This is a genomic window from Streptomyces sp. NPDC005722 (assembly GCF_040630935.1).
Taxonomy (GTDB): Bacteria; Actinomycetota; Actinomycetes; order Streptomycetales; family Streptomycetaceae; genus Actinacidiphila.
The window spans coordinates 56,023-111,969 of sequence record NZ_JBEXYN010000013.1; the positions used below are offsets into that span (position 1 = coordinate 56,023).

Annotated in this window: 55 protein-coding genes and 1 pseudogene (2 of these 56 cut by a window edge); 40 read left to right on the top strand and 16 right to left on the bottom strand. The window is 72.0% G+C overall.

Translation table 11 applies throughout. The features are described 5' to 3' along the window. Nucleotides 1–1,651: the 3' portion of a cytochrome c biogenesis protein ResB gene (resB, locus tag ABZ479_RS17255; protein ID WP_500462390.1), read on the top strand. The gene continues 122 nt to the left of window position 1, outside the view; the window shows 1,651 of its 1,773 coding nt (coding positions 123–1,773); its start codon lies beyond the left edge, outside the window; its stop codon occupies nt 1,649–1,651. After that, nucleotides 1,648–2,730 (top strand): c-type cytochrome biogenesis protein CcsB, encoded by a 1,083-nt coding sequence (ccsB, locus tag ABZ479_RS17260; protein WP_500462391.1) that lies wholly within the window; start codon nt 1,648–1,650, stop codon nt 2,728–2,730. Before resB ends, ccsB begins: the two co-directional genes overlap by 4 nt. 12 nt (nt 2,731–2,742) lie before the next feature. On the opposite strand, the gene ABZ479_RS17265 is transcribed toward ccsB, so the two are convergent. Genes ABZ479_RS17265 through ABZ479_RS17275 form a run of 3 tightly spaced genes read right to left on the bottom strand, consistent with a single transcriptional unit; the run spans nt 2,743 to nt 4,571 of the window. Then, nucleotides 2,743–3,696, bottom strand: coding sequence for an isopenicillin N synthase family dioxygenase (locus ABZ479_RS17265; protein WP_500462392.1), 954 nt, complete (start codon nt 3,694–3,696; stop codon nt 2,743–2,745). Next, on the bottom strand, nt 3,693–4,139 hold the full coding sequence (locus tag ABZ479_RS17270) for a nucleoside deaminase (RefSeq protein ID WP_500462393.1): 447 nt from the start codon (nt 4,137–4,139) through the stop codon (nt 3,693–3,695). The genes ABZ479_RS17265 and ABZ479_RS17270 overlap by 4 nt, the downstream gene beginning before the upstream one ends. A 21-nt stretch (nt 4,140–4,160) precedes the next feature. Next, a complete protein-coding gene (locus tag ABZ479_RS17275) occupies nt 4,161–4,571 on the bottom strand; it encodes a PLD nuclease N-terminal domain-containing protein (protein ID WP_500462394.1) in 411 nt (136 codons plus the stop codon). 87 nt (nt 4,572–4,658) lie between these two features. On the opposite strand from ABZ479_RS17275, the gene ABZ479_RS17280 reads away from it, so the two are divergent. Together ABZ479_RS17280 and mqnP are read left to right on the top strand one after the other, a co-directional pair. Then, nucleotides 4,659–6,110, top strand: coding sequence for a menaquinone biosynthesis decarboxylase (locus tag ABZ479_RS17280; protein ID WP_500462395.1), 1,452 nt, complete (start codon nt 4,659–4,661; stop codon nt 6,108–6,110). Further along, nucleotides 6,107–7,030, top strand: a complete 924-nt coding sequence (gene mqnP, locus ABZ479_RS17285; RefSeq protein ID WP_500462396.1) for a menaquinone biosynthesis prenyltransferase MqnP — start codon at nt 6,107–6,109, stop codon at nt 7,028–7,030. Before ABZ479_RS17280 ends, mqnP begins: the two co-directional genes overlap by 4 nt. Before the next feature lie 28 nt (nt 7,031–7,058). Here mqnP and ABZ479_RS17290 read toward each other — a convergent pair whose 3' ends face one another. Together ABZ479_RS17290 and ABZ479_RS17295 are read right to left on the bottom strand one after the other, a co-directional pair. Then, on the bottom strand, nt 7,059–7,682 hold the full coding sequence (locus ABZ479_RS17290) for a magnetosome magnetite crystal formation protein family (RefSeq protein ID WP_500462397.1): 624 nt from the start codon (nt 7,680–7,682) through the stop codon (nt 7,059–7,061). A gap of 44 nt (nt 7,683–7,726) precedes the next feature. Then, a complete protein-coding gene (locus ABZ479_RS17295; protein WP_500462398.1) occupies nt 7,727–8,371 on the bottom strand; it encodes a rhomboid family intramembrane serine protease in 645 nt (214 codons plus the stop codon). Between the two features lie 191 nt (nt 8,372–8,562). Here ABZ479_RS17295 and ABZ479_RS17300 point away from each other — a divergent pair, with 191 nt between their 5' ends. From ABZ479_RS17300 to ABZ479_RS17320, 5 genes are all read left to right on the top strand, one after another. Then, a complete protein-coding gene (locus ABZ479_RS17300) occupies nt 8,563–9,252 on the top strand; it encodes a UbiX family flavin prenyltransferase (protein WP_500462399.1) in 690 nt (229 codons plus the stop codon). Nucleotides 9,253–9,333: 81 nt separating this feature from the next. After that, the gene (locus tag ABZ479_RS17305) at nt 9,334–9,789 is read left to right on the top strand and encodes an Lrp/AsnC family transcriptional regulator (RefSeq protein WP_500462400.1); all 456 of its coding nucleotides are present in this window, start codon (nt 9,334–9,336) and stop codon (nt 9,787–9,789) included. Nucleotides 9,790–9,836: 47 nt separating this feature from the next. Continuing rightward, the gene (gene mqnE, locus ABZ479_RS17310) at nt 9,837–11,000 is read left to right on the top strand and encodes an aminofutalosine synthase MqnE (RefSeq protein ID WP_500462480.1); all 1,164 of its coding nucleotides are present in this window, start codon (nt 9,837–9,839) and stop codon (nt 10,998–11,000) included. 160 nt (nt 11,001–11,160) lie between these two features. Next, on the top strand, nt 11,161–11,679 hold the full coding sequence (locus ABZ479_RS17315) for a GNAT family N-acetyltransferase (protein ID WP_500462401.1): 519 nt from the start codon (nt 11,161–11,163) through the stop codon (nt 11,677–11,679). A gap of 109 nt (nt 11,680–11,788) precedes the next feature. Further along, nucleotides 11,789–12,088 (top strand): DUF4229 domain-containing protein, encoded by a 300-nt coding sequence (locus ABZ479_RS17320; RefSeq protein WP_499606465.1) that lies wholly within the window; start codon nt 11,789–11,791, stop codon nt 12,086–12,088. 21 nt (nt 12,089–12,109) lie between these two features. Here ABZ479_RS17320 and ABZ479_RS17325 read toward each other — a convergent pair whose 3' ends face one another. Next, nucleotides 12,110–12,973: a MaoC/PaaZ C-terminal domain-containing protein gene (locus tag ABZ479_RS17325; RefSeq protein ID WP_500462402.1), complete on the bottom strand. Its 864-nt coding sequence runs from the start codon at nt 12,971–12,973 to the stop codon at nt 12,110–12,112. Nucleotides 12,974–13,398: 425 nt separating this feature from the next. Further along, complete coding sequence (locus ABZ479_RS17330) at nt 13,399–13,602, bottom strand: cold-shock protein (protein WP_354796699.1); 204 nt, start codon at nt 13,600–13,602, stop codon at nt 13,399–13,401. 342 nt (nt 13,603–13,944) lie between these two features. Here ABZ479_RS17330 and ABZ479_RS17335 point away from each other — a divergent pair, with 342 nt between their 5' ends. The 9 genes and pseudogenes from ABZ479_RS17335 (at nt 13,945) to ABZ479_RS17375 (ending at nt 22,173) form a co-directional block, all read left to right on the top strand. Next, nucleotides 13,945–14,781, top strand: coding sequence for a menaquinone biosynthetic enzyme MqnA/MqnD family protein (locus tag ABZ479_RS17335; protein WP_500462481.1), 837 nt, complete (start codon nt 13,945–13,947; stop codon nt 14,779–14,781). Between the two features lie 150 nt (nt 14,782–14,931). After that, nucleotides 14,932–16,617 carry a serine/threonine-protein kinase gene (locus ABZ479_RS17340; RefSeq protein ID WP_500462403.1) on the top strand — a complete coding sequence of 562 codons (1,686 nt, stop codon included), beginning with the start codon at nt 14,932–14,934 and terminating at the stop codon, nt 16,615–16,617. A 51-nt stretch (nt 16,618–16,668) separates the two neighbouring features. Beyond that, a complete protein-coding gene (gene mqnC, locus ABZ479_RS17345) occupies nt 16,669–17,868 on the top strand; it encodes a cyclic dehypoxanthinyl futalosine synthase (protein WP_499606366.1) in 1,200 nt (399 codons plus the stop codon). Between the two features lie 11 nt (nt 17,869–17,879). Continuing rightward, the gene (locus ABZ479_RS17350; protein ID WP_500462404.1) at nt 17,880–18,284 is read left to right on the top strand and encodes a hypothetical protein; all 405 of its coding nucleotides are present in this window, start codon (nt 17,880–17,882) and stop codon (nt 18,282–18,284) included. 89 nt (nt 18,285–18,373) lie between these two features. Then, on the top strand, nt 18,374–19,063 hold the full coding sequence (locus ABZ479_RS17355) for a demethylmenaquinone methyltransferase (protein WP_500462405.1): 690 nt from the start codon (nt 18,374–18,376) through the stop codon (nt 19,061–19,063). A gap of 39 nt (nt 19,064–19,102) precedes the next feature. Then, nucleotides 19,103–20,473: pseudogene (locus tag ABZ479_RS17360) on the top strand (geranylgeranyl reductase family protein); the annotation flags it as partial. 170 nt (nt 20,474–20,643) lie between these two features. After that, a complete protein-coding gene (locus tag ABZ479_RS17365; protein ID WP_500462406.1) occupies nt 20,644–21,108 on the top strand; it encodes a helix-turn-helix domain-containing protein in 465 nt (154 codons plus the stop codon). Next, nucleotides 21,101–21,460 (top strand): DUF4180 domain-containing protein, encoded by a 360-nt coding sequence (locus tag ABZ479_RS17370; protein ID WP_500462407.1) that lies wholly within the window; start codon nt 21,101–21,103, stop codon nt 21,458–21,460. Before ABZ479_RS17365 ends, ABZ479_RS17370 begins: the two co-directional genes overlap by 8 nt. A 302-nt stretch (nt 21,461–21,762) precedes the next feature. Continuing rightward, nucleotides 21,763–22,173 carry a hypothetical protein gene (locus tag ABZ479_RS17375; protein ID WP_500462408.1) on the top strand — a complete coding sequence of 137 codons (411 nt, stop codon included), beginning with the start codon at nt 21,763–21,765 and terminating at the stop codon, nt 22,171–22,173. A 252-nt stretch (nt 22,174–22,425) separates the two neighbouring features. On the opposite strand, the gene ABZ479_RS17380 is transcribed toward ABZ479_RS17375, so the two are convergent. Further along, nucleotides 22,426–23,214, bottom strand: a complete 789-nt coding sequence (locus ABZ479_RS17380) for a C40 family peptidase (RefSeq protein WP_500462409.1) — start codon at nt 23,212–23,214, stop codon at nt 22,426–22,428. A 555-nt stretch (nt 23,215–23,769) separates the two neighbouring features. On the opposite strand from ABZ479_RS17380, the gene ABZ479_RS17385 reads away from it, so the two are divergent. The 20 genes from ABZ479_RS17385 (at nt 23,770) to ABZ479_RS17480 (ending at nt 47,396) form a co-directional block, all read left to right on the top strand. Then, on the top strand, nt 23,770–24,129 hold the full coding sequence (locus ABZ479_RS17385) for an NADH-quinone oxidoreductase subunit A (protein ID WP_018558791.1): 360 nt from the start codon (nt 23,770–23,772) through the stop codon (nt 24,127–24,129). A gap of 15 nt (nt 24,130–24,144) precedes the next feature. Continuing rightward, nucleotides 24,145–24,699, top strand: a complete 555-nt coding sequence (locus ABZ479_RS17390; RefSeq protein WP_018558792.1) for a NuoB/complex I 20 kDa subunit family protein — start codon at nt 24,145–24,147, stop codon at nt 24,697–24,699. Continuing rightward, a complete protein-coding gene (locus tag ABZ479_RS17395) occupies nt 24,696–25,433 on the top strand; it encodes an NADH-quinone oxidoreductase subunit C (RefSeq protein ID WP_499606373.1) in 738 nt (245 codons plus the stop codon). Before ABZ479_RS17390 ends, ABZ479_RS17395 begins: the two co-directional genes overlap by 4 nt. Then, nucleotides 25,430–26,764 carry an NADH-quinone oxidoreductase subunit D gene (locus ABZ479_RS17400; RefSeq protein WP_500462410.1) on the top strand — a complete coding sequence of 445 codons (1,335 nt, stop codon included), beginning with the start codon at nt 25,430–25,432 and terminating at the stop codon, nt 26,762–26,764. Before ABZ479_RS17395 ends, ABZ479_RS17400 begins: the two co-directional genes overlap by 4 nt. A 26-nt stretch (nt 26,765–26,790) precedes the next feature. Further along, the gene (nuoE, locus tag ABZ479_RS17405) at nt 26,791–27,615 is read left to right on the top strand and encodes an NADH-quinone oxidoreductase subunit NuoE (protein WP_500462482.1); all 825 of its coding nucleotides are present in this window, start codon (nt 26,791–26,793) and stop codon (nt 27,613–27,615) included. Between the two features lie 2 nt (nt 27,616–27,617). Continuing rightward, nucleotides 27,618–28,949 (top strand): NADH-quinone oxidoreductase subunit NuoF, encoded by a 1,332-nt coding sequence (gene nuoF / locus ABZ479_RS17410; RefSeq protein WP_499606468.1) that lies wholly within the window; start codon nt 27,618–27,620, stop codon nt 28,947–28,949. Further along, on the top strand, nt 28,946–31,447 hold the full coding sequence (locus tag ABZ479_RS17415; RefSeq protein ID WP_500462411.1) for an NADH-quinone oxidoreductase subunit G: 2,502 nt from the start codon (nt 28,946–28,948) through the stop codon (nt 31,445–31,447). The genes nuoF and ABZ479_RS17415 overlap by 4 nt, the downstream gene beginning before the upstream one ends. After that, nucleotides 31,444–32,781 (top strand): NADH-quinone oxidoreductase subunit NuoH, encoded by a 1,338-nt coding sequence (nuoH, locus tag ABZ479_RS17420; RefSeq protein WP_500462412.1) that lies wholly within the window; start codon nt 31,444–31,446, stop codon nt 32,779–32,781. The genes ABZ479_RS17415 and nuoH overlap by 4 nt, the downstream gene beginning before the upstream one ends. Continuing rightward, nucleotides 32,774–33,430: an NADH-quinone oxidoreductase subunit NuoI gene (gene nuoI, locus ABZ479_RS17425; protein WP_500462413.1), complete on the top strand. Its 657-nt coding sequence runs from the start codon at nt 32,774–32,776 to the stop codon at nt 33,428–33,430. Before nuoH ends, nuoI begins: the two co-directional genes overlap by 8 nt. Next, on the top strand, nt 33,427–34,233 hold the full coding sequence (locus ABZ479_RS17430) for an NADH-quinone oxidoreductase subunit J (protein ID WP_500462414.1): 807 nt from the start codon (nt 33,427–33,429) through the stop codon (nt 34,231–34,233). The genes nuoI and ABZ479_RS17430 overlap by 4 nt, the downstream gene beginning before the upstream one ends. After that, nucleotides 34,230–34,529 carry an NADH-quinone oxidoreductase subunit NuoK gene (gene nuoK, locus ABZ479_RS17435; protein ID WP_018558801.1) on the top strand — a complete coding sequence of 100 codons (300 nt, stop codon included), beginning with the start codon at nt 34,230–34,232 and terminating at the stop codon, nt 34,527–34,529. The genes ABZ479_RS17430 and nuoK overlap by 4 nt, the downstream gene beginning before the upstream one ends. 12 nt (nt 34,530–34,541) lie before the next feature. Next, on the top strand, nt 34,542–36,440 hold the full coding sequence (gene nuoL / locus ABZ479_RS17440) for an NADH-quinone oxidoreductase subunit L (protein WP_500462415.1): 1,899 nt from the start codon (nt 34,542–34,544) through the stop codon (nt 36,438–36,440). Next, nucleotides 36,440–38,035 (top strand): NADH-quinone oxidoreductase subunit M, encoded by a 1,596-nt coding sequence (locus ABZ479_RS17445; protein WP_499606380.1) that lies wholly within the window; start codon nt 36,440–36,442, stop codon nt 38,033–38,035. The genes nuoL and ABZ479_RS17445 overlap by 1 nt, the downstream gene beginning before the upstream one ends. Beyond that, nucleotides 38,032–39,684 (top strand): NADH-quinone oxidoreductase subunit NuoN, encoded by a 1,653-nt coding sequence (nuoN, locus tag ABZ479_RS17450; protein WP_500462416.1) that lies wholly within the window; start codon nt 38,032–38,034, stop codon nt 39,682–39,684. Before ABZ479_RS17445 ends, nuoN begins: the two co-directional genes overlap by 4 nt. 362 nt (nt 39,685–40,046) lie before the next feature. Beyond that, complete coding sequence (locus ABZ479_RS17455) at nt 40,047–41,306, top strand: carboxylate--amine ligase (protein WP_500462417.1); 1,260 nt, start codon at nt 40,047–40,049, stop codon at nt 41,304–41,306. Continuing rightward, nucleotides 41,303–42,511 carry an FAD-dependent oxidoreductase gene (locus ABZ479_RS17460; RefSeq protein ID WP_500462418.1) on the top strand — a complete coding sequence of 403 codons (1,209 nt, stop codon included), beginning with the start codon at nt 41,303–41,305 and terminating at the stop codon, nt 42,509–42,511. Before ABZ479_RS17455 ends, ABZ479_RS17460 begins: the two co-directional genes overlap by 4 nt. 492 nt (nt 42,512–43,003) lie before the next feature. Then, entirely contained in the window at nt 43,004–43,990 is a 987-nt protein-coding gene (locus tag ABZ479_RS17465) for a polyprenyl synthetase family protein (RefSeq protein WP_500462483.1), read from the top strand. A 269-nt stretch (nt 43,991–44,259) separates the two neighbouring features. Then, nucleotides 44,260–45,531, top strand: coding sequence for a LolA family protein (locus ABZ479_RS17470; RefSeq protein ID WP_500462419.1), 1,272 nt, complete (start codon nt 44,260–44,262; stop codon nt 45,529–45,531). Between the two features lie 40 nt (nt 45,532–45,571). Next, nucleotides 45,572–46,537, top strand: a complete 966-nt coding sequence (locus ABZ479_RS17475; RefSeq protein WP_500462420.1) for an ABC transporter ATP-binding protein — start codon at nt 45,572–45,574, stop codon at nt 46,535–46,537. After that, entirely contained in the window at nt 46,524–47,396 is an 873-nt protein-coding gene (locus ABZ479_RS17480) for an ABC transporter permease (RefSeq protein WP_500462421.1), read from the top strand. Before ABZ479_RS17475 ends, ABZ479_RS17480 begins: the two co-directional genes overlap by 14 nt. A gap of 23 nt (nt 47,397–47,419) precedes the next feature. Here the strand turns inward: ABZ479_RS17480 and ABZ479_RS17485 are convergent, their stop codons facing one another. Together ABZ479_RS17485 and ABZ479_RS17490 are read right to left on the bottom strand one after the other, a co-directional pair. After that, on the bottom strand, nt 47,420–47,977 hold the full coding sequence (locus ABZ479_RS17485) for a flavodoxin family protein (RefSeq protein WP_500462422.1): 558 nt from the start codon (nt 47,975–47,977) through the stop codon (nt 47,420–47,422). An 88-nt stretch (nt 47,978–48,065) separates the two neighbouring features. Beyond that, nucleotides 48,066–48,515 carry a VOC family protein gene (locus ABZ479_RS17490; RefSeq protein ID WP_500462423.1) on the bottom strand — a complete coding sequence of 150 codons (450 nt, stop codon included), beginning with the start codon at nt 48,513–48,515 and terminating at the stop codon, nt 48,066–48,068. 66 nt (nt 48,516–48,581) lie between these two features. Between ABZ479_RS17490 and ABZ479_RS17495 the strand changes: the two genes are divergently transcribed. Beyond that, entirely contained in the window at nt 48,582–49,208 is a 627-nt protein-coding gene (locus ABZ479_RS17495) for a CGNR zinc finger domain-containing protein (RefSeq protein ID WP_500462424.1), read from the top strand. Here ABZ479_RS17495 and rarD read toward each other — a convergent pair. Together rarD and ABZ479_RS17505 are read right to left on the bottom strand one after the other, a co-directional pair. Continuing rightward, entirely contained in the window at nt 49,198–50,142 is a 945-nt protein-coding gene (rarD, locus tag ABZ479_RS17500) for an EamA family transporter RarD (protein WP_500462425.1), read from the bottom strand. The genes ABZ479_RS17495 and rarD overlap by 11 nt on opposite strands. A 185-nt stretch (nt 50,143–50,327) precedes the next feature. Further along, the gene (locus tag ABZ479_RS17505; protein ID WP_500462426.1) at nt 50,328–51,185 is read right to left on the bottom strand and encodes an SDR family oxidoreductase; all 858 of its coding nucleotides are present in this window, start codon (nt 51,183–51,185) and stop codon (nt 50,328–50,330) included. 105 nt (nt 51,186–51,290) lie between these two features. Between ABZ479_RS17505 and ABZ479_RS17510 the strand changes: the two genes are divergently transcribed. Beyond that, complete coding sequence (locus ABZ479_RS17510) at nt 51,291–51,686, top strand: winged helix-turn-helix transcriptional regulator (RefSeq protein ID WP_499606392.1); 396 nt, start codon at nt 51,291–51,293, stop codon at nt 51,684–51,686. A 55-nt stretch (nt 51,687–51,741) separates the two neighbouring features. On the opposite strand, the gene ABZ479_RS17515 is transcribed toward ABZ479_RS17510, so the two are convergent. From ABZ479_RS17515 to ABZ479_RS17530, 4 genes are all read right to left on the bottom strand, one after another. After that, nucleotides 51,742–52,827 carry a 2-oxoacid:ferredoxin oxidoreductase subunit beta gene (locus tag ABZ479_RS17515; RefSeq protein ID WP_499606393.1) on the bottom strand — a complete coding sequence of 362 codons (1,086 nt, stop codon included), beginning with the start codon at nt 52,825–52,827 and terminating at the stop codon, nt 51,742–51,744. Further along, nucleotides 52,820–54,745, bottom strand: coding sequence for a 2-oxoacid:acceptor oxidoreductase subunit alpha (locus tag ABZ479_RS17520; RefSeq protein ID WP_499606394.1), 1,926 nt, complete (start codon nt 54,743–54,745; stop codon nt 52,820–52,822). Before ABZ479_RS17520 ends, ABZ479_RS17515 begins: the two co-directional genes overlap by 8 nt. Before the next feature lie 257 nt (nt 54,746–55,002). Continuing rightward, nucleotides 55,003–55,662 (bottom strand): response regulator, encoded by a 660-nt coding sequence (locus ABZ479_RS17525; RefSeq protein WP_500462484.1) that lies wholly within the window; start codon nt 55,660–55,662, stop codon nt 55,003–55,005. 248 nt (nt 55,663–55,910) lie between these two features. Beyond that, nucleotides 55,911–55,947, bottom strand: partial view of a sensor histidine kinase gene (locus ABZ479_RS17530; protein WP_500462427.1) — the final stretch only. The gene runs 1,277 nt beyond the window's last position; 37 of the gene's 1,314 nt are visible here — the last part of the coding sequence; the start codon falls outside the window, past its right edge; the stop codon is at nt 55,911–55,913.

Consider the following 55,947-nt stretch of genomic DNA (forward strand, 5'->3'; position numbering starts at 1 on the left):
CGGCTCCTTCGGCGGTGTCCGCGGGCCCGGCACGGCCGGCGCCATCGCCTGGACCGGCCGCGAGGCCGTGGGCTGGGGGCGCTGGACGTGGCGTCAGCTCACCTCGATGCGGGTCGCGCTGATCCTGCTCTTCCTGCTGTCGCTGGCCGCCGTCCCCGGCTCGCTGGTGCCGCAGACGAGCGTCGACGAGATCAAGGCGCAGAACTTCAAGGACGCCCACACCACGGTGGCGCCGCTCTACGAGAAGCTCGGGCTGTTCAACGTCTACAGCTCGGTGTGGTTCTCGGCGATCTACATCCTGCTGTTCGTCTCGCTCGCCGGCTGCATCGTCCCGCGCAGCTGGCAGTTCGTCGGCCAGCTCCGCGCCAAGCCCCCGGCGGCCCCGCGCCACCTCACCCGGCTCCCGGCGTACGCGACCTGGCGCACCGAGGCCGAGCCGGAGGCCGTGCTCACCGCCGCGCAGCGCGCGCTGCGCGGCCGCCGCTTCCGCACCCAGGTGGCCGGCACGGCGGTCGCGTCGGAGAAGGGCTTCCTGCGCGAGGCCGGCAACCTGCTGTTCCACGTCGCCCTGTTCGGGCTGCTGATCTCCTTCGCGGTGGGCGGGCTGTTCAAGGCCGAGGGCGGCAAGCTGATCGTCGAGGGCGACGGCTTCAACAACACGCTCACCCAGTACGACGACTTCAAGCCGGGCACCTTCTACAACGCCGACGACCTCGACACCTTCGGCTTCAAGCTGGACGGCTTCAACGCCTCGTACGCGCGCAGCGGCCCGCAGAAGGGCACCCCGCGCACCTTCCGCGCCAACATCCAGTACTGGACGAGCCCGGGCGGCGCGCGGACGAAGACCGCGATCGAGGTCAACGAGCCGCTGGAGGTGGGCAGCTCCAAGGTCTACCTGATCGGCCACGGCTACGCGCCCGTCGTCACCGTCAAGGACGGCCAGGGCAACGTCGTCTTCCAGGGCCCGGTCCCGTTCCTGCCGCAGGACGGCAACCAGACCTCGGTCGGCGTCATCAAGGCGATGGACGTCCGCGACCACGCCGACAACAAGACCCAGTACGGCTTCCAGGGGCTGTTCACCCCGACCTTCGCGCTGAACGCGCAGCAGGGCCCGCACTCGTCCTTCCCGGCCCTGGACTACCCGGCGCTCGTCCTGACCGCCTACCACGGCGACCTGGGCGTGGACGCCGGCCTGCCGCAGAACGTGTACCAGCTCGACACCAAGAAGATGAAGCAGTTCAAGGACGCCGACGGCCGGATCGTCAGCAAGGCGATGAAGCCGGGGGAGACCCTCGCGCTGCCCGGCGGCGACGGCTCGCTCACCTTCGACGGCGTCAAGACCTGGGCCACCTTCCAGGTCTCCCACCAGGTCGGCAACGGCTGGGCACTGATCAGCGCCGTGGCCGCGATCGCCGGCCTGGCCGGCTCGCTGTTCATCCAGCGCCGCCGGATCTGGGTGCGCGCGGTGCGCGGCGCCGACGGCACCACCGTCGTCGAGCTGGCCGGTCTCGGCCGCAGCGAGTCGGCGCGGATCGCCGACGAGCTGGGCGAACTCGCCGCCGGCCTCACGGCCACGGCCCCGCCGCTGCCCGCGGCGGACCCCGAAGCCTCCGAAGAACCCCTGCCCCACGACGAAGGAGCGCGCGCGTGACCACCGCTGCCGCGGTCAACGAGAACGTCGCCCACATCAGCAACCTACTGATCTACTCGGCGATGGCGGTCTACACGCTGGCCTTCCTCGCCCACATCGCGGAGTGGGTCTTCGGCGGCCGCAGCAAGGTCGCCAGGACCTCCGCCGCGCTCGCCCCCGCCGCTGGGTCCGCGCCCGCGGTCACCGTGACCGTGAAGCAGGGCGGCGGCACCGCCACCCTGGCGCGTCCCGAGGTCGTCACCCGTGCCTCCGCCGCCGACCGCGGCTTCGCCGACGGCCCCGGCGCGGCGGGCGACACCGAACAGGGCGACCTGTACGGCCGCATCGCGGTCTCCCTGACCGTGCTGGCGTGGGCGCTGCACGTGGGTGCCGTCGCGGCGCGCGCCATCTCGGTGCAGCGCGCCCCCTGGGGCAACATGTACGAGTTCTCCACCACCTTCGGCGCCACGGCGGTCACCGCCTACCTGGTGCTGCTCCTGCTGGGCAAGAAGGTCCGCTGGATCGGGCTCTTCCTGACCACCTCGGTGCTGCTCGACCTCGGCCTCGCCGTCTCGGTCCTCTACACCGACAGCGACCAGCTGGTCCCGGCCCTGCACTCGTACTGGCTCTGGATCCACGTCTCCTGCGCCATCATCTCCGGCGCGGTGCTCTACCTGGGCGCGGTCTCCAACGTGCTCTACCTTTTCCGCGACCGCTACGAGACCGGCCTCGCGGCCCCGGGCGGCAGCAACGAGGGCGCCTGGGCGAACATCATGTACCGGCTGCCGTCCGCCGCGAGCCTCGACAAGTTCGCGTACCGCGTGAACGCCATGGTCTTCCCGCTGTGGACGTTCACGATCATCGCCGGCGCGATCTGGGCCGAGGCCGCCTGGGGCCGCTACTGGGGCTGGGACCCCAAGGAGACCTGGTCCTTCATCACCTGGGTGGTCTACGCGGCCTACCTGCACGCCCGGGCCACCGCCGGCTGGAAGGGCCGCAAGGCCGCCTACCTGGCGCTGCTCGCCTTCGCCTGCTTCCTGTTCAACTACTACGGCGTGAACATCTTCATCACCGGCAAGCACTCCTACGCCGGCGTCTGACCCGGCCGGGGCTCAGCCCAGGCCGATCGCGTCCAGCTTCGCCCGCAGGTACGCGTGCGAGTCCACCGGCTCGTACGCGTGCCTGCCGACAGGGGCGGGCAGCGGCGCGACGCGGGTGCCCGGGTCGCACTCGTAGAACCACACCAGCGACATCAGCTCCTCCGCCGGGGCGTCGGCCGGCGGGGGCAGCACGCGGTGGCGCCCGGAACGCCAGCGGTCGCCGGTCCAGCGGGCCATCAGGTCGCCGATGTTGACGGTGAGGGAGCCGGGCTCCCAGGGCGCGTCCTGCCAGCCGTGCTCGTCGGTGTGGACCTGGAGGCCGCCCCTGCCCCGCTGGCGGTCGAGCACGGTGACCGTGCCGAAGTCGGTGTGCGGGCCGATCCTGAACTGCCCCGGCTCGGGCGGTCCGACCACGTCGGTGCCGGGGTACCAGTTGATGTTGAAGCCCCAGGTGGGGTGGCGGGTGTGCCGGGTGAAGAGGTCCCCGGGCCCGCCCAGGGCGGCGGCCAGCAGCTCCAGCAGGTGGTCCGAGAGCTCGCGCATCGCCGCCACGTACGCGCCCACCAGCGGCCGCAGCCGCGGCGCCTCGGCCGGCCAGAGGTTCGGCAGGAACCACTCGGCGTCCACCACCGGGTCGCCGGTCGGCTCCTCGGCGGCGAACGACCAGGACTCCTTCAGGTCCGGCGGGGTGGCCGTACCCTCCGCGTGGCCGTTGGCCTCCGCGCCCGGGCCCAGCCAGCCGCGGCCGCCCACCCGTACCGCGTACGGCTCCTTGACGGCGGCCGGCAGCCGGAAGAAGCCGCGGGCGGCCTCCCGGATCGCCGCGCGCAGTGCCGGGTCGACGCCGTGCCCGGTGACCAGCAGGAAGCCGGCCGAGCACAGCGCCTCGTCCACGGTGGCGGCGACGCGGGCCCGGGCGGCGACGTCGCCGGTGAGCCAGGGCCCGAGGTCGATGGTGGGGATCATGCGCCGATGTCCTCGTTCCACAGGTCGGGCCGGGCCGCGACGAACTCCGTCATGAGGGCGACGCACTCCGGGTCGTCCAGCAGGACGATCTCCACGCCGTGCTCCGCCAGCCAGTCGTGGCCGCCGTGGAAGGTGCGGGCCTCGCCGATGACGACCCGGGAGATCCCGAACTGCCGGACCAGGCCGCTGCAGTACCAGCACGGCGACAGCGTGGTGACCATCGTCGTGCCGCGGTAGGAGCGCTGCCGTCCGGCCGCGCGGAACGCCGCCGTCTCGCCGTGCACCGAGGGGTCGTCGTCCTGCACGCGGCGGTTGCGGCCGCGGCCCAGCACCGTGCGCCCGTCCGGGCCGTACAGGGCCGCCCCGACCGGGATCCCGCCCTCCGCGAGGCCCGCCCGGGCCTCCGCCACCGCCGTCGCCAGCATCGCCCGCGCGTCGTCCATGACGCCCAGTGTCCCGCAGGATCAGCCGCGGGGCCGGTTGTCCTGGCCGTCGCCGGAGCCGCCCTCGCGCTGCCGCAGCTCCTCCTCACGGCGCCGCAGGTCGGCCTCCCAGCTCTTCAGCAGCTGCTCGTCCTTCTTGTTCTCCTCGCGGAGCGAGTGCAGGAACTCCGGGTTGTCGTCCGGCGCGACCCACTGCGTGCGGTGGTTGCGGTGCCACTCCGCGGGGGTGCTGCCGCCCGCCGGGGCCGTGCGGTGCTTGCCGGCCACCAGCCAGGCGATCGGGCCGATCAGCACCTCGCCGAAGAGCAGGATGACGATGACCCAGATGACCTTGGGGAGGCCGCGGACCTGCTCCTCGGGCGTGTTGAGGCAGTCGATGAAGGCGTAGATCCACAACGCCAGCACCAGCAGGAACGGGATGTACCGGATCATCGCGGAAGTGCCCCCCAGGCAGCGGCGGCGGGGCACGGCGGGCCCCGGTGACGGGTACAGGGTAGTGCGTGCCGGATACTGGACCGCATGGCATACGACGATCTTCGCTCGCTGCTGAGGGCCCTGGAGAAGGAGGGCGACCTCAAGCGCGTCAAGGCAGAGGTCGACCCGTACCTGGAGGTCGGTGAGATCGTCGACCGCGTCAACAAGGCGGGCGGCCCGGCGCTGCTGTTCGAGAACGTCAAGGGCTCCTCGATGCCCCTGGCGATGAACGTCTACGGCACCGACCGCCGGCTGCTGAAGGCACTCGGCCTGACCTCCTACGCCGACATCGGCGACCGCATCGGCGGGCTGCTCAAGCCGGAGCTGCCGCACGGCTTCGTCGGCGTGCGCGAGGCCTTCGGCAAGCTCGCCGGGATGACGCACGTGCTGCCGAGGAAGGTGAAGGACGCGCCCGTCCAGGAGGTCGTCCTCACCGGCGACGACGTCGACCTGGACGCGCTGCCCGCGCTGTTCACCTGGCCCGAGGACGGCGGCTCCTTCTTCAACCTCGGCCTGACGCACACCAAGGACCCCGAGACCGGCGTCCGCAACCTGGGCCTGTACCGGCTGCAGCGGCACGACCGGCGCACCATCGGGATGCACTGGCAGATCCACAAGGACAGCCGCAACCACTACCAGGTGGCCCAGCGGCGCGGCGAACGGCTGCCGGTGGCCATCGCGTTCGGCTGCCCGCCCGCCGTGACGTACGCCTCCACCGCGCCGCTGCCGGGCGACATCGACGAGTACCTGCTGGCCGGCTTCGTCGGGGGCAGGCGCGTCGAGATGGTCGACTGCAGGACCGTGCCGCTGCAGGTGCCCGCCCAGGCCGAGGTGGTCCTGGAGGGCTGGCTGGAGCCCGGGAAGATGCTGCCCGAGGGGCCGTTCGGCGACCACACGGGCTTCTACACCCCGCAGGAGCCCTTCCCGGCGCTGACCATCGACTGCGTGACCATGCGGAAGCGGCCGCTGCTGCAGTCCATCGTGGTCGGCCGGCCGCCGACCGAGGACGGTCCGCTGGGCCGCGCCACCGAGCGGTTCTTCCTGCCGCTGCTGAAGGTCATCGTGCCGGACATCGTGGACTACCACCTGCCCGAGGCCGGCGGCTTCCACAACTGCGCGATCGTCTCGATCGACAAGAAGTACCCCAAGCACGCCCAGAAGGTGATGCACGCCATCTGGGGCGCGCACATGATGTCGCTGACCAAGCTGATCGTCGTGGTCGACGCCGACTGCGACGTGCACGACCTGCACGAGGTCGCCTGGCGGGCGCTCGGCAACACCGACTACGCCCGCGACCTGTCGGTCGTCGAGGGGCCCGTGGACCACCTCGACCACTCCTCCTACCAGCAGTTCTGGGGCGGCAAGGCCGGCATCGACGCGACCAGGAAGCTGCCCGAGGAGGGCTACACCCGCGACGGCGGCTGGCCCGAGATGGTGCTCCCCGACCCGGAGACCGCCGCGAAGGTCGACCGCCGCTGGAAGGAGTACGGCCTGTGAGCGCCGAGTCCGCGACCCCGGACCTCTTCGGACCCTCGCCCCGCCCGGACGGCAAGGTCCGGGCGTTCCTGCGGCTGGTGATGATCGAGCACTCGGTCTTCGCGCTGCCCTTCGCCTACATCGCCGCGCTCAGCGCGATGTTCGCCGAGGACCGGTCCGTCCACTGGTTCCAGCTCCTCCTGATCACCGTCGCCATGGTCGGCCTGCGGACCTTCGCGATGGCCTGCAACCGGATCATCGACCGCGAGATCGACGCCCGCAACCCCCGCACCGCGGGACGCGAACTGGTCACCGGCGCGGTGTCGGTGCGCTCGGCGTGGACCGGCGCGCTGATCGCCGTGGTGTTCTTCCTGGGCGCCGCCGCGCTGCTCAACCCGCTCTGCCTGGCGCTGGCGCCGGTCGCGGTGGTCCCGATGGTGGTCTACCCGTACGGCAAGCGGTTCACCGACTACCCGCACGCCATCCTCGGCCTCGCCCAGGCCATGGGCCCGGTCGGCGCCTGGCTGGCGGTCTCCGGCTCCTGGTCGTGGGACGCGGTGATCCTCGGCCTCGCGGTGGGCGTGTGGATCGGCGGCTTCGACCTGATCTTCGCCTGCCAGGACGTCGCGGCCGACCGCGCCCACGGGGTGCGCTCGGTGCCGGCCCGCTTCGGCGTGGACGGCGCGCTCCACGGTGCGCGCGCGAGCCACGTCGTGACGACCGTGCTGCTCGTCTGGTACGGGCTGGCGGTCGGCGCGGGGGCCTTCTGGTGGGTGGGCATGCTGATCGTGGGCGGCGCCTTCGTCTACGAGCACAGCATCGTCAAGCCCGGCGACCTCAGCCGGCTCAACCGGGCGTTCTTCACGGTCAACGGCTTCATCGGCATGGCGCTGTTCCTCTGCGCCCTGCTGGACCTCGCGGTGCGCGGCCTGGGCGTCTGACGCCCGGGCCGCGGCCGGCCGCGTTCGCTCAGCCGCGCACGAACGGCAGGGCGAAGAACTTCGGGTAGCTCCACCACTGGCCGCCGTTGGCCTTGGTGCTGCCGATGATGCAGAAGACCAGCCCGGCCAGGAGGTGCAGCCCGGCCAGGGCCAGCAGGCCGAACGCCACGAACGGCAGCCAGACCGGTCCGCCGTGCTCGTACGCGGCCAGGGCGGCGAAGCCGCCGCCGTAGCCGAGGATGCCGAGGAGGCCCACGATCGCCGTCGTGATGCCGTAGTTGATCCCCTGGGCGGCGTGGTGCCGGATGAAGGGGTCGTGCTTGTTCCGCTCGCTGGAGCGGATGACCAGCGGGGCGATCCAGGTCAGCGCCCAGCCGACGCAGCACATGCTGCTGCCCGCCACCAGGGTGAGCAGCGCCCCCAGATGGGCCCACATGGCCGGCGTGGTCGGCGGCCGCAGCGGCGGGGGCGGGTACGGCAGCGGCCCGTGGGCGTAGCCGTAGCCGTACGGCGGCGGCGGGGGAGCCGGCGGCGCGTAGGGCGGTGGCGGCGACGGCATCGCGTGGGGGCCGGGCGCCGGGCCCTGCTGCGGCGGCACGGGCGGTGCCGTGTCCCGCGGTGGTACCTCGTCGTGCTTGCCGAAATCGGTCATGGAGAACCGCTCCCCCCGTCGCGTCGTCCCCGGATCCTACGACCTCATCTGATCAGCCCGTCCGCGGGGCGGTCCCGGAAGAGGAAGGCGCCCACGACGCCGCCGACGAGGCCGAAGAGGTGGCCCTGCCAGGAGACCCCCTGCGCGGTCGGCAGCACGCCCCACAGGATCGAGCCGTACGCCACCGCGACGATCAGGCCGACCGCGATGTCGATCAGGCGCCGGTCGACGAAGCCGCGCACCAGCAGGTAGCCGAACAGGCCGAAGACGACGCCGGAGGCACCGGCGGTGTTGGTGTGCTCCGGGGCCACCAGCCAGACCCCGCCGCCGCTCGTCATGACGATGACGAAGACCACGCTGAGCAGGCGGCCGGTGCCCCGCAGCGCCGCGAGGAAGCCGAGCACCAGCAGCGGCAGGCTGTTGGCGGCGACGTGGTCGAAGCCGAAGTGGATGAAGGCGGCCGGGATGATGTCCCGCAGCTCGCCGATCTGCCGCGGCACGATGCCGAAGGTGTCGAGCGCGTGATGGGTCATCACGTCGACGCACTCGATCAGCCAGAGCAGCCCCACCCAGATGAACATGATCGCCGCGGCGGTCTTCGCCCGCTCGCCGGGACCGGGCAGCGTGTGGCCGCGCACGCGCCGCCGGGCGTCACCGGCGTCGTGCCCCGCGATGGGTTCGTACGCCACAGGTCCCCCCTCGTGGTTGTCCACCCCCCGCCCGGTGGGCCGGGCCTCCCTCACGGTAGACAACGACGACGGCATCCGCGGCGGTTCCCGGGCCTACTCGTCCATTCCGCCCATCATGAACCCCGTCGTGGCCGCCCGTGCCGTCCCGGGGGCCGGGCGGGGCCCTGCCGGCGGCCGGATAGGCTCGCCGCATGGACGACAGCGAGCGCGGGACGCCGTGGGTGGTCGGGGTCTCCGGGGCCTCCGGGACGCCGTACGCCGCGGCGGTGCTGCGGGCCCTGCTGCACGCCGGGGAGTCGGTGGACCTGGTGGTCAGCCGGGCCGCCCGGCTCACCGTCCTGGACGAGACCGGGTCGCCCTTGCGGGACGCGCACTGGCGCGAGGACCTCGGCCGCTGGCTGGCCCGCGGCGCGGACGGCACCCCGGACCGGTTCGAGACCGACCTGGGCCGGGTGCGGTACTGGTCCGCCGGTGACCTCGCGGCCGGGCCCAGCTCGGGCTCGTACCCGGTCAAGGGGATGCTGATCGTGCCGGCGAGCACGGCCTGCGTGGCGGGCGTCGCCCTCGGGCTCTCCAAGGACCTGCTGCAGCGGGTGGCGAGCGTCACCCTGAAGGAGCGCCGCCCGCTGGTGGTCGCCGTACGGGAGACGCCGCTGGGCGGCCAGACGCTGCGGCACCTGGTCGCGCTGGACGAGGCGGGCGCCGTGGTGCTGCCGGCCTCGCCCGCCTTCTACGCGGGGGCCCGGGACATCCAGGACCTGGTCGACTTCGTCGCGGGACGGGTGCTGGACGCCGTACGGGTGCCGCACAAGCTGTACCGCCGCTGGGAGGGCGAGCTGGGCGCCGCCGGGGCCGGTGCCGACGCAGCTGCCGCGGATTGATGCGCAGGGCACATCCCCGTTCATGCCTTAGATTCTTGTCCTGGCAGCGCAGTCGCGGCACGAATGAAGGGGTCCAGTCTGATGGACGCGGTGGACAGGCAGCTCATTCAGGCCCTCCGTGAGAACGGCCGGGCCTCGTACGCCGAGCTGGGCCGGCTGGTGGGCCTGTCAGGACCGAGTGTCACCGACCGGATCAACCGGCTGGAGCAGGCCGGTGTGATCACCGGTTACCGCGCCACGATCCGCCCCGCGGCCCTCGGCCTCGGCGTGACCGCGCTGGTGGGCCTGCAGCTCAGCGACGCCGCCGACCACGAGGACGTGGCGACCCGGCTGCGCGACCTGGACGAGATCGAGGACTGCTGGTTCATCGCGGGCGACGACTCGTACATGCTCAAGGTGCGCGTCCCCGACGTGGACGGCCTGGAGCACACCATCCGCCGGCTGTCCGGCACCAAGGGCGTCGCCCGCACCCGCACCACGGTCGTGCTGTCCACGAAGTGGGAGGACCGGGTCGGGGAACTCCCCGAGAACATCTAGGCGTAAGGTCGAACGGTCGATTTCGGATGGTGAAGGCGAGGCGGGCGATGGACGCGGGGCTCAAGCGCGAGTTGGAGGAGAAGGTCTACGCGGGTGAGCGGCTGACCCGCGAGGACGGCATCGCCCTCTACGAGTCCGACGACCTCGCCTGGCTGGGCGGTCTCGCCCACCACGTGCGGACGCGGAAGAACGGCGACGTCGTCCACTTCAACGTCAACCGCCACCTCAACATGACGAACGTCTGCACCGCCTCCTGCGCGTACTGCTCCTTCCAGCGCAAGCCGGGGGAGAAGGACGCGTACACGATGCGCATCGAGGAGGCCGTCCGGCTGGCGAAGGAGATGGAGGGGGACAACCTCACCGAACTCCACATCGTCAACGGCCTCCACCCGACGCTGCCGTGGCGCTACTACCCGCGGTCGCTGAAGGCGCTGAAGGAGGCCCTGCCGGACGTCTCCCTGAAGGCCTTCACCGCCACCGAGATCCACCACTTCGAGACGATCTCCGGGATGGGCGCGAGCGAGATCCTGGACGAGCTCATCGAGGCCGGTCTGGAGTCGCTGACCGGCGGCGGCGCCGAGATCTTCGACTGGGAGGTGCGGCAGCACATCGTCGACCACCGCACCCACTGGGAGGACTGGTCGCGCATCCACCGCCTGGCGCACGAGAAGGGCCTCAAGACCCCGTGCACCATGCTGTACGGGCACATCGAGGAGCCCCGGCACCGGGTGGACCACGTGCTGCGGCTGCGTGAACTGCAGGACGAGACCGGCGGCTTCCAGGTCTTCATCCCGCTGCGCTACCAGCACGACTTCGTCGACCTGAAGGACGGCAAGGTCCGCAACACCCTCCAGGCGCGGACCACGATGGCCACCGGCGCCGAGGCGCTGAAGACCTTCGCCGTCTCCCGGCTGCTGTTCGACAACGTGCCGCACGTGAAGGTGTTCTGGGTCATGCACGGCGTGCAGACCGCCCAACTGGCGCTCCAGCACGGCGCGGACGACATGGACGGCTCGGTCGTCGAGTACAAGATCACGCACGACGCCGACAACTACGGGACGCCCAACAAGCTCACCCGCGACGACCTGCTGGAGCTCATCACGGACGCGGGCTTCCGCCCGGTCGAGCGCAACACCCGGTACGAGATCATCCGCGAGTACCCGGGTCCCGACGCGGCGCGCCGCGAGTCGCCGCAGCCGATGCGCCTGTGACACCGGACGGCCGGGCGGGTGACCGGGTGCGTGACGTCGTGTGACGGCCCGCACCCGGACGGCACCGCCCGGCCCGCCGAGGCCTCGCCTTAACCCCGATGTCTTCCGGTGGCCGGGCGCCCGTCGAACGCAGTCAGCCTCGGTGCCTAAGGTGTGCGCCATGGCACTGCGCTACACCCTCGACCCCGAGCTCACCCCCGGTCTGCGGGAACAGCTCGTCTCCCTGTGGACCGACGTCACCAATGCGGGCGGCGCCGTCGGCTTCGTCCCGCCCGTGGGCCGGGCGGACGTCGCCCTCGAAGCCGAACGGCACTACTCGGCGCTGGCCGATGGCAGGGCGCACATGGTCGCCGGTTTCGACGGGGACCGGCTCGCCGCCGCGACCTTCCTCACCTTCAACACCCACCGCCTGATGCGGCACTGGGCCTGGCTCTACACCGTCATGGTCGACCCGTCCCTCCAGGGCCGCGGGCACGGCGCGGAACTGATGCAGGCGGCGGAGCGGACGGGCCGCGACCTCGGCCTGGAGGCGCTGAAGCTCACCTGCCGCAGCGGCATGGGCCTGGAGCGCTTCTACGCCTCGGCCGGCTACAAGGAGGTCGGGCGCGTCCCCTCGGCGATACGCGTCGCCCCGGACGACGACCGCGACGACATCACGATGTGGCTCCCGCTGACCTGACCGCCACGGCCCCGTGCTTCACTGGTAGGGGTACGTCCGGTACGTCCCGCAGGCCGTGACGAGGGAAACGAAGGAAGTGGCAACGACCGTGAGCTGGAAGCCGAGCCCCATGCTGCGCTACTCCCTGATGCGTCTCGGCCTGTTCGCGGCCTGCTTCCTGGTGATCTGGGGCCTGGTCTACGTCCGCGTGCTCCCCTCCGGGCTCGGCGACTCGAACCTGCTGTGGGTGATGCTGCTCGCGCTGGTGATCAGCGCGCCGCTCAGCTTCGTGGTGCTGCGCGGGGTGCGTGAGGAGGCGTCCGTGCAGGTCTCCGCGCGGGTGGAGCGCACGAAGGCGAACCTCGCGGCCAACGCGGCGCAGGAGGACGAGGCGGACGACGCCTCGCGCGCGGCGGCGCAGAGCAGCTGACGCACCCGGGCGGGCCGGCCCTCAGGGGCCGACCGTACCGGTGAGGTGGAGCCGTCCCGCCGAGCGCACGGCGAAGCTGCGCGTCTCGCCCGGTCCGGAGGCGTCGGCGCCCGAGGCCACGTAGGTGACGGTGGCGGGCAGCAGGACGGGGGCCTTGAACTCGGCCCGCAGGGTGACCGTTTCGGCGCCCGCGGGGACGGCCTCCGCGGCGCAGCGGGCGACGGTCCACATCCCGTGGGCGATGGCGCGCGGGAAGCCCAGCGGCCGTGCGGTCAGCGGGTGGAGGTGGATCGGGTTCCAGTCGCCGGAGACGGCGGCGTGCCGCCGCCCGAGGCCGGCGGGGAGCCGCCACTCCGCCACGACGGACGGTTCCACGTCCACGTCCACGTCCGCGTCCGTGTACGCGGCGGCCGGCGGGCCGCCGCCGGTCGCGCCGCCCGTGCGGGTCCGGGCGAGGTAGCCGCTGCGGTCCCGCCAGACGACCTCGCCGTCGAGGGACGCCTCCGTGACGATCACGACCTCCACGCCGCGCCGGTGGGGGCGCAACTCCTCGGCGTGGACGGTGATGCCGGGCCGGTCGCCGCGCAGGAGCGGCCGCCGCTGGACGATCTCGATCCATGTGTGCACCAAGCCGAGCAGCGGCAGCGGGAAACTCCGCCGGGCCATCAGCCGGGCGGCCGGCGGGAAGCCGAGGACGTGCGGGTACGTCAGGGGCAGCCCGGTCCCGGGCGGGAAGCCGCACACCTCGGCGTACGCGGCGAGCCGCCGGGGGTCCACCCGGACGGCAGGAACGGTCAGCCGGTCGGCGGGCAGCGGCGCGTCGGCGGCCGGGCGCTTGCCGGCCCCGGTCAGTGCGCCTCGGGCGAGGGTGAGCAGCAGGGGCATCGTGGGTTCCCGCGGGGTCGGTGGGGCGGTCGTGGACGTGCGGCGTACGGGCGCCGGGTGGGACGTACGGCGGACTCCGCAGCGGCGGCCTCCTCGCGGCGTCCGGCCGCCGCGCCACCCGGCGGCGACGTCACCGGGGGCAATGCGCGCGAACGCCGCCGTGGCGGACCGCCCGGGCGAATTCCCGCCATTTCCCGCGCCGGATCCATAGGCCGCTCGCGCCGCCGGCCGAATTGCCGGGGCATTCGCGCCGTTCCACCCGCTCATGAAACGTTGCAGCGCGATTCGGCGCAGCCGACTTCGCACACGGGAGCGAATTGCCCGCGCCCTGATCCTGACGGACGCGCCGCAAAAGGCAGGAGCCCCGCACGACGGTGCGGGGCTCCTTGGGTACTGCTCGTCGGTTACTGCGCGTCAGTCCGCGATCAGGCGGGGGAGACGTTCTCCGCCTGCGGGCCCTTCGGGCCCTGGGTGACGTCGAAGGTCACCGCCTGGTTCTCCTCCAGCGAACGGAAGCCGGAGGCGTTGATCGCGGAGTAGTGGACGAAGACATCGGGGCCGCCGCCGTCCTGGGCGATGAAGCCGAAGCCCTTCTCGGCGTTGAACCACTTGACGGTTCCGGTAGCCATAAGCCCTCCTTGGGCCAAAGGGTTGCCCTGCTCCAGAACCTGCCCTGCTCACTGCAAGAAGTCTGAAAACTACAAAAGCCCGCGGTCACATGCTCCGCAGGCTCTGTACTGCAAGGGAAACCAAACTGCAACTTGCGACGACAGTAGCACGGAGCATCTGCGCCGGGGAAGAGCGACAAGATCGGATTTCACAAGTGCCGCGCGGCGCCCCGGCGCGGGGTTCCTCCGGCGCCCGGCCGGAGGCCGCCCGGCGTGGGGGACGGGGCCCGCCGGAAGTTCCGGGGAGCGGGGGTCTAGCCTCCTGATGTGGACAAATCTGCGCCTCTTCCATCCGCCAGTGGTGTGCGCCGGACCCGGCCCCGCGTCGGGCACATCCAGTTCCTGAACTGCGTGCCCCTTTACTGGGGACTCGCCCGAACGGGTGCCCTGCTCGACCTGGAGCTGACCAAGGACACCCCCGAGAAGCTCAGCGCCCAGCTCGTCTCCGGGGAGCTGGACGTCGGCCCGATCACCCTCATGGAGTACCTCCGGCACGCAGAGGACCTGATCGCGCTCCCGGACATCGCCGTCGGCTGCGACGGCCCGGTGATGTCCTGCGTGATCGTGAGCCAGGTCCCGCTGGGCGCCCTGGACGGCGCCCGGGTCGCCCTCGGCTCCACCAGCCGCACCTCGGTCCGCCTGGCCCAGCTGATGCTCGCCGATCAGTACGGGGTCGAGCCCGAGTACTACACCTGCCCGCCCGACCTCTCGCTGATGATGCAGGAGGCCCAGGCCGCCGTCCTGATCGGGGACGCGGCGCTGCGCGCCTCGCTGCACGACGCGCCGCGGCTCGGCCTGGAGGTCCACGACCTCGGGCTGATGTGGAAGGAGTGGACCGGGCTGCCGTTCGTCTTCGCCGTCTGGGCCGCCCGCCGCGACTACCTGGAGGCCCGTCCCGGTGTGGTGCACGAGGTGCACCGGGCCTTCCTCTCCTCCCGCGACCTGAGCATGGAGGAGGTGGAGAAGGTCGCCGAGCAGGCGGCCCGCTGGGAGTCCTTCGACGCCCACACCCTCCAGCGCTACTTCACCACCCTGGACTTCTCGCTCGGTCCCGAGCAGCTCACCGGCATCGCCGAGTTCGCCCGCCGGGTGGGCTTCCCGGAGCAGGCGCGCGTCGAGCTGCTGGGCGCCGGGGGCTGACCCCGTGGGCCGGCGGGCACCCCCCCCGCCGGCCCTGGCCCGTTCCCCGGGCCGACTACGATCGGCGGCGGCCCCCCGCTCCGGCTGGGGTGACCACGGCGGCCACGGGTACAACTCCACTGACCTTCCGCACCGGCGAGAGGCGCGCAGATGCAGCCCCTGCAAGCGAACGACCCCCCGTCGATCGGCCCGTACCGTCTGCTCGGCCGGCTGGGCGCCGGCGGGATGGGCCGGGTCTACCTGGGGCGCAGCCCCGGCGGCCGGACGGTGGCCGTGAAGGTGGTGCGCTCGGAACTCGCGGACGACCTGGAGTTCCGCACCCGCTTCCAGCGCGAGGTCGACGCCGCGCGCCGGGTCGGCGGTACGTGGAGCGCCCCGGTGCTGGACGCCGACACCGACTCGCCGGTGCCCTGGGTGGCCACCCGCTACGTCGCCGGTCCCGCCCTCTCCGAGGCCGTCGCCACCTTCGGCCCGCTGTCGCCGCAGGGCGTACGGGCGCTGGGCGCCGGGCTCGCCGAGGCGCTGGAGGCCGTGCACGGACGCGGCCTGGTGCACCGCGACATCAAGCCGTCCAACGTGCTGCTCTCGCTCGACGGCCCGGTGCTGATCGACTTCGGCATCGCCCGTGCCATGGACGCCACGGCCGCCCTGACCAGCAAGGGCGTGGTCGTCGGCTCGCCCGGCTACATGGCGCCCGAGCAGGTCACCGGAAGACCCACCGGCCCCGCCGCCGACATCTTCGCCCTCGGCGCGGTGCTGGCCTTCGCCGCGACCGGCCGCGGCCCCTTCACCGGGGACAGCGCGGCCGTCCTGCTCTACAAGGTCGCCCACGAGGAGCCCGAACTCGACGGCGTCCCCGACGAGTTGCGCCGGATCGCCGAGTCCTGCCTCGCCAAGGACCCGGAGGTGCGCCCGACGCCCCGCCGGCTCGCGGAACTGCTGGCGCCCGGCGGCGACGCCGCGTCGCTGGTGCGCGCCGGCTGGCTGCCGGCCCCGCTGACGGAGCGCCTCGGGCGGCAGGCCGTCGAACTGCTCGACCTCGAACCCACCCCGCACCCGGGCCCGGTGGCCCCGGGCAACGGCACCCCCGAGGGGAACGGCGGGGGACCGGCCGGCGGCCACGGCTCCTACGGCTCGCACCCCTCGTACGGGTCGTTCGGCCCGCCGCCCTCGCTGACCGCGCCCCAGGACGCGCCGCCGTTCGCCGCCACGCCGCCGCCCACGCCCGTCCCGGGCCGCCGGCGCGGCCGGGCCGCGGCGCTCGCCGCGACGGGGATCCTGCTCGTCGCGGCCGCCGTGACCCTGGCCCTCGTGCTGCCGGGACTCCTCGACGGCTCGAACCAGGCCAAGGGCGGGGAGCGCACCCCCTCGCGGAGCGCGGGGTCCGGGGACGGTTCCCCGTCCTCGACCACGGCCTCCTCGACCTCCTCCTCGACCACGTCCTCGACGCCGTCCTCGGGACCGCGCGTGGACGCCCTCCCCAAAGCCTTCGTCGGCACGTGGAAGGGCAGCACGGTCACCGCCGGCGGAGTACCGGGCACGATGGAGATCACCCTGCGCGAAGGCAAGGTCGGCGCGGTCGTCGGCCGCGACAAGAGCGTGCTGGACCTGCTCGGCCAGTCCTACGACTGCAGCGGCGACTGGAAGCTCGCCGAGGCCACGGAGAAGGGCGTCGTGCTCGACACCAGCGGCGGCACCAACCCGCATCCGGGGATCTGCTCCGACGGTTCGGCCGACGAGCGGTTCACCCTCAACGCGGACGGCTCCCTGCACTACCGCTCGGGCGACTCGCTGGCCGGTCAGCCGGAAGGGGACCTCAGGAAGCAGGGCGGCTGACCCCCTGGCGTAGGCTGGGCGGGTCCGTCACACCCCTCGGAAGGATGCCCGGTGAGCGAGAACGCCGACCTCCAGTCCGTCCTCGACCGTGCCGCCGACGGCGGCCGCATCACCCCCGAGGAGGCGCTCGACCTCTACCGTTCGGCACCCCTGCACGCCCTCGGCGCCGCCGCCGACGCCGTGCGCCGCCGCCGCTACGCCGGTACCGAGCACATCGCGACGTACATCATCGAGCGGAACATCAACTACACCAACGTCTGCGTGACGGCGTGCAAGTTCTGCGCCTTCTACGCCGCGCCCAAGGACACCGCCAAGGGCTGGACCCGGGACCTCGACGACATCCTGCGCCGCTGCGCGGAGACCGTCGAACTCGGCGGCACCCAGATCATGTTCCAGGGCGGCCACCACCCGGACTACGGCGTCGAGTACTACGAGAAGCACTTCAGCGCCATCAAGCAGGCCTTCCCGCAACTGGTCATCCACTCCCTCGGCGCCTCCGAGGTCGAGCACATGGCCCGCATCTCCAAGGTGACGGTGGAGGAGGCCATCAGCCGCATCCACGCCGCGGGCCTGGACTCCTTCGCGGGCGCCGGCGCCGAACTGCTGCCGGCCCGGCCGCGCAAGGCGATCGCCCCGCTCAAGGAGAGCGGCGAGCGCTGGCTGGAGATCATGGAGACCGCGCACAAGCTGGGTGTGGAGTCGACCTCCACCATGCTGATGGGCACCGGCGAGACCAACGCCGAGCGCATCGAGCACCTGCGCATGATCCGCGACGTCCAGGACCGTACGGGCGGCTTCCGCGCCTTCATCCCGTACACCTACCAGCCCGAGAACAACCACCTGAAGGGCCGGACCCAGGCCACGCTCTTCGAGTACCTGCGGATCATCGCCATCGCGCGGGTCTTCCTGGACAACGTCGCCCACATCCAGGGTTCCTGGCTCACCACCGGCAAGGAGGTCGGCCAGCTGTCGCTGCACTACGGCGCCGACGACCTCGGCTCGGTGATGCTGGAGGAGAACGTGGTCTCCTCGGCCGGCGCCAAGCACCGCTCCAACCGCATGGAGCTGATCCACCTGATCCGCGCCGCCGGCCGGGTCCCCGCGCAGCGCGCCACCACCTACGAGCACCTCGTCGTCCACGACGACCCGGCGAACGACCCGGTGGACGACCACGTCGTCTCCCACCTGTCGTCGACCGCCATCGAGGGCGGCACGGCGCACCCGGAGCTGAAGCTGCTCAGCACCTCCTGACCGCGCCACCGATGCTGACGATCCATTCCGGGACCGACGGCACCGCCCTGCTCGTCGACGGCGGCCTCCTCGCCGCCATCGGCCCGCAGGACGCGCTGCTGGCCGGCCACCCGGGCGCCCGGGTACGGAACTGGCCCGGTGCGCTGCGCCCGGGCCTGACCCACGAGGGCGCGCTGCCACCCGCCCCCACCCCGCGCGAACGCGTGCACGCCCTGCTGCTGCGCGGGGTCACCGCCGTCGCCACCGCCCCCGACGACCCCGCGCTGCGCTCCGCGCTGGACCGCAGCGGCCTGCTGCCGGTGCGCCGGGCCCCGTCCCTGGAGCCGGGCGCCCGGGCGGACTTCGCCGTCTTCGACGAGCACGGCACCTGCCTGGCCACCGTCGTCGCCGGGCGGCTCCTGCACCGCAGGGCCTGACCGGCCGCGCGGGTCGTGCCGTACGGCGTTCCACGACCGCGGCGGGGCCCCTGCGCGGGGTACGGGGACGCCGGGTGAACAATGGGGAGGTGACCCGAGCCTCCCTGGACAAGCAGCCGCACGAAGTCGCCGCGATGTTCGACGACGTCGCCGCCAACTACGACCTGACCAACGACGTGCTGTCGCTCGGCCAGGACCGCCGCTGGCGCAAGGTCGTCGCGCAGTCCCTCGCCGTACGTCCCGGCGAGCGCGTGCTGGACCTCGGCGCCGGCACGGGGACCTCCTCCCTGCCGTTCGCCGGCGCGGGCGCCCGGGTCGTGCCCTGCGACTTCTCCCTGGGCATGCTGCGCGAGGGCAAGCGCCGCCACCCCTTCCTCCCGCTCACCGCGGGCGACGCGACCCGGCTGCCGTTCGCCGACGGGGTCTTCGACGCCGTCACGATCTCCTTCGCGCTGCGCAACGTGCACGACACCGACGCCGCGCTGCGCGAGATGCTGCGGGTCACCCGGCCCGGGGGCCGCGTCGTCATCTGCGAGTTCAGCCACCCCACCTGGGCGCCGTTCCGCACGGTCTACACCGAGTACCTGATGCGCGCCCTCCCGCCGGTCGCCCGGGCGGTCAGCAGCAACCCCGACGCGTACGTGTACCTGGCCGAGTCCATCCGCGCCTGGCCCGACCAGCCCGGCCTCGCCGGGCGCCTGCAGAAGGCCGGATGGTCGAAGGTCGCCTGGCGCAACCTGTCGGGCGGCATCGTGGCGCTGCACCGCGCGGTGCGCTGAAGGCGGGCCGCCCGGCCCGTCCGCGGAGGGGGCCCATAGACTGCTCGGGGTCCGGTCCGGCCGCCGCCGGCGGCCGGAGCCAGGCCCGCAACAGCCCACAGCAGCGAGGAGTGCCGCACTGTGACCGAGACCGCCGCTTCGGAACGCAGCGCCGATGTGATCGTCGTCGGTGCCGGTCCCGCCGGTTCCACGACGGCCTACTACCTGGCGAAGGCGGGACTCGACGTCCTGCTGCTGGAGAAGACCGCCTTCCCGCGCGAGAAGGTGTGCGGCGACGGCCTGACGCCCCGGGCGACCAAGCAACTGGTCGCGATGGGCATCGACATCTCCGAGGAGGCCGGCTGGCTGCGCAACAAGGGCCTGCGCATCATCGGCGGCGGCGTCCGGCTGCAGCTGGACTGGCCGGACCTGGCCTCGTTCCCGGACTACGGCCTGGTGCGCAGGCGCGAGGACTTCGACGAACTCCTCGCCCGCCAGGCGCAGAAGGCCGGCGCCCGGCTCTACGAGCGCTGCAACGTCGGCGCCCCGATCCGTGACGAGCGCACCGGCCGCATCACCGGCGTCGAGGCCAAGCTGGGCGAGGAGAAGACCCCGGTCACCTTCCACGCGCCGCTGGTGGTCGCCGCTGACGGCAACTCCACCCGGCTCTCCCTGCAGATGGGGCTGCACCGCCGCGAGGACCGCCCGATGGGCGTCGCCGTCCGCACGTACTTCACCTCCCCGCGGCACGACGACGACTACCTGGAGTCCTGGCTGGAGCTGTGGGACCGGCGCGTCCCCGGCAACCCGCGGCTGCTGCCCGGATACGGCTGGATCTTCGGCATGGGCGACGGCACCTCCAACGTGGGCCTCGGCGTGCTCAACACCTCCGCCTCCTTCAAGGAGCTGGACTGGCGCGAGGTGCTGAAGGCCTGGTGCGCCTCGATGCCGGAGGACTGGGGCTACACCGAGGAGAACATGACCGGGCCGATCCGCGGCGCGGCGCTCCCGATGGCCTTCAACCGCCAGCCGCACTACACCAAGGGCCTGCTGCTGGTCGGCGACGCCGGCGGCCTCGTCAACCCGTTCAACGGCGAGGGCATCGCCTACGCGATGGAGTCCGGCCAGATCGCGGCCGACGTCATCGTCCAGGCGCACGCGCGCGGCACCGCGGCCCAGCGGGAGCTGGCGCTGCAGTCGTACCCGCGGATCCTGAAGGACACCTACGGCGGCTACTACACGCTCGGCCGGGCCTTCGTGAAGCTGATCGGCAACCCGAAGGTCATGAAGCTGGCGACCCAGCGCGGCCTGACGCACCCGATGCTGATGCGCTTCACGCTGAAGCTGCTGGCGAACCTCACCGACCCGTCGGGCGGCGACGCGATGGACCGCGTGATCAACGGTCTGTCGAAGGTGGCGCCGCGTTCCTGACCCCGGCATCCCGCTCGCCGCGCCGGCCCGTGCCGCACGGGCCGGCGCGGCTTTTTGCTGCGGTGAGACCGGAGGGAGCCGGACGCGCGGAGGCGCGCGGAGGCGTGCGGGGGCGCGTGGGGGTACGCATACATCCCTGTCCTTACCTTCACGGGGTAGGATGCGGCACTATGGAGAGGGAATGGCTGTCCGTCGAGCAGGTCGCGGACCGGCTGGGACTGCACGTGCGCACCGTCCGCGGCTACATCCGCGACGGCCGGCTCAAGGCCGTGCGCATCGGCAAGCAGTACCGCGTCGCCCGGGCCGACCTGGAGGCCCTCACCGGCGCGCCGGCGGCCGCCGCCCGGCAGCGGGTGGAGGTCTCGGCCATCGTCGAGGTGGACGGCATCGGGCCGGCCGCCGCCGACCGCCTCGGGACCCTTCTCGTGGCCGGTGCCCAGATGGCGCGGGACCCCCACGAGTTGGCCCGGGTCCGGATCGCGTACGACGACGAGCGCTCGCGGCTGAAGGTCGTGGTGCTCGGCGGTGCCGCGGCGACGGCGGACGTCCTGCGCACCATCGACGACGTCATGGGAGGGGGGAACGACATGTTCCCGGAGGAGCACACCGAGGACCCGGAGGCGGGCCGTGGCTGACGTGGTGACCGAGCGGCGGGGCGTGCCCGTCCTCGTCTGCGGCGAGGACGGCGCGAGGATCTCCGGCGTCCAGGACGCGCTCGACGTGATCGGATCGGCCTACCACCGGGCGGACGTGGTGGCCGTCCCCGTCGCCCGCCTGGACGAGCGGTTCTTCGTCCTGCGGTCGGGCCTCGCGGGGGAGGTCCTGCAGAAGTTCGCCAACTACGGCGTCCGGCTCGTCGTCGTGGGCGACGTCTCGGCCCACACGGCGGCCGGCACGGCCTTCCGGGACCTGGTCCGCGAGTGCAACCGGGGCGACCGCACCTGGTTCGTCGACGACCTCGAAGCGCTCGACGCCCGCCTCGGCTGACCGGTCGCCGGCCGGCCCCGGGAGGCGAACCCCGCCCGGTGCGGCGCCCGTTGTCCCGTTGGGCGGCGCTGCGTACCGGGCGGGGTGGTGAACTCCCTCTCCCGGATGGCCGGTTCGCGCGGGCCGGGGTGGAGGGGCGCGGGCGGGGCGGGCCGCCGGTCCTTTGACATCGATGTCGTTGACATCGATGTCAGATGCGCCTGCCCCGGAGTCAGCTCGCGCCCGAAATGCGGGATTTGAGGCGCTGTGCTCATACTTTTGATCACTGCTCGGGGATCCGTGATCAACAGAAGGGTGCAGACATGAGCACGCGTATAACCCAGGTCCTCGCCGCCGCGGCCGCTTCGTTCCTGCTCGCCGGAGGGGGCGTGCTCGCAGCCGGCCCGGCCTCCGCGGCCTCCGCGGACCACCGTGCGGGCGACCAGCGCGGTGACGACCGCCGGGACGGCGACCGTCGTGGTGACGACCGTCGTGGCGACGACCGGCGGGACGGCGACCGCCGCGGGGACGACCGCCGCGGGGACGACCGCCGCGGCGACGACCGGAGGGGCGACCGGCAGCGTCAGTGCTCGGTCGGTCTGGGCTCCTGGAAGCTGGAGTACCGCCCCGGACGCCTGGTGCGCGTGTCCAGCCACGGTCGCGTCAAATGGGTCCGCACGCCGGGCCAGTGGGTCAGGGTCTGGCACGGCGGAGGCCACGACTGCCGCCGGTGAACCCGTCGCCCGGAGCCCGGTCCCCCGCCACGGCGGAGCCGGGCTCCGGCGCGTGAGCCCCGTACGGGGCTCCCCGGTCGCCCGGCCCCGCGTGCGGTACCTCTCCTTGCGGCGGGGCCGGGCCCGGCCGCCTGCCGCGGGGCGCGGTGCGGCGGCCCCCCTCGCGGCGGCGGAGGACCGTACGCGGGTGCAACGGAGGAGGCCGCCGGCCCGGGTGCGGGCCGGCGGCCTCCGTGGGGACGGGGCCCGTGATCAGAGCACGCGGACGGCCGACGTCGGCATGTAGTTGGACATCTGCTGGATGACGACGCCCTTGCTCGGGTTCGCCGCGTCCAGGTACTGCCCGCCGCCGATGTAGACGGCCACGTGGTAGGCGGAGCCGACCCCGCCCCAGAAGAGGAGGTCGCCCGGCTGGACCGCGCTCACGGACACCGGGGTGCCGAACGTCGACTGCGCCTGCGAGGTGCGCGGCAGGTCGACGCCGATGGTGCGGAAGGCGGCCTGGGTGAGACCGGAGCAGTCGTACGCGCTGGGGCCCGTGGCGCCGTACACGTACGGCTTGCCGACCTGGGCCTTCAGGAACGCGAGGACGGAGGCGACGCTGCCCGTCGCGGAAGTGGAGGAGGAGGCGGCCAGCGCGGTGCGTCCGGCGGAGCGGGACGCGGTCGCGGTCTCGCGCGCCTCGGCGGCCTTGGCAGCGGCGCGCGACCGCGCGTCGGCGGCGGCCTTCTTCTTCTGTGCGGCCTTCATGGCCTCGGTGCGCGCCTGCGCGCGGGCGGCGTCCAGCTGCTGCTCGACGACGGTCTCGTCGACGGCGTCGGCGGCCTGCGCGGCGGAGGCGGCGGTGGAGAGGGCGGGGATGACGGGGATGCTCCCCGTGGTCGCCGGGTCGGCGGCCGAGGGCTCGGCGTTCGCCGGGGCGGACATTCCGGTCAGGGCGAGCGTTCCGATGACGCCGCCGGCGACTCCTGCGCGGCGCACCCAGTTGGGGCTCTGCGCGGCTCGTCGCCGGCGGCTTATATGCGAGGTCTGAAGGGACATGAAGACTTGGGTATCAGGCCAGGTCGGTTCCGTTCAACAAAAGTGTGATGCGCCACAGTTGGCTCACGACCAGTGGTATTGTCCCCTTTTTGATCTTCCTTATTCAGGACTATAGGGACACCCAAGTACAAATCCTCGTGCGCGCGTTCACGTGCCTCCGGTCGCCGTCAGCGCGCGGTTTCGCGGCTCACCCGCACGGGTGGGGAGGCGCTATCACGTCCCCCGACCCAGCTCCAATTTGCCTCGGCTCGCGGGTGCCTGATAGTGCGGCACCCCTGTTTACCAGCGGAAACGCAAGTAAATGTGACTTCTGGTGATCGTTTGGGATTACTGAGTGAGAAGATCACCGCTCATCCCCGTTCATGATCGTTCGACTGGTGGCAGAGATCACAAGGACCAGACTGAACCCCGTGTCGCAGATCACAGACCAGGAGGCATAGGATGCGGGCAGTCCGGGCTTGTGAACTGCCTCACATGGAGCGGATCCAGGTGGCACGGGGCGCACGTTCGGGCACGGTCCGTCATCAGTCATCGTCGACTGGAAGGAGCGGGGACGTGAATGCCTACGCGCCCATCCTCGTGCTGGGCGGCCTCGGGGCCGGCTTCGCGATCTTCTCCGTGGTCATGGCCTCCATCATCGGCCCGAAGCGGTACAACCGGGCCAAGTTGGAGGCGTATGAGTGCGGCATCGAGCCGACTCCGCATCCAGCCGGGGGTGGCCGTTTCCCGATCAAGTACTACCTGACGGCGATGCTCTTCATCGTCTTCGACATCGAGATCGTCTTCCTCTACCCCTGGGCCGTCACCTTCGACGCCCTCGGGGTCTTCGGGCTCGTCGAGATGCTCCTCTTCGTGCTCACGGTCTTCGTCGCGTACGCCTACGTCTGGCGTCGCGGCGGTCTGGAATGGGACTAGGGGCGGAGAATAGCCATGGGTATTGAAGAGAAGCTGCCGAGCGGGTTCCTGCTCACCTCCGTCGAGGCGGCGGCCGGCTGGGTCCGGAAGGCGTCGGTCTTCCCGGCCACCTTCGGCCTCGCGTGCTGCGCCATCGAGATGATGACGACCGGGGCCGGGAGGTACGACCTGGCCCGCTTCGGCATGGAGGTCTTCCGCGGGTCCCCCCGCCAGGCGGACCTGATGATCGTGGCCGGCCGGGTGAGCCAGAAGATGGCGCCCGTCCTGCGCCAGGTCTACGACCAGATGCCGAACCCCAAGTGGGTGATCTCGATGGGGGTCTGCGCATCGAGCGGCGGGATGTTCAACAACTACGCAATTGTGCAGGGTGTTGACCATGTGGTGCCTGTTGACATTTATCTCCCTGGATGTCCGCCGCGTCCCGAAATGCTGATGGACGCCATCCTCAAGCTCCACCAGAAGATCCAGCACAGCAAGCTCGGCGTGAACCGCGAAGAGGCCGCGCGCGAGGCGGAGGAAGCGGCGCTGAAGGCGCTGCCGACGATCGAGATGAAGGGGCTGCTCCGATGACGGATTCCCCGGACACCCCTAACCCGGACAAGGACGTCAACGCGGCCGGGCTGCCCGGTCAGCGCGGCGACCACGGGGAGGCGATCCGCGTCCAGCGCGGCATGTTCGGTGCCCGCAACGGCGGCGACACCTCCGGGTACGGCGGTCTGGTGCGCACGGTACGGCTGCCCGGTGCGGCGAGCCGTCCCTACGGCGGCTGGTTCGACGACGTCGCCGACGAGCTCGAGGGTGCCCTCGAGGAGCAGGGACTCGTCCCGGACAACGCGGTCGAGAAGGTCGTCGTGGACCGCGACGAGATCACCTTCCACGTCGCGCGCGAGCACCTGCCCCTGGTCGCCAGGACCCTGCGGGACGACCCCGCGCTGCGCTTCGAGCTCTGCACGGGCGTGAGCGGCGTCCACTTCCCGGAGGACAAGGGCCGCGAGCTGCACGCCGTCTACCACTTGCGCTCGATCACCCACAACCGGCTGATCCGGCTGGAGGTGAGCGTCTCCGACGCCGACCGGCACGTCCCGTCGCTCGTCGAGGTCTACCCGACCAACGACTGGCACGAGCGCGAGGCCTACGACTTCTTCGGCATCGTCTTCGACGGGCACCCCGCCCTGATGCGGATCATGATGCCGGACGACTGGCAGGGCCACCCGCAGCGCAAGGACTACCCCCTCGGCGGCATCGCCGTCGAGTACAAGGGCGCCCAGATCCCTGCTCCGGACCAGCGGAGGTCGTACTCGTGAGCACTCACCACGCACCCCAGCAGGCCGCGGAGCGGGAGACCACCGAGGGCCGGGTCTTCACCGTCACCGGCGGCGACTGGGACGAACTGGCCGAGACCGTCGGCAAGGCCGACGACGAGCGCATCGTCGTCAACATGGGCCCGCAGCACCCCTCCACCCACGGCGTGCTCCGGCTGATCCTCGAGATCGACGGCGAGACGGTCACCGAGGCCCGCTGCGGCATCGGCTACCTCCACACCGGCATCGAGAAGAACATGGAGTTCCGGACCTGGACCCAGGGGTCCACGTTCGTGACGCGCATGGACTACCTGACGCCGTTCTTCAACGAGACGGCGTACTGCCTGGCGGTGGAGAAGCTGCTCGGCATCACCGACGCGGTCCCGGACCGCGCCTCGGTGATCCGCGTGATGCTGATGGAGCTCAACCGCATCTCCTCGCACCTGGTGGCCATCGCCACCGGCGGCATGGAGCTCGGCGCCACCACGATCATGATCTACGGGTTCCGCGACCGCGAGATGATCCTGGACGTCTTCGAGCTGATCACCGGCCTGCGGATGAACCACGCCTACATCCGCCCCGGCGGCCTCGCCCAGGACCTGCCGCCCGGCGCCGTGGACCAGGTCCGCGAGGTCGTGAAGAAGTTCCGCAAGAACCTGCCCGAGTACGACAAGCTCGCCACCGGCAACCCGATCTTCAAGGCCCGCATGCAGGACGTGGGTTACCTGGACCTCGCCGGCTGCATGGCGCTCGGCGCCACCGGCCCGATCCTGCGCTCCACCGGTCTGCCGCACGACCTGCGCAAGTCGCAGCCGTACTGCGGCTACGAGAACTACGAGTTCGAGGTGCCGACCGTCGACACCTGCGACTCCTACGGGCGGTTCCTGCTCCGCCTGGAGGAGATGCGGCAGTCGCTGGACATCGTCGAGCAGTGCCTGGACCGGCTGCAGCCCGGCCCGGTCATGGTCGCCGACAAGAAGATCGCCTGGCCCGCGCAGCTCGCCCTCGGGCCGGACGGGCTCGGCAACTCGCTCGACCACATCAAGAAGATCATGGGCACCTCCATGGAGGCCCTGATCCACCACTTCAAGCTGGTGACCGAGGGCTTCCGGGTCCCGGCCGGCCAGGCGTACGTCGCCGTCGAGTCCTCCAAGGGCGAACTCGGCGTCCACGTGGTCAGCGACGGGGGCACCCGCCCCTTCCGCGTCCACTTCCGCGACCCGTCCTTCACCAACCTGCAAACCATGGCGGCGATGTGCGAGGGCGGCCAGGTCGCCGACGTCATCGTCGCGGTGGCGTCCATCGACCCCGTGATGGGAGGCGTCGACCGGTGACAGAGGTATCACTCGGCATCCCCGCGATGCCCGCGCCGGAGTACCCGGCCGACGTACGGCACCGGCTGGCCGAGGACGCGGCGAAGGTCATCGCGCGCTACCCCGGCAGCCGCAGCGCCCTGCTGCCGCTGCTGCACCTGGTGCAGGCGGAGGAGGGCCACGTCTCCCGCACCGGGGTGCGCTTCTGCGCCGAACAGCTCGGGCTGACCACGGCCGAGGTCACCGCGGTGGCCACCTTCTACTCGATGTACCGGCGGGGGCCCTCCGGCGAGTACCAGGTCGGGGTCTGCACCAACACCCTGTGCGCGGTCATGGGCGGCGACGCGATCTTCGAGGAGCTCAAGGAGCACCTCGGCGTGGGCAACGGCGAGACCACCGATGACGGCAAGATCACGCTGGAGCACATCGAGTGCAACGCGGCGTGCGACTTCGCCCCCGTGGTGATGGTCAACTGGGAGTTCTTCGACAACCAGGACCCCGCGTCGGCCAAGCGGCTCGTCGACGACCTGCGCGCCGGCCGCACCGTCGAACCCACCCGCGGCGCCCCTCTCTGCTCCTTCAAGGAGACGTCCCGGATCCTCGCCGGGTTCCCCGACGAGCGCCCCGGCGCCGTCGAGGCGACCGGCGGCGCCGGCCCCGCCTCGCTCGCGGGCCTGCGGCTCGCCCGCGGCGAGTCGCTGCCCGGCACCGGGGCCGGCGTGCCCCGGCAGACCTCCGCGCCGCCGCAGGACGAGACGCCCCCGGCCCACCCCAGCTCCCACGACGCCCCGTTGGACTCCGCGGTCTCCGACCCGGAGCACCCGGCGGGACCGGTCACGGAGCGCCCGACCGAAGGCGAGGAGGACCGGTGACCATGGTCGACTCGGCGGAGAAGGTACTGTCACCCGTTCTCTCGGCCTTCTGGGACGATCCGCAGTCCTGGACCCTCAAGACGTACCGTCGCCACGAGGGCTACGAGGGCCTGCGCAAGGCGCTGGCCCTGCCCCCGGACGACGTGATCGCCCTCGTCAAGGACGCCGGCCTGCGCGGCCGCGGCGGCGCGGGCTTCCCCACCGGGATGAAGTGGCAGTTCATCCCGCAGGGCGACGGCAAGCCGCACTACCTCGTCGTCAACGCGGACGAGTCGGAGCCCGGCACCTGCAAGGACATCCCGCTGCTCTTCGCCAACCCGCACTCGCTCATCGAGGGCATGGTGATCGCCTGCCACGCGATCCGCTCGAACCACGCCTTCATCTACCTGCGCGGCGAGGTCGTCCCCGTGCTGCGGCGGCTGCACCACGCGGTGGCCGAGGCGTACGAGGCGGGACTCCTCGGCAAGGACATCCTGGGCAGCGGCTTCGACCTGGAGCTGACCGTCCACGCCGGCGCGGGCGCCTACATCTGCGGTGAGGAGACCGCGCTGCTGGACTCCCTGGAGGGACGCCGCGGCCAGCCCCGGCTGCGTCCGCCCTTCCCGGCGGTCGAGGGTCTCTACGCCTGCCCGACGGTGGTCAACAACGTCGAGTCCATCGCCTCGGTGCCGTCGATCCTGCTCAAGGGCAAGGACTGGTTCCGCTCGATGGGCAGCGAGAAGTCCCCCGGCTTCACGCTCTACTCGCTCAGCGGCCACGTCGCCAACCCCGGCCAGTACGAGGCCCCGCTGGGCGTCACGCTGCGCCAGCTGCTGACCCTCAGCGGCGGCATGCGGCCCGGCCACAAGCTGAAGTTCTGGACCCCGGGCGGCTCCTCGACGCCGATGTTCACCGACGAGCACCTCGACGTCCCGCTGGACTACGAGGGCGTCGGCGCCGCGGGCTCCATGCTCGGCACCAAGGCGCTGCAGTGCTTCGACGAGACGACCTGCGTGGTGCGCGCCGTCACCCGCTGGACCGAGTTCTACGCCCACGAGTCCTGCGGCAAGTGCACCCCCTGCCGCGAGGGCACGTACTGGCTCGTCCAGTTGCTGCGCGACATCGAGGCGGGCAAGGGGACCCTGGCGGACCTCGACAAGCTCGCCGACATCGCCGACAACATCAACGGCAAGTCCTTCTGCGCCCTCGGCGACGGAGCGGCCAGCCCGATCTTCTCCTCCCTCCAGTACTTCCGCGACGAGTACGTGGAGCACCTGGAGGGCCGCGGCTGCCCCTTCGACCCGGCCAAGTCCACGGTCTGGGCCGACAAGTCTCACCTGGAGGTGAACGCGTGACCGTCACGACCAGCGCCGCCTCCGGTGAGGCGGCGGTGCCGCCCGAGGACCTGGTGTCCGTCAGCATCGACGGCGTCGAGATCTCCGTGCCCAAGGGCACCCTGGTGATCCGTGCCGCCGAGATGATCGGCATCGAGATCCCGCGCTTCTGCGACCATCCCCTCCTCGACCCCGTGGGCGCCTGCCGCCAGTGCATCGTCGAGGTGGAGGGCCAGCGCAAGCCGATGGCGTCCTGCACGATCACCTGCACCGACGGGATGGTCGTCAGGACCCAGCTCACCTCCGGCGTCGCGGACAAGGCCCAGCGCGGGGTGATGGAGCTGCTGCTCATCAACCACCCGCTGGACTGCCCGGTCTGCGACAAGGGCGGCGAGTGCCCGCTGCAGAACCAGGCGATGTCCGCCGGCCAGGCCGACACCCGCTTCGAGGGACGCAAGCGGACCTACGAGAAGCCGGTGCCGATCTCCACCCAGGTGCTGCTGGACCGCGAGCGCTGCGTGCTGTGCGCGCGCTGCACCCGCTTCTCGCAGCAGATCGCCGGCGACCCGATGATCGAGCTGCTGGAGCGCGGCGCGCTGCAGCAGGTGGGCACCGGAGAGGGCGACCCCTTCCAGTCGTACTTCTCGGGCAACACCATCCAGATCTGCCCGGTCGGCGCCCTGACCTCGGCGGCCTACCGCTTCCGGTCCCGGCCCTTCGACCTGGTCTCCTCGCCGAGCGTGTGCGAGCACTGCGCGGGCGGCTGCGCCACCCGTACCGACCACCGGCGCGGCAAGGTCATGCGCCGGCTCGCGCAGGACGACCCCGAGGTCAACGAGGAGTGGATGTGCGACAAGGGCCGCTTCGGGTTCCGCTACGCGCAGCGCCCCGAGCGGCTGACCACCCCGCTGGTCCGCGACGCCGACACCGGTGAGATGGAGCCGGCGAGCTGGCCCGAGGCCCTGGAGGCCGCGGCGCGCGGCCTCGCGGCGGCCCGCGGCCGGACGGGCGTGCTGACCGGCGGCCGGCTCACCGTCGAGGACGCGTACGCCTACGCCAAGTTCGCCCGCGTCGCCCTCGACACCAACGACGTCGACTTCCGGGCCCGTGTGCACTCCGCCGAGGAGGCCGACTTCCTGGCGTCCGTGGTGGCGGGCCGCGGACGGGACCTGTCCGGCGACGGCGTCACGTACACCCTGCTGGAGAAGGCCCCCGCCGTCCTGCTGGCCGGGCTGGAGGCCGAGGAGGAGGCGCCCGGCGTCTTCCTGCGGCTCCGCAAGGCCTGGCGCGGGCACAAGCAGCGCACCTTCGCGCTGGCCCCGTTCGCCACCCGGGGGCTGGAGAAGGCGGGCGGCACCCTGCTGCCCGCCGCGCCCGGCACCGAGACCGAGTGGCTGGACGCCCTCGCCGGCGGGGTGGGTCTGGACGGCAACGGCCTCACCGCCCACGAGGCGCTGCGCGAGGAGGGCTCGGTCGTCCTGGTCGGCGAGCGGCTGGCGGCCGTACCCGGCGCGCTGACCGCGGTCGTGCGCTTCGCGCAGGCGACCGGCGCCAACCTGGCGTGGATCCCGCGCCGCGCGGGCGAGCGCGGTGCCGTCGAGGCGGGCGCCCTGCCCGGGCTGCTGCCCGGCGGCCGCCCCGTCACCGACCCGCGGGCCCGCGACGAGGTCGCCGGGGTCTGGGGCGTGGCCACGCTCCCGTCCCGCCACGGCCGCGACACCGGCGAGATCCTGGAGGCGGCCGCGAGCGGCGAGCTCGGTGCGCTCGTCGTCGGCGGCGTCGAGCCGGCCGACCTGCCCGACCCGGCCCGGGCCCGCGCGGCCCTGGACGCGGTGGGCTTCGTGGTCAGCCTGGAGCAGCGTCCCGGCGAGGTCACCGACCGGGCGGACGTCGTCCTGCCGGTCGCCGCCGTCGCCGAGAAGGCCGGCACGTTCCTCAACTGGGAGGGCCGGGTGCGGCTCTTCGAGGCCGCGATCAAGCCCGGCCAGCAGGTCCAGCGCCACCAGTACCCGGACGCCCGGGTGCTGACCATGCTGGCCGACGCGATGGACGTCCCCCTCGGCCTCGCCGACGTCCGCTCGGCCCGCGCCGAGCTGTCCCGGCTCGCCCCGTACGAGGGCCCGCGCGCCGCGGCCCCGCAGGAGACCGGCCGTCAGCTGCCGAAGCCCGGCAGCGGCGAGGCGGTCCTCGCGGGCCACCGGCTGCTGCTCGACCAGGGCCTGCTGCAGCAGGGTGACGACGCCCTCGCCGGCACCCGCCACCCGGCGGTCGCCCGTCTGTCGGCGACCACCGCGAAGGAGATCGGCGTCGCCGACGGCGAGCCGCTGGAGGTGTCCGGTCCGCTGGGCACGGTCCGGCTGCCGCTGCAGGTGACGGCGATGGCCGACCGGGTCGTGTGGGTGCCCCTCAACTCGGCCGGCGGGGGAGTCGCCTCGGACACCGGTGCCCTGCCGGGCCAGGTCGTCCGGATCGCCCCGGCCGCCGTGGACGCCGCTGCCGCACCGGAGGTGACCCCGTGACGGGACTGACGACGCTCGCCGCCGAGGACCTGTCCCTGTTCGGACGGGACCCGTGGTGGCTGATCGCCATCAAGGCGGTCTTCTGCTTCGCGTTCCTGATGGTGACCGTGCTCTTCTCCATCGTGTGGGAGCGCAAGGTCGTCGCGTGGATGCAGCTGCGCATCGGCCCCAACCGGCACGGCCCCTGGGGCATGCTCCAGTCGCTCGCCGACGGCATCAAGCTGATGCTCAAGGAAGACCTGATCGTCAAGAAGGCCGACAAGGTCGTCTACGTGCTGGCCCCGATCGTGGCGGCCATCCCGGCCTTCATGGCGGTCGCGGTGATCCCGTTCGGCCCGGCGGGCAACGAGATCTCCATCTTCGGCCACCGCACGCCGATGCAGCTCACCGACCTGCCGATCGGCGTCCTCTACATCCTGGCCACCGCATCGGTCGGCATCTACGGCATCGTGCTGGCCGGCTGGTCCTCCGGCTCGACCTACCCGCTGCTCGGCGGACTGCGCTCCTGCGCGCAGATGATCTCGTACGAGATCGCGATGGGCGTCGCCTTCGCGTCGGTCTTCCTCTACTCCGGCTCGATGTCGACCTCGCAGATCGTCGCCCAGCAGGAGGACCGCTGGTACGTGCTGCTGCTGCCGGTGTCCTTCATCATCTACATCGGCACCATGGTCGGCGAGACCAACCGGGCGCCGTTCGACATGCCCGAGTCCGAGGGCGACCTGGTCGGCGGCTTCAACACCGAGTACTCCTCGATCAAGTTCGCGCTCTTCATGCTCGCCGAGTACGTGAACATGGTGACCGTCTCGGCCGTGGCCACCACGCTCTTCCTGGGCGGCTGGCGGGCCCCGTGGCCCATCAGCACCTTCTGGGAGGGCGCCAACCACGGCTGGTGGCCGCTGCTCTGGTTCGTGATCAAGGTGCAGCTGCTGCTCTTCTTCTTCATCTGGCTGCGCGGCACGCTGCCCCGCGTGCGCTACGACCAGCTGATGAAGCTGGGCTGGAAGGTCCTGATCCCGGTCTCGATGGTCTGGCTGATGCTGGTCGCCACCGTCCGGGCGCTGCGCAACGAGAACTACGACTTCCAGTCGATCGTGCTCTACGTCGGCGGCGGCGTGGTCCTGCTGCTCCTGGTCTCGCTGGTCTTCGACGTCTTCCGCGACCGCGGGGACAAGGCCAGGGAGGCGGCCGGGGAGGCCGGTCCGCAGGAGCCGTTCGACCCCATGGCGGGCGGGTTCCCCGTACCGCCGCTGCCCGGCCAGGAGCTGCCGCCCGTCCCGCGGCGGCCGTCCCGTGCGGAGCGTCAACTCGTAGGCAAGGAGGCCGACGATGCCTGAGTTCCTGGGCCCGGTAGCCGGCTTCGGCGTGACCTTCAAGGCCATGTTCAAGAAGCGGCTGACCGAGCAGTACCCCGAGGAGAAGAAGCCGACCGCGCCGCGGTTCCACGGCCGCCACCAGCTCAACCGGCATCCGGACGGGCTGGAGAAGTGCGTGGGCTGCGAGCTGTGCGCCTGGGCCTGCCCGGCGGACGCGATCTACGTCGAGGGCGCCGACAACACCGACGAGGAGCGCTACTCGCCGGGTGAGCGCTACGGCCGCGTCTACCAGATCAACTACGCCCGCTGCATCCTGTGCGGGCTCTGTATCGAGGCCTGCCCGACGCGCGCCCTGACCATGACCAACGAGTACGAGCTGGCCGACAGCAGCCGCGAGTCGCTGATCTTCACCAAGGAGCAGCTGCTCGCCGGCCTGGAGGAGGGCATGGTCGACAGCCCGCACGCGATCTTCCCGGGCATGGACGAGGGCGACTACTACCGCGGCGCGGTGACCCACGCGGCACCGGGCACCGAGCGCCAGGTCGCGGTCTCCAAGGGCGAGAAGCCGGACGAGACGGTGCCGGACGACCGGCGCGAGCAGGACGGTGCGGGCACGACGGTCCCCGCGACGGGCGGCACCGCCCCGGCCGGGACGGGAGGCGAGGCATGAACGGCCTGACCACGCTGACCACTGCGGCCGCGTACACCACCTCCACCGGGGAGGCGGTCCAGTTCTGGGTGCTGGGCACCGTCGCGGTGCTCGGCGCGCTCGCGACCGTGCTGATGAAGAAGGCGGTGCACAGCGCACTGTCGCTCGCCGGGACGATGATCGTCCTGGCGGTCTTCTACCTGGCCCAGGGCGCGTACTTCCTCGGCGTCGTCCAGATCGTCGTCTACACCGGCGCGATCATGATGCTCTTCCTCTTCGTCGTCATGCTGGTCGGCATCACCGCCGCCGACTCGCTCAAGGAGACGCTGAAGGGGCAGCGCTGGCTGGCCGCCGGAGCCGGCCTCGGCTTCGGGGCGCTGCTGGTCGCCGGCATCGCCAACGCCTCGCTCAAGAACTTCGAGGGGCTGGGCCGGGCCAACGCCGGAGGCAACGTCGAGGGACTCGCCTCGCTGATCTTCACCAAGTACGTGTGGGCCTTCGAGGTCACCGGCGCGCTGCTCATCACCGCCGCGATCGGCGCGATGGTCCTCACCCACCGCGAGCGCACCCAGGCCCGCGCCACCCAGCGCGAACTGGCCGAGCAGCGGGTGCGCGAGGGCAAGCAGGTCACCCCGCTCCCCGCGCCCGGCGTCTACGCCCGCAACAACGCGGTCGACGTCCCCGGCCTGCTGCCGGACGGCACGGTCTCGGAGCTCAGCGTCAGCCCGACGCTGCGCGGCCGCGGCCAGTACCGGGACGTGTCGGCGGAGTCGGTCGCCAAGGTCGCCGAGCTGGAACAGCGCTCCGAGGAGGCGTCGAAGTGAATCCGGTCAACTACCTGTACCTGTCGGCGCTGCTGTTCACCATCGGCGCGGCCGGGGTGCTGATCCGGCGCAACGCGATCATCGTCTTCATGTGCGTCGAGCTGATGCTGAACGCCGCCAACCTGGCGTTCGTCACCTTCTCCCGCATGCACGGCAACCTCGACGGCCAGATCATCGCCTTCTTCACGATGGTCGTGGCCGCCGCGGAGGTCGTCGTGGGCCTGGCGATCATCGTGACGATCTTCCGCTCCCGCCACTCGGCCTCGGTCGACGACGCCAGCCTGATGAAGCTCTAAGGGGTAGCCACAGTGGACTACTTGATCGGATGGCTCGTCCTCCTGCCGCTGCTGGGCGCCGGTGTGCTGCTCACCGGCGGCCGGAGGCTGGACCGTACGGGCCACTGGATCGGCACCGTGCTCGCGGGGTCGTCCTTCGCCGTCGCGGCGGTGCTCTTCTTCGACATGCTCGGTCGCGGCGGCGAGGACCGCGCGCTGCACTCGACCGCCTTCACCTGGATCTCGGTCGGGAGCTTCAAGGCGGACGTGGCCTTCCAGCTCGACCAGCTGTCGATGACCTTCGCCCTGCTGATCACCGGTGTGGGCACGCTCATCCACATCTACTCGATCGGCTACATGGAGCACGACGAGCGGCGCCGCCGCTTCTTCGGCTACCTCAACCTGTTCCTCGCGGCGATGCTCCTGCTGGTCCTCGCCGACAACTACCTGCTGCTGTACGTCGGCTGGGAGGGCGTGGGCCTCGCCTCGTACCTGCTCATCGGCTTCTGGCAGCACAAGCCCAGCGCGGCGACGGCGGCCAAGAAGGCCTTCATCGTCAACCGCGTCGGTGACGTCGGCCTGTCCATCGCGATCATGCTGATGTTCACCACCTTCGGCACCTTCTCCTTCGGGCCGGTCCTCGGCGCGGTGGACGGGGCGGGCGAGGGCGTCCTGACCGGCATCGGCCTGATGCTGCTGCTGGCCGCCTGCGGCAAGTCGGCCCAGGTCCCGCTGCAGTCCTGGCTCGGCGACGCGATGGAGGGCCCGACCCCGGTCTCGGCCCTGATCCACGCGGCGACGATGGTGACCGCGGGCGTCTACCTGATCACCCGCTCCGGCGCGATCTTCGACGCCGCGCCCACCGCCCAGGTGGCCGTGGTGACGGTCGGCGCGGTCACGCTGCTCTTCGGTGCGATCGTCGGTTGCGCCAAGGACGACATCAAGAAGGCGCTGGCCGGTTCGACGATGTCGCAGATCGGCTACATGGTGATGGCCGCGGGCCTCGGCCCGATCGGCTACGTCTTCGCGATCATGCACCTGGTCACCCACGGCTTCTTCAAGGCGGGGCTCTTCCTCGGCGCCGGATCGGTCATGCACGGCATGAACGACGAGGTGGACATGCGCAAGTACGGGGCCCTGCGGAAGTACATGCCGGTCACCTTCGTCACGTTCGGCCTCGGCTACCTGGCGATCATCGGCTTCCCGGGCCTGTCCGGCTTCTTCTCCAAGGACAAGATCATCGAGGCCGCCTTCGCCAAGGGCGGCACCGAGGGCTGGATCCTCGGCGGCGCGGCCCTGCTGGGCGCGGCGATCACCGCGTTCTACATGACCCGCGTGATGCTGATGACCTTCTTCGGCGAGAAGCGCTGGCAGCCCGACGCGGACGGCCACGAGCCGCACCCGCACGAGTCGCCGAAGTCGATGACGATCCCCATGGTCGTCCTGGCCTTCGGCTCGGTCTTCGCCGGCTTCCTGTTCAGCTGGAACGAGGCCTTCGTGAAGTGGCTGGAGCCGGTCACCGGTCACGAGGAGGGCCACCCGCCGATCGGCGCGGGCGCGGTCACCGGCGCCACCATGGTGGTCATGGTGCTCGGCGTGGCCCTGGCCTGGGCCGTCTACGGACGCCGTCCGGTCCCGGCCGTCGCCCCGCGCGGCTCCTGGCTCACCCGCGCCGCCCGGCGCGACCTGCTCCAGGACGACTTCAACCACGTCGCCCTGGTGCTGCCCGGCGAGTACCTCACCCGCGGTCTGGTCTACGTGGACCACAAGGGTGTGGACGGCGTCGTCAACGGCACCGCTGCCGCCGTCGGCGGCCTCTCCGGCCGGATGCGGCGTCTCCAGAACGGTTATGTGCGCAGCTACGCCGTGTCGATGCTGGCGGGCACCGCGGTGCTGGTCGCCGCGACGCTGCTGATGAGGGGTGTTGCCTGATGTCGTTCCCCTTGCTCACCCTGACCGCCGGCCTGCCGGCGCTCGGCGCGATCGTGACCGCCGCCGTGCCGGCCGCGCGGCGCGGGGCCGCCAAGTGGCTCGCGCTGCTCGTCTCGCTGGCGACGCTCGTGCTGGCCGCCGTCGTCTTCGTGCGCTTCGACCCCGGCGGGGCCCGGTACCAGCTCACCGAGTCCCACGCCTGGATCGCCGACTTCGGCGTCCGCTACGAACTCGGCGTCGACGGCATCGGCGTCGCGCTGATCGCGCTGACCGCGCTGCTCGTCCCGTTCGTCATCGCCGCGGGCTGGCACGACGCCGACCCCCTGGAGGAGAAGAACCCCAACCGCCGCTGGCGGCCCACCCAGGGCTTCTTCGCGCTGATCCTGCTGGTCGAGGCGATGGTGATCATCTCCTTCGAGGCCACGGACGTCTTCCTCTTCTACATCTTCTTCGAGGCCATGCTCATCCCGATGTACTTCCTCATCGGAGGCTTCGGGGACCGTGCGCACGAGCACGGGGAGGAGGAGGCGGCCCGTCAGCGTTCCTACGCGGCGGTGAAGTTCCTGCTCTACAACCTGGCCGGCGGGCTCATCATGCTGGCCGCGGTCATCGGGCTCTACGCCGTCACCGCCGACCAGCTCGGGCAGGGCACCTTCTCCCTCCAGGAGATCCTGCAGGCCCGGGCGTCCGGCAAGCTCGACATGTCCACCACCGCCGAACGCGCCCTGTTCCTGGGCTTCTTCTTCGCGTTCGCGGTCAAGGCCCCGCTGTTCCCGCTGCACACCTGGCTGCCCAACGCCATGGGCGAGGCCACGGCGCCGGTCGCGGTCCTCATCACCGCGGTCGTCGACAAGGTCGGCACCTTCGCGATGCTCCGCTTCTGCCTCCAGCTCTTCCCGGAGGCCAGCAAGTGGGCGACGCCGGTGATCCTGGTGCTGGCGCTGATCAGCATCATCTACGGCGCCCTGCTCGCCGTCGGCCAGCGCGACATCAAGCGGCTGGTCGCCTACGCGTCGATCTCGCACTTCGGCTTCATCATCCTGGGCATCTTCGCGATGACCTCCCAGGGCCAGAGCGGCGCGACGCTGTACATGGTCAACCACGGCATCTCCACCGCCGCGCTGATGCTGGTCGCGGGCTTCCTGATCTCCCGCCGCGGCTCCCGGCTCATCGCCTCCTACGGCGGGGTGCAGAAGGTGGCCCCGGTGCTGGCCGGCACCTTCCTGATCGGCGGACTGGCCACCCTGTCGCTGCCGGGGCTCGCGCCCTTCGTCAGCGAGTTCCTCGTCCTCGTCGGGACGTTCAGCCGCTACCCGGCCATCGGGATCGTCGCCACCGCCGGCATCGTCCTCGCCGCGCTGTACGTCCTCGTCCTCTACCAGCGGACGATGACCGGCCCGGTGAAGGCCGGGGTCGAGGGCATGCCCGACCTGAAGGTCCGGGAACTCGCCGTCGTGGCGCCGCTGATCGCGCTGCTGCTCCTGCTCGGCGTCTACCCGAAGCCGCTGACCGACGTCGTCAACCCGGCGGTCGGGCAGACGCTCTCCGACGTGCACAAGACCGACCCCAAGCCGGCGCTGGAGGCATCCAAGTGAGCAGCACAGTTGCTGTCCACAGCCTGTGGACAACGGCGGCACCGCTCGCCGCCGACAAGATCACCGCGCCGAAGATCGAGTACGCCCAGCTCGCCCCGGTCCTGATCGTCTTCGGGGTGGCCGTCCTCGGCATCCTCCTCGAGGCGTTCGCGCCGCGGCGCTTCCGCTACACCGGGCAGGTCGGCCTCGCGGTCGTCGGCCTGGCCGCCGCCTTCGCCGCGGTCGTGGCGCTCGCGGCGGGCGGCTACGCCACGACGAAGGCCCACATCGCCGCCATGGGCGCGGTCGCCGTCGACGGCCCGGCCCTCTTCCTGCAGGGCACGATCCTGCTGGTGGGCCTGGTCGGGGTGTTCACCTTCGCCGAGCGCCGGCTCGACCCGAAGGCGCACGGCCGGCACGTCGACTCCTTCGCCGCGCAGGGCTCCGCGGTGCCCGGCAGCGACCAGGAGAAGGAGGCCGTCCGGGCCGGCTTCACCACCACCGAGGTCTTCCCGCTGCTGATGTTCGCCATCGGCGGCATGCTGATCTTCCCCGCGGCCAACGACCTGCTGACCCTCTTCGTGGCCCTGGAGGTCTTCTCCCTCCCGCTCTACCTGCTCTGCGCCCTCGCCCGGCGGCGCCGCCTGATGTCGCAGGAGGCGGCCGTCAAGTACTTCCTGCTGGGCGCCTTCTCCTCCGCCTTCCTGCTCTTCGGCATCGCCCTGCTGTACGGCTACGCGGGCACCGTCTCCTACTCCGGCATCGCGTCGGTGGTCGACGGCACCGCCAAGCTCACCCCGGCGCTCGCCGACTCGGCGGGCAACGACGCGCTGCTGCTGATCGGCGCCGCGCTGGTCGGCATGGGGCTGCTGTTCAAGGTGGGCGCCGTGCCCTTCCACATGTGGACGCCCGACGTCTACGAGGGCGCCCCGACCCCGGTCACCGGCTTCATGGCCGCGGCCACCAAGGTCGCCGCCTTCGGCGCGCTGCTGCGGCTGCTCTACGTGGTCCTGCCGGAGCTGCGCTGGGACTGGCGGCCGGTGCTGTGGGGCGTCGCGATCCTCACGATGCTGGTCGGCGCGATCGTGGCGGTCACCCAGACCGACGTGAAGCGCCTGCTCGCGTACTCCTCGATCGCGCACGCCGGGTTCATCCTGGCCGGTGTCATCGCGACCACGCCGGAGGGCGTCTCCTCGGTGCTCTTCTACCTGGCGGCGTACTCCTTCGTGACGCTCGGCGCCTTCGCGGTCGTCACGCTGGTGCGCGACGCCGGCGGGGAGGCCACGCACCTGTCGCGCTGGGCGGGTCTGGGGCGGCGCTCCCCGCTGGTGGCGGCGGTCTTCGCGGTCTTCCTGCTCGCCTTCGCCGGCATCCCGCTCACCTCGGGCTTCGCCGGGAAGTTCGCGGTCTTCAGCGCCGCCGCGCAGGGTGGCGCGATGCCGCTGGTGATCGTGGGTGTGATCTCGTCCGCGATCGCCGCGTTCTTCTACATCCGGGTCATCGTGCTGATGTTCTTCAGCGAGCCCAAGGCCGACGGCCCCACGGTCGCGGTGCCCTCGCCGCTGACCTCCACGGCCATCGCGGTGGGTGTGGCCGTCACCCTGGTGCTGGGCGTCGCGCCCCAGTACTTCCTGGACCTCGCGAACCAGGCGGGCGTCTTCGTCCGCTGACCCCCTCGCACGGCCCGAGCGCCCCGCGACCGGCTCCCCGGTCGCGGGGCGTCGTGCTGCCGTGACCCGCGCGCCGGGGCGCACTCCGGGCCGCCCATTGAGCCGCACAACGGGCCGCGCATCCGGCCTGTCACGCCCTCATCGCGCCAATTCCCTTCCGGTGCCGACTTCCTGACCTGCGCGCGCTCCCGACACCCCGATGAATTCGGCCACTTCGTGCCCCGGTGAACAGCGATTCTCGATTGTCTAAAGAGTTCGCAATGTCCGGAAAAGTCTTGCAGTGGTGGTCAATTCGGGCTTAGCTTCCTTTAAGGTCACGGTCGGGAGGGGCCGATCAATACCGTGATCATTGGGGGGATTACGTGGTGAAGTCCGCGTTCGCGGTCGACCCTGCCGTGCCGGGGCTGATCGTGAAGATCGGGAACTATCCGCTGCACCACGGTGGCGTGGGGGCCATCCGCAGCCTGGGGAGGCTCGGGGTCCCCATGTACGCCGTCACCGAGGACCGGCGCACGCCCGCCGCGGCCTCCCGCTACCTGCGCGGGCGGTTCGTCTGGCCGACCACCGGACTGGAACCGGCGGAGCGCCTGGTCGAGGGACTGCGCCGGATCGGCCGCCGGATCGGGCACCCCACGGTGCTCGTCCCGACCGACGAGGAGGCGGCCGTGCTCATCGCCGAGCACGCCGCGGAACTGGACGACCTCTTCCTCTTCCCGCGCGCCGACGACCCGGGGCTGTCCCGGCGCCTGGCCAGCAAGCAGGGTCTGCACGAGCTGTGCGTCCGGCACGGGGTGCCGACGCCCCGGGCGGCCTTCCCCGACTCGCCGGAGGAGGTCGAGAAGTTCGCGGCGGACGCCCGCTTCCCGGTCGTCGCCAAGAACCGGGAGGCCTTCGAGCGGCGCCGGGCACCCGCCGTACCCGGCACCACCCGGATCGACGACGCGGAGGAGCTGCTGGCGCTGGCCCGCGGCTGGGGACCCAAGCCCGGCGTGATCCTCCAGGAGTACCTGCCGCGCGAGGAGGCCGAGGACTGGATCGTGCACGCCTACTTCGGGGACGGCGCGACGGAGCCGGTGCTGTTCACCGGGGTCAAGGTGCGTTCCTGGCCGCCGCACGCCGGAATGACGGCCTGCGCCTACGTCGTGGCCAACGAGGAACTCGCCGCGACGGCCCGCCGGTTCTGCGCGGCCATCGGATTCCGGGGCATCGCCGACCTCGACTGGCGCTACGACCGCCGCGACGGGCGCTACAAACTGCTCGACTTCAACCCCCGCATGGGCGCCCAGTTCCGGCTCTTCGAATCCGCGGCCGGGATCGACGTCGTCCGCGCGCAGCACCTGGACCTGACCGGCCGGGAGATCCCCCGGGCCGGGCAACTGGAGGGCCGGCGCTTCGTCGTCGAGAACATCGACCTGCCCGCCCTCCTGGCCTACCGCCGCAGCGGCTACACGACGCCCCACGCCCCCGCCCGCGCCACCGGCACCGAACTGGCCTGGCTGGCCGCCGACGACCCGCGGCCGTTCGTCACGATGCTCGCCCGCTTCGTGCGACCGGGCGCCCGGCACCTGATGCAGATGTACCGGTCACGACGTCGAACCGCGATGCGAAGGGAACACCCATGACGACGCCCGTTGCCGTGATCGGCGCCGGTCCGTACGGTCTGTCCACCACCGCACACCTGCGCGAACGGGGCGTTCCCGTACGCACCTTCGGCAACCCGATGGTCAGCTGGCGCGAGAACATGCCCTCCGCCATGGTGCTGAAGTCCACCCCCGCCGCCTCCGACATCTCCACCGCCCGGCCGGGCCACACCCTGCGCGACTTCTGCCTGGACGCCGGGGAGAAGCCGCTGGTCACCGACTGGGACCTGATCCCCGCCGAGACCTTCGTCCGCTACGGCCACTGGTTCCAGGAGCGGCTCGTCCCCGACCTGGAGCAGGTCGACGTGGTGTCCGTGGACCGGGCCGCGAGCGGCGGCTTCGAGCTCAAGCTGGACTCCGGCGAGCAGTTCCGGGCCCGGGCGGTCGTCGTCGCCAGCGGGCTGCACGGCCTGGCGCACACGCCCGACGTGCTGCGCCGCGTCACCCCCGACGGGCCGTCCGCGGCCGGGCCCGTCTCGCACAGCTCCCAGCACACCGACCCGGGCCGGCTCGCCGGACGCGAGGTGGTCGTCGTCGGCGCCGGGCAGTCCGCCCTGGAGAGCGCGGCGCTGCTCGCCGAGGCGGGCGCCACCGTACGGCTGCTGGCCCGCGGACGGCGCGCCGTGGGCTTCGGCGACCCCCCGGACCGGCAGCCGCGCCTGCGGCCCCCGTCGCCCTTCGGCCGGGCCTGGTCGCTGTACGCCTTCACCTACCACGCCCAGTACTTCCGCGGCCTGCCCGCGCCGCTGCGGCTCTACCTCGTGCGGCGCGTGCTGGGGCCGCTGGGGGCCTGGTGGCTGCGGGAGCGCTTCGAGGGCAAGGTCGCCGTCAGCGAGGGCCACACGCTGCGCAGCGCCCGCCTGGACGAGGACGGCGGGGTCGTGCTGTCCACCGCCGCTCCCGGCGGGCGGGCGGCCGAGTTCCGCGCCGACCACGTCATGGCCGCCACCGGCTACCGCGTCGACCTGGAGGCGCTGGACTTCCTCGGCCCGGAACTGCGCGCCGAACTGGCCCGTACCGGCGGTTCGCCCCGGCTGGGCGCCGACTTCGGCTCCTCCGTCCCGGGGCTGTACTTCACCGGTCTGCCCGCCGCGGCCACCTTCGGGCCGGTGCTGCGCTTCGTGTGCGGCACGGAGTGGGCCTCGCCGCGCCTGGCGGCGGCGGTGGCGAAGGCGTACGGGCGCTAGGCGGCAGGGTCCGGGCCGGCCCGGACCGGTTCCGCTCGGAGAGGGCCCGCGCGGCCATCAACGGCGCGGCTCCCCGCACTTGGCGGGGGGCCGCGCCGTTCGCCGTGCGCGCCGGGGGACGTACCGGGGCGGCGCACGGCGGGGGCACGGCGGACGCATGGCGGGCGGTCCGCGGGGAAGGCGGGACAGCGGGGAAGTCCCCGCGCGGGGCCCGTTCCGGGCGCCCCGTCAGGGGTGGTCCGAGGCGGCGGTGCGACGGCGGCCGGCCGGCGGAGCGGGGCCGAGGCGGCGCGAGGGGCCGGGACGGGCCGGTGGCACAGGCGGGCAAAACCGGGCGTAGTGGCCCGAGGGGGCCATGCCCTCGCAGTGATCGAGAGGCGACCGGTTACTCTGCCGGTGTAGTAAAGCGCCACGCCGCAAGCCGCAGAAGCGATCTCAGCGACAGGAGAATCCCAGGTGACGACCGTCGTCGGGCCCTTCGGGCTGAGCGTCATGGACGAGGACCTCGAGTCCGGGGTCCGGGCCGGGCTGTCCGCCGTCGAGGAAGGCCTCATGGAGGCCACCAAGAGCGATGTGCCCTTCATCACAGAGGCGGCCCGCCACCTCGTGCACGCGGGCGGGAAGCGGTTCCGTCCCCTGCTGGCCCTGCTGGCCGCCCAGTTCGGCGACCCGCACGCGCCCGGCATCGTGCCGTCGGCCGTCGTGGTGGAACTGACGCACCTGGCCACGCTGTACCACGACGACGTCATGGACGAGGCCGACGTGCGCCGCGGGGTGCCGAGCGCCAACGCCCGCTGGGACAACTCGGTGGCCGTGCTGACCGGTGACTTCCTGTTCTCCAAGGCCTCGCACATACTGGCCGACCTCGGGCCGGAGGCCGTACGCATCCAGGCCGAGGCCTTCGAGCGGCTGGTCACCGGGCAGATCCTGGAGACCGTCGGCCCGCGCGACGGACGTGACCCGATCGACCACTACCTGGAAGTCATCGCCGGCAAGACGAGCTCCCTGATCGCCGTCTCGTGCCGCTTCGGCGCGATGATGTCCGGCGCCGACGAGGGCGTCGTCGACATCGTCACCCAGTACGGGGAGCGCGTCGGCACGGCCTTCCAGCTCGCCGACGACGTGCTGGACATCGCCAGCGACTCGCACGAGTCGGGCAAGACCCCGGGCACCGACCTCCGCGAGGGTGTGCCGACCCTGCCGGTGCTGCACCTGCGTGCGGCCGTGGCCAAGGCCGGCGACTTCGCCTCGGCGGACGACCGGCGGCTGTGCGAACTGCTGGACGGCGATCTGACGGACGACCGACGGCACGCCGAGGCACTGGCGCTGCTGCGCGCCCACCCGGCGCTCGAGCAGGCCCGTCGGGACACCGTGCGCTACGCGGACGAGGCGCGGGCCCTGCTGGCCCCGCTGCCCGACTGTGCCGCCAAGCGGGCCCTGGAGGGCCTCTGCGACGCCGTGGTGCACCGCGCGGGCTAGTCCCGCCCGGCCGGCCCGCGACGGGCCGTCCCCGGCGTCCACGCGGCCCCCGCGGCCACGGGGGCGGGGGTGCCGGATGCCCTGAGCCGTTGTCAGGGGACGTCATCCCAGAGGTGTACGCGGAGTTGATCCCGGCGGGCGATGCGCCCGGGTGGCGGGATTGATGGGATAAGAGGCACCACCACACGGCGGATCGGGTGACAATGGCCCGAGGTGGACGAGTGCGACGCTGACGGGAACCCGCCGTTGACAACGGAGGTAGGGACGTAATGGCACCCATCCAGCCCATGGACGACGACCGGGAGCCCCGGCGCCGGGCCAAGGCGATACGTTACGCGGTCCCGGTGGCGGCGGCGGGAGTCGCCGCGGCCACCATCGGGCTCGTACCGGCGCTCGCGAACGCGGGCAGCCCGGATCTGCCCAGGATCACGGCCGAGGAGCTGATCGCCAAGGTCGCGGCCTCGGACACCGAGACGATCTCCGGATCGGTCCGCATCAGCACGGACTTCGGCCTGCCGGCCGTGCTGACCGGCGCCACGGGCGCCGCGGGGCCGTTCGGCGGAGGCGGAGGCGGCGGCCGTGGGGACTCCTCGGCCGACCCTCAGGAGCAGCTGCCCCAGCTGCTGGCCGGCTCCCACACCCTGCGCGTGGCGGCCGACGGCCCGCAGCGGCAGAAGGTGTCGATCGTCCAGAACGCCGCCGAGTACAGCCTCATCCACAACGGTGACGAGGTCTGGGCCTACGACAGCGGCAGCAACCAGGCCTACCACCTCACCGGCCTCCCGCAGGAGACGCAGGGTGAGGACCGGGCCAAGGGCGGGCACGAGCTGCCCGAGGGCTGGCCGGCCACCCCGCAGGAGGCCGCCAAGAAGATCCTCGACGCGGCGGGCGACACCTCCACCGTCAGCGTGGACGGCACCGCGCGCATCGCCGGGCGCGACGCCTACCAGCTGGTGGTCACGCCCAAGGCGACCGACTCCACGGTCGGGGCGATCCGGATCGGCGTCGACGCCGGCACCGGTGTGCCGCTGAAGTTCACCCTCGCCCCGCGGGGCGGCGGCAAGGCCATCGTCGACGTGGCCTTCACCAAGGTCGACTTCTCCCGGCCCGCCGCCTCCACCTTCGACTTCACCCCGCCCAAGGGCGCCGAGGTGACGACGGAGAAGGCCGGCGAGAAGGCGGCGGAGAAGCCCGGGCAGCAGGGCCGCGGGGCGCACGAGGAGTTCGGTGGCCTCGGCGGCGGCCTGGAGGGTCTGCAGGGCCTGGACGTCCTCGGCAAGGGCTGGGACTCCATCGCCGAGCTGCGGCTGCCGCAGGAGGCGCTCAACGCCGAACCCTCCAAGGGCGGCGAAGGCGCCCCGGGCCTCGGCGGGCAGGGGCTGCTCGGCACCTTCGGCAAGGAGGTCAAGGGCGACTTCGGCACCGGCACGGTGGTCAGCACCCGCCTGGTGAACGCCCTGATCACCGACAGCGGCAAGGTCTACGTGGGCACCGTGACCCAGGACGCCCTGATCAAGGCCGCGGACGCGGCCGCGAAGTAGGGCGCGGAGCAGGGCACCGTCACAGAGCGAAGGAGCGCCGATGGGGGAGCCGTCCGCCCAGACCGGTGAGCACGCGATCTCCACGAGCGGGCTCTCCAAGAGGTACCGCGGCGGACAGCTCGCCGTCGACGGCCTCGACCTGGCCGTCCCCCGCGGCAGCGTCTTCGGCTTCCTGGGGCCCAACGGCTCCGGGAAGACGACGACGATCCGCATGCTGATGGGGCTCATCGCCCCGACCTCCGGCACGGCGCGGGTGCTCGGCGAGCCCATGCCGCGCGCGGTGCGCAGCGTCCTGCCGCGCGTGGGCGCGCTGATCGAGGGCCCCGCCCTCTACGGCTTCCTCTCCGGCCGGGACAACCTGCTGCGCTTCGACGCCGCCGATCCGACCGCCGGACCCCGCACCCGCCGGGCGCGGGTCGACACCGCCCTGGAGCGGGTGGGCCTGGCCGCCGCGGCGGGCAAGAAGGCGCGGGCCTACTCGCTGGGCATGAAGCAGCGGCTCGGCCTGGCGGCCGCGCTGCTGCGGCCCCGGGAGCTGCTGGTGCTGGACGAGCCCACCAACGGCCTGGACCCGCAGGGCATGCGGGAGATCCGCTCGCTCGTCAGGGAACTGGCCGCGGACGGCACCACGGTCTTCCTCTCCTCCCACCTCCTCGACGAGATCGAACAGGTCTGCACGCACGCCGCCGTGATGTCCCGCGGCCGGCTGATCACCCAGGGCCCGGTGGAGGCGCTGTCCTCCGCCGGGCGTCTGGTGGTCAGCACCCCCGACCCCGCCGAGGCGGTGCGCGTCCTGAAGGAGCAGGGGGTCACCGGCCTGGCCGCCGACGGCGACCGGGTCACCGGCGAACTGCCGCAGGACCCGGCGGCGCTCCCCGAACTCGCCGATCTCAACGCCGCACTCGTCGCCGCCGGAGTCCGCGTCCGCGGCTTCGGCGTCGAACGGGCGTCGCTGGAGGACGCGTTCGTCGCGCTGACCGGAGAGGGCTTCGATGTCGCAGGCTGACACCCTGACCAGGTCGGTGTGGCCGATCCGCTCGCTCGGGCTGTTCCGCAGCGAACTGGTGACCGTGCTCCGCCGCTGGCGCACCCTCGCCCTGCTGGCCGTCCTGGCCGGGGTCCCGGTGCTCATCGGCATCGCGGTGCGGATCGAGACCGGGGACGGCGGCTCGGCCGGCGGTGGTGGCGGGGACGGCCCGGCCTTCGTCGCGCTGATCACCAACAACGGTCTCTTCCTGGTCTTCGCCTCACTCGCGGCGACCCTGCCCTTCTTCCTCCCCATGGCGATCGGTGTCGTGGCGGGCGACGCCATCGCCGGCGAGGCCAAAGCGGGCACCCTGCGCTACCTGCTGGTGGCCCCGGCCGGGCGCACCCGTCTGCTGGTCTCCAAATACGCCTCCGTCCTGGCCTTCTGCCTGATCGGCACGCTCGTCGTGGCCGTCTCGGCACTGGTCACCGGCGCGCTGCTCTTCCCCCTCGGCGACGTCACCCTGCTGTCGGGCACGACCGTCCCCTTCTCCGAGGGGCTGCTGCGCGCGCTGCTGGTCGCCCTGGTCGTGGCCGCCTCGCTCACCGGCATCGCCGCGTTGGGCCTGTTCATCTCCACGCTCACCACCAGCGGTATCGCCGCCATGGCGACCACCGTGGGCCTGCTGATCACCGTGCAGATCGTCGACACCATCCCCCAACTGCACGCCGTGCAGCCCTACCTCTTCCCGCACTACTGGCTGAGCTTCGCCGACCTGGTCCGCGACCCCGTCTACTGGGACGAGATGCGCAGCAACTTCCAGCTCCAGGCCCTCTACGTCGCCGTGTTCGGATCCGCGGCCTGGGCCCGCTTCACCACCCGCGACGTCACGGCCTGAGGCCGCCGACCGCCGGCCGCCGGTCAGCTGAAGAAGTTCTTCGCCCGGCCCAGCGCCGCCGTGTCCCGCAGGATGTCGCCCGGCCTGCTGCCGTAGCCCAGCAAGGCCCCGCCCCAGCGCATCCCGGCGTAGTCCGCCGTGTGGCGCAGGGTGCCCACCAGCGGGGCCGCCGTCGCCGGGTTCCGGCCGCCGTGCACGGTCACCGACCACAGGGTCTTGCCGCGCATCCGCTCCAGGAAGTCCAGCCCCGGCACCCGCATCCACCCCGACCAGTGGTCCAGGTAGAGCTTGGTGGAGGTCGAGACGCTGTACCAGTACAGCGGGGAGACCACCACGATGTCGGTGGCCGCCAAGGTGGCCTCCAGGAGCGTCGCGGCATGCCCGGACGGCGCGGGATAGCGGCCCTCGTCCTCGTGCCGGACGTCCTCGAAGAGCGGCAGCGGCAGGTCCTTGAGCCGCAGCCAGCGCCGGTCCGCCGTGGGCGGAAGCTGCTCGGCCGCCTGCCGCGCCAGCGTCTCGGTGTTGCCGTCGGCGCGGCTGCTTCCCACCAGGAAGAGGAACGACCGCTCTGAGTCCGACACCCCGTCATCTCCTTGCGTGTGCATTAGTTGCGTACGCATGGAGATGTTTTCACCGGTCCGCCTCCGCCGTCAAGCGAGCGCACGAGGGCTATGCGACGTCGAACTCGTTGCCCTCCGGGTCGGCCATGACGACCCAGGTGCCGGAGGGCTCGGCTATCCGCCGCAGCACCTTCGCGCCGAGCGCTTCCAGCCGGGCCACCTCCTCCTCCCGTCGTCCCTCGCCGGGGTGGAGGTCGATGTGCAGCCGGTTCTTCGCCGTCTTGGCCTCGGGCACCCGCTGGAAGAGGATGCGCCGCCCGAGGCCGCTGCCCTTCTCCTCGTCGTACGGGTCGTCCGGATGCCGCACGGCGGCCAGGTCCCGCCAGGCCGCACGGCCGGCGGCCTCCGTCAGGAGCTCCTCCGTGACGGCGCCGAAGCCCCGCAGCTTCCCGATCAGCACGCTGTGGTCCTCGAGCGTGTACTCCAGGGCCTCCGCCCAGAAGGCGGCCTGCTGGTGCGGATCCGCCGCGTCGATCACGAGCTTCCAGTGAACTGCCATGACGAGCCCCCTCGTTCGCGTCCCCGCCGGCCGTGGCCGACGCTCGTAACCAGTTATATTGGTTACATGACGGAGCCCGCAATCGGTCTGGTCCTCCATTCATCCGAAGGAGTTGCCTACCGCTTCGACCCGGGCGCTCTCGGCCTGGAACTGCTGCCCACCGGCGGCCCCGGTGCCCACGCCCGCCACGAGGTCCTCCACGGCCCCGCCGACCTGGCCCGCTGGGCGGCGGCGTCCCGGCTGCGCCCCGACCCCGGCGCCCTCACCGTCTCCCCGGACGACGTCGCCGTGGCCCGCTACCTGCGCGACGCGCTCTGGCGCATCGCCGTCGCCCGCGTCCACGGGGAGCCGCTCCCCGCCCCCGACCTCGTCGTCCTCAACGAGGCGGCCGCCTGGCGTCCCCCCGCGCTGCGCCTGGCCCCCGACGGGGGCCGCAGCTGGCGCACCCCGGTCACCGGGAACCAGGTCCTGGCGGCCGTCGCGCGGGACGCGGTGGAGCTCTTCTCCGGCCCGTACGCCGAGCGCGTACGGGAATGCTCCGCCCGCGACTGCCGGCTGGTCTTCGTGGACACCTCGCGCCCGGGCAGGCGTCGCTGGTGCTCCATGGAGCACTGCGGAAACCGCCACAAGGTCCGTGCCCACCGCTCCCGCCGGGAGGCGCCGCAGCCGCGGACGCCGCCGCTCAGCCCGTGACGGCCCCGCGCGGCGCCGCCTCGTCCGGCACCACGGCGGCGTCGCGCACCGCGATCCGGCCGCGCCGGGCGGCGCGCAGCGCGTCCCAGGTCAGCAGGGCCAGGGCGAGCCAGACGAGGCTGAAGCCGGCCCAGCGCTCGGCCGGCATCTCCTCGTGGAACCAGAGGAGTCCGAGCCCGAACTGGAAGACCGGGGCCAGGTACTGCAGCAGCCCCAGCATGCTCAGCGGGATGCGGATGGCCGCCGCGCCGAAGCAGATCAGCGGCACCGCGGTGACGACGCCGCAGGCGGCCAGCAGGGAGGCGTGCCCGGCTCCGTGCGAGGCGAAGGTGGTCTCCCCCCGGGTGCCGAGGAAGACGAGGTAGCCGAGGGCCGGCAGGAACTGGATCGCCGTCTCCGCCGCCAGCGACTCCAGGCCGCCCATGCCGACCTTCTTCTTGATGAAGCCGTACGTGGCGAAGGAGCAGGCCAGCGTCAGCGCGATCCAGGGCAGCCGCCCGTACCCCAGGGTCAGCACCAGGACGGCGGCGGCGCCGACGCCCACGGCCGCCCACTGCGCGGGCCGCAGCCGCTCGTGCAGCACGAGGACGCCGAGGGCGATGGTGACCAGCGGGTTGATGAAGTAGCCCAGCGAGGTCTCGACGACGTGGCCGCTGTTGACGCCCCAGATGTACAGGCCCCAGTTCACGGATATGACGGCCGCGGCCACGGCGAGCATCGCGAGCCGCCGCGGCTGCCGCAGGAGTTCGGGGACCCACGCCCAGCGGCGCATCGCCAGCAGCACGACGGAGACGACGACCAGCGACCAGACCATGCGGTGCGCGAGGATCTCGCCCGCGCCGGACGGTTCGAGGAGCGGCCAGTAGAGGGGGAAGAGCCCCCAGAGCCCGTAGGCAACGAATCCGTACAGCAGACCGGCACGCTGCTCGCTCACTCGTTCCTCCCGGGACGCTCGCCGACTGCTCGAAGGTAGCGTGCGGGGCCTCCTCCCGTCATCTGCGTATCGCATGACGGTCATGACACCTTCGCCGCAGGTCGGGAACGCGCCGGGAGGGGCCGCGGGCGGGCCGCGGGCGGGCCCCGCGAGTGGAGCGCCGCCCGCCGCCCGGGCGCCCGGGGTCAGCCCTTGAGCGCCGCCGCGATGGTGTCCGCGAGCGGGGTGGTGGGACGTCCGATCAGCCGGGCGAGGTCGCCGCTGCCGCCCTGGAGGAGGCCGCGGGAGATGCCGGCGACGTCCACGTCGACGTAGACCGCGGCCATCTGCCCGGGCAGCCCGGCGCCGGTCAGGACCGCCAGGAAGGCGTCGGCGGGCAGGTCCGCGTAGGCCACCGGGCGGCCCGACTGGCGGGCCAGTTCGGCGGCGTACTCGGCCATCGTCCAGGCCTCGTCCCCGCTGAGCTCGTACACGGCGTTCTCGTGCCCCTCGCCGGTCAGCACGGCCGCGGCGGCGTCCGCGTAGTCCCGGCGGGCGGCGGAGCCGACGCGGCCCTCGCCCGCGCTGCCCGCGACGCCGTGCTCCAGCTGGGTGGGGATCTGCGCCGTGTAGTTCTCGGTGTACCAGCCGTTGCGCAGCATGGTGTAGGTCAGGCCGGAGTCCAGCAGGGCCTGCTCGGTGGCGTGGTGCTCGGCGGCGAGCAGGTAGTCGGCGGCCGGTCCGCCGAGGATGCCGGTGTACGCGAGCCGCGCGACCCCCGCCTCCTTGGCGGCCTCGATCACGGCGGTGTGCTGGGCGACGCGCTGCCCGACCTCGCTGCCCGAGATCAGCAGCACCACGTCGCCCGCCCGGAAGGCGCCCTTGAGGGTCCCGGGCGCGTTGTAGTCGGCCACCCGGAGCTCGACGCCCCGGGCGGCCAGGTCCGCGGCCTTGTCGGCGTCGCGCACGACGGCCACGACCTGCTCGGCCGGTACCTCGGCCAGCAGCCGGTCCACGACGAGGCGGCCCAGCTGTCCGGTGGCTCCGGTGACGACGATGCTCATGAGGGGTTCACTCCAGTTCCCGTAGTCCCCGTCGGTGATGACTGGACTAACCCTAGGGCTGGTACTAACTTCCAGAAAGTACCCACTTCAAAGTAAGCTAGTGGCATGGACGTAAGGGAAGAGCTGAGCGAGGTGCTGCAGGCGCCCCCCGACGTGAACGCGCGCAACTGCCCCTCGCGCGTGATCCTCGAGCACGTCACCAGCCGCTGGGGCGTGCTGGTGCTGGCGGCGCTGACCGACGGCACCCTGCGCTTCAGCGAGCTGCGCCGCACGGTCGGCGGGGTCAGCGAGAAGATGCTCGCCCAGACCCTGCAGACGCTGGAGCGCGACGGCTTCGTGCACCGCGAGGCGCACCCCGTCATCCCGCCGCGCGTCGAGTACTCCCTCACCCCGCTCGGCAAGGAGGCCGCCGACCAGGTCTGGGCGCTCGCCCGCTGGACCGAGCGGCGCACCGAGCAGGTCATGGCGGCCCGCCGGACGTACGACGGGGCCCGGGCCTGATCGTCAGGCCCGGGCCCCGTACGGCGGCCCCGGTGGGCGCCGTGGGCGGGTGGGCTCAGCCCACGACCGTCCAGGTGTCGGTGCCGGCCAGCATGGCGGCGAGGTCGCCCTTGCCGTGCTGCTCGACGGCCTGCTCCAGCTGCTCGGACATCAGGGCGTCGTAGACCGGCCGTTCGACGCTGCGGAACACGCCGATCGGCGTGTGGTGCAGCGTGTCGGGGTCGGCGAGTCTGGACAGGGCGAAGGCGGTCGTGGGCGTCGCGGCGTGCGCGTCGTGGACCAGCACCTCGTCCTCGTTCGACGCGTCGACGTCGACGACCCTCAGGTCGCCGGTCGCCCGGTCGCGCACGACGCCCTTGGCGGCGTCCGCGCCGAAGCGGATCTGCTCCCCGTGCTCCAGCCGGATCACCGCGTTCTCGGCGGAGGTCCGGTCCTTCAGCACCTCGAAGGCGCCGTCGTTGAAGATGTTGCAGTTCTGGTAGATCTCCACGAAGGCCGTGCCCGGGTGCGCGGCCGCCGCCCGCAGCACGCTCGTGAGGTGCTTGCGGTCGGAGTCGACGGTGCGGGCCACGAAGGAGGCCTCCGCGCCCAGCGCCAGCGAGACCGGGTTGAAGGGCGCGTCCAGCGAACCCATCGGCGTCGACTTGGTGATCTTGCCGAGCTCGGAGGTCGGGCTGTACTGCCCCTTGGTCAGGCCGTAGATCCGGTTGTTGAACAGCAGGATCTTGAGGTTCACGTTGCGCCGCAGCGAGTGGATCAGGTGGTTGCCGCCGATGGACAGCGCGTCGCCGTCACCGGTGACGACCCACACCGACAGGTCGCGCCGCGAGGCGGCCAGCCCGGTCGCGATGGCCGGGGCGCGGCCGTGGATGGAGTGCATCCCGTAGGTGTTCATGTAGTACGGGAAGCGGGAGGAGCAGCCGATCCCCGAGACGAAGACGATGTTCTCCCGGGCCAGGCCCAGTTCGGGCATGAAGCCCTGCACCGCGGCGAGGATCGCGTAGTCACCGCAGCCGGGGCACCAGCGCACTTCCTGGTCCGACTTGAAGTCCTTCATGGACTGCTTGGCCTCGGCCTTGGGGACCAGGGACAGCGCCGGCAGCCCCGGCGTGCGGTGTTCGACGGCAGGAGCCTCAGACATCTGCGCTCTCCTCCTGGATGGCGGCAGCGAGTTGCTCGGCCTTGAAGGGCAGGCCGGTGACCTGGGTGTGCGAGCGTGCGTCGACCAGGTACCTCGCCCGCAGCAGGTGGGCGAGCTGGCCGAGGTTCATCTCCGGGACCACTACCTTCTGGTAACGCCCGAGGACCTCCCCGAGATTCCGCGGGAAGGGGTTCAGATGGCGCAGATGGACCTGCGCGACCGCGCCCCCTGCGCCCCTGATGCGCCGTACGGCCGCCGTGATCGGCCCGTACGTCGAGCCCCAGCCGACGACCAGCGTGCGAGCCTCGCCGTCCGGGTCGTCGACGACCACGTCGGGCACCTCGATGCCGTCGATCTTGGCCTGCCGGGTGCGCACCATCAGGTCGTGGTTGGCCGGGTCGTACGAGATGTGCCCGGTGCCGTCCTGCTTCTCGATGCCGCCGATCCGGTGCTCCAGGCCCGGGGTGCCCGGTACCGCCCAGGGGCGGGCCAGGGTCTCCGGGTCGCGCAGGTACGGCCAGAACTCCTCGGTGCCGTCCTCCGCGACGTGGTTGGGCGACGTCGCGAACTGCACCCGCAGGTCGGGCAGCTCGTCCAGTTCGGGGACCCGCCACGGCTCGGAGCCGTTGGCCAGGTAGCCGTCGGAGAGCAGCAGGACCGGGGTGCGGTAGGTCAGCGCGATGCGGGCCGCCTCCAGCGCCGCGCCGAAGCAGTCGCCGGGGGTGCACGGCGCCACGATCGGGACCGGCGCCTCGCCGTTGCGCCCGTACATCGCCTGCAGCAGGTCGGCCTGCTCGGTCTTGGTCGGCAGACCCGTCGACGGGCCGCCGCGCTGGATGTCGACGACCAGCAGCGGCAGCTCCAGCGACACCGCGAGGCCGATGGTCTCCGACTTCAGCGCCACGCCCGGACCGGAGGTCGTGGTGACCGCCAGCGAGCCGCCGAAGGCCGCGCCGAGCGCCGCGCCGATGCCGGCGATCTCGTCCTCGGCCTGGAAGGTGCGCACGCCGAAGTTCTTGTGCTTGCTCAGCTCGTGCAGGATGTCCGAGGCCGGGGTGATCGGGTACGAGCCCAGGAAGAGTGGCAGGTCCGCCTGCCGGCTCGCGGTGACCAGGCCGTACGACAGGGCCAGGTTCCCCGAGATGTTGCGGTAGGTGCCCGCCGGGAACGCCGCCTCGGCCGGGGCCACCTCGTAGCTGACCGCGAAGTCCTCGGTCGTCTCGCCGAAGTTCCAGCCCGCCCGGAAGGCCGCGACGTTCGCCTCGGCCAGCTCGGGCTTCTTCGCGAACTTCTTGCGCAGGAAGTCCTCGGTGCCCTCGGTGGGACGGTGGTACATCCACGACAGCAGCCCGAGCGCGAACATGTTCTTGCTGCGCTCGGCCTCCTTGCGGGTCAGCGGGAATTCCTTGAGCGCCTCGACCGTCAGGGTGGTCAGCGGCACAGGGTGCACCGCGTAGCCCGACAGCGAGCCGTCCTCCAGCGGCGAGGCCGCGTAGCCGACCTTGCCCATCGCGCGGGAGGTGAACTCGTCCGTGTTGACGATGACCTCCGCGCCGCGCGGCAGGTCGCCGATGTTCGCCTTCAGTGCCGCCGGGTTCATCGCGACCAGGACGTTCGGGGCGTCGCCCGGGGTGAGGATGTCGTGGTCGGCGAAGTGCAGCTGGAAGCTGGAGACGCCCGGCAGGGTGCCTGCCGGTGCCCGGATCTCGGCCGGGAAGTTCGGCAGGGTCGACAGATCGTTGCCGAACGACGCCGTTTCCGAGGTGAACCGGTCTCCCGTGAGCTGCATGCCGTCGCCGGAGTCCCCGGCGAAGCGGATCACCACCCGATCGAGCTTCCTGGTCTCCTTGGCCGGTTTCCGCTGCTCTCCCAGAACGGGACGATCGGGGGTTGTCGGGCTGCTGACCTGGCTGGTCACTGAATCGGACCTCCTTCGAGGCGGCGGCTCACGACCGGGGCCGTGACCTTGTGTCCCACGCGCCATCGTACGTGGGTAAGGGTCGCCTTCCCGGGCCTACCCGCAACGTGAGCGCCGCGCTGAGCTCCCTTTGTGCCCTGATGGGTCACGGTCACCGCCCCCCGGAGCCCGTGCTGCCTGTTTCCTCCATATGGGACGCCTCCTGGCGCCGCTCCGGTTCTCGCCTCCGCGGGTGCCTCTGACGATACGTCAGAGGATCAGGAATTCAGGTACGTGAGCACGGCCAGGACACGCCGGTGGTCGCCGTCGCTGGGGGCCAGCCCGAGCTTCAGGAAGATGTTGCTGACGTGCTTCTCCACGGCTCCGTCGCTCACCACCAGCTGCTTGGCGATCGCCGAGTTCGTCCGGCCCTCGGCCATCAGTCCCAGCACCTCGCGCTCCCGCGGGGTGAGACCGGCCAGCACGTCCTGCTTGCGGCTGCGCCCCAGGAGCTGTGCCACCACCTCCGGGTCCAGGGCGGTACCGCCGGAGGCCACCCGTACGACCGCGTCGACGAACTCCCGAACGTCGGCTACCCGGTCCTTGAGCAGATACCCGACCCCGCGGGAACTGCCGGCCAGCAGCTCGGTGGCGTACTGCTCCTCCACGTACTGCGACAGCACCAGTACCCCGAGCTGCGGGTGGTCGCGGCGCAGCCGCACCGCGGCGCGCACGCCCTCGTCGGTGTGGGTCGGCGGCATCCGCACGTCGGCCACGACCACGTCGGGCACCGCCTCCTCGGCGGCGAGCTCCCCGATCACCTTCAGCAGGGCCTCGGCGTCGCCGACCCCGGCGACGACCTCGTGCCCGCGGTCGGTCAGCAGGCGGGTCAGTCCCTCCCTCAGCAGCACCGAGTCCTCGGCGATGACCACCCGCACCCTGTCCTCCACCGCTACCGGCTCCCCCATGTCGACGTCGACGTGTCCCTCCCCAGCATTCCAGCTTCCGGCGGCCGGCACACGGCCTTGCCACCGGGGCGGAGTGCGGGGGAGGGACGGAGGGGGGCGCGGTGAGCGTCCTCTCGGTTCTTCTTCGGTTACTTCGGGTTATTCGGCTTCTTCGGCTTCTGCGGTCTTCGGGTCTTCCGGTCCTCACCGGTCCTGGGGTACCGCGGTTCCCCGCGGGGTCAGGTCCGCCAGGGCAGCTCGGCCGCGACGGTGGTC

Bases quoted from the DNA above. Each gene is read 5' to 3' on its own strand.
- ABZ479_RS17315 (WP_500462401.1), top strand. From the start codon at position 11,161: ATGGCACTGCGCTACACCCTCGACCCCGAGCTCACCCCCGGTCTGCGG.
- ABZ479_RS17270 (WP_500462393.1), bottom strand. From the start codon at position 4,139: ATGGACGACGCGCGGGCGATGCTGGCGACGGCGGTGGCGGAGGCCCGG.
- ABZ479_RS17495 (WP_500462424.1), top strand. From the start codon at position 48,582: ATGACGGAGCCCGCAATCGGTCTGGTCCTCCATTCATCCGAAGGAGTT.
- ABZ479_RS17300 (WP_500462399.1), top strand. From the start codon at position 8,563: ATGGACGACAGCGAGCGCGGGACGCCGTGGGTGGTCGGGGTCTCCGGG.
- nuoI (WP_500462413.1), top strand. From the start codon at position 32,774: ATGCCTGAGTTCCTGGGCCCGGTAGCCGGCTTCGGCGTGACCTTCAAG.
- ABZ479_RS17325 (WP_500462402.1), bottom strand. From the start codon at position 12,973: ATGCCCCTGCTGCTCACCCTCGCCCGAGGCGCACTGACCGGGGCCGGC.
- ABZ479_RS17380 (WP_500462409.1), bottom strand. From the start codon at position 23,214: ATGTCCCTTCAGACCTCGCATATAAGCCGCCGGCGACGAGCCGCGCAG.
- mqnE (WP_500462480.1), top strand. From the start codon at position 9,837: ATGGACGCGGGGCTCAAGCGCGAGTTGGAGGAGAAGGTCTACGCGGGT.
- ABZ479_RS17475 (WP_500462420.1), top strand. From the start codon at position 45,572: ATGGGGGAGCCGTCCGCCCAGACCGGTGAGCACGCGATCTCCACGAGC.
- ABZ479_RS17350 (WP_500462404.1), top strand. From the start codon at position 17,880: ATGCTGACGATCCATTCCGGGACCGACGGCACCGCCCTGCTCGTCGAC.
- nuoE (WP_500462482.1), top strand. From the start codon at position 26,791: ATGCCCGCGCCGGAGTACCCGGCCGACGTACGGCACCGGCTGGCCGAG.
- ABZ479_RS17515 (WP_499606393.1), bottom strand. From the start codon at position 52,827: ATGTCTGAGGCTCCTGCCGTCGAACACCGCACGCCGGGGCTGCCGGCG.
- ABZ479_RS17445 (WP_499606380.1), top strand. From the start codon at position 36,440: ATGTCGTTCCCCTTGCTCACCCTGACCGCCGGCCTGCCGGCGCTCGGC.
- ABZ479_RS17505 (WP_500462426.1), bottom strand. From the start codon at position 51,185: ATGAGCATCGTCGTCACCGGAGCCACCGGACAGCTGGGCCGCCTCGTC.
- ABZ479_RS17340 (WP_500462403.1), top strand. From the start codon at position 14,932: ATGCAGCCCCTGCAAGCGAACGACCCCCCGTCGATCGGCCCGTACCGT.
- ABZ479_RS17265 (WP_500462392.1), bottom strand. From the start codon at position 3,696: ATGATCCCCACCATCGACCTCGGGCCCTGGCTCACCGGCGACGTCGCC.
- ABZ479_RS17395 (WP_499606373.1), top strand. From the start codon at position 24,696: ATGACGGATTCCCCGGACACCCCTAACCCGGACAAGGACGTCAACGCG.
- ABZ479_RS17490 (WP_500462423.1), bottom strand. From the start codon at position 48,515: ATGGCAGTTCACTGGAAGCTCGTGATCGACGCGGCGGATCCGCACCAG.
- ABZ479_RS17460 (WP_500462418.1), top strand. From the start codon at position 41,303: ATGACGACGCCCGTTGCCGTGATCGGCGCCGGTCCGTACGGTCTGTCC.
- ABZ479_RS17365 (WP_500462406.1), top strand. From the start codon at position 20,644: ATGGAGAGGGAATGGCTGTCCGTCGAGCAGGTCGCGGACCGGCTGGGA.
- ABZ479_RS17465 (WP_500462483.1), top strand. From the start codon at position 43,004: ATGGACGAGGACCTCGAGTCCGGGGTCCGGGCCGGGCTGTCCGCCGTC.
- ABZ479_RS17330 (WP_354796699.1), bottom strand. From the start codon at position 13,602: ATGGCTACCGGAACCGTCAAGTGGTTCAACGCCGAGAAGGGCTTCGGC.
- nuoF (WP_499606468.1), top strand. From the start codon at position 27,618: ATGGTCGACTCGGCGGAGAAGGTACTGTCACCCGTTCTCTCGGCCTTC.
- ABZ479_RS17280 (WP_500462395.1), top strand. From the start codon at position 4,659: ATGGCATACGACGATCTTCGCTCGCTGCTGAGGGCCCTGGAGAAGGAG.
- ABZ479_RS17275 (WP_500462394.1), bottom strand. From the start codon at position 4,571: ATGATCCGGTACATCCCGTTCCTGCTGGTGCTGGCGTTGTGGATCTAC.
- ABZ479_RS17375 (WP_500462408.1), top strand. From the start codon at position 21,763: ATGAGCACGCGTATAACCCAGGTCCTCGCCGCCGCGGCCGCTTCGTTC.
- ABZ479_RS17470 (WP_500462419.1), top strand. From the start codon at position 44,260: ATGGCACCCATCCAGCCCATGGACGACGACCGGGAGCCCCGGCGCCGG.
- ABZ479_RS17290 (WP_500462397.1), bottom strand. From the start codon at position 7,682: ATGACCGATTTCGGCAAGCACGACGAGGTACCACCGCGGGACACGGCA.
- ABZ479_RS17430 (WP_500462414.1), top strand. From the start codon at position 33,427: ATGAACGGCCTGACCACGCTGACCACTGCGGCCGCGTACACCACCTCC.
- ABZ479_RS17320 (WP_499606465.1), top strand. From the start codon at position 11,789: ATGCTGCGCTACTCCCTGATGCGTCTCGGCCTGTTCGCGGCCTGCTTC.
- ABZ479_RS17390 (WP_018558792.1), top strand. From the start codon at position 24,145: ATGGGTATTGAAGAGAAGCTGCCGAGCGGGTTCCTGCTCACCTCCGTC.
- ABZ479_RS17480 (WP_500462421.1), top strand. From the start codon at position 46,524: ATGTCGCAGGCTGACACCCTGACCAGGTCGGTGTGGCCGATCCGCTCG.
- ABZ479_RS17305 (WP_500462400.1), top strand. From the start codon at position 9,334: ATGGACGCGGTGGACAGGCAGCTCATTCAGGCCCTCCGTGAGAACGGC.
- ABZ479_RS17510 (WP_499606392.1), top strand. From the start codon at position 51,291: ATGGACGTAAGGGAAGAGCTGAGCGAGGTGCTGCAGGCGCCCCCCGAC.